Below are 54,752 nucleotides of genomic sequence, written 5' to 3'. Positions count from 1 at the left end.
TACGCGGTCCCGTATGTCGCCGGCGACCCGGAATTCGACCCGGGTGCGTTCTGGGTGGCCATCGACGCGGCCCTGGCGTGCGCGTGTGCGGAATACAGTTATCCGCGCCCACAGATCGTGATCGAGCCCGGCCGCGCGATTGCCGCGCGTGCGGGCATCACCCTGTATCGGGTGATCGCCGTCAAGCAACAGCCGGGCGGTCGCACCTTCGTGGCGGTGGACGGCGGCGTCAGCGACAACCCTCGGGCGGCCCGCTGCGGTTCGAAATACACAGTGTCCCTGGCCAATCGGCACGCACGATGCGTGAGCGCGCCCGTCACGGTCGTCGGGCGGCATTGCGATCCCGGCGACGAGATCGCCCGTGACATCGAGTTGCCGGCTGACATCCGCCCCGGGGACCTACTGGCGGTGGCCTGCACCGGTGCCTACCACCACTCCATGTCATCGAGCTCGAACCTGATCGGCCGCCCACCGCTGATCTCCGTTGCCGACGGACGATCCCGCGCATTGGTGCGCCGCGAAACCATCGCCGACCTGCTGGCCCGCGACTGCGGCTGGGCCGGCCAACGCGGCACCGCGGCGGTGGTGAGCGGCAGACTAGGTGGGGAATAACCGTGTCCGACATGGCTGTTGACAACACCGTGCTGAGCGTCGAAAAGCGTTGGGCAAGAGTGGTTCCGTGGTTGGGGTCGTTGCGCATCACGGCGCTATACGCTGTGGTGTTGGTCTCGTTCGAAGTCGCTCTGACACAGCTTGGTTCGCAGAAACGCGATGCCGTCGTGAGCCAGATGAGTACCAACTTGCACAACCTGTCCCACGGTCACTTCAGCACGCTGATTGGTAGCGCGTTCGTCAGCGACGGAGGTGACATCGTCGCCTGGCTACCGGGGCTGGTCTGCTTGCTTGCTCTCGGTGAATTAATCTGGCGCGGTAGGGGTTTGCTCATCGCTTTCGCGATCGGTCATATCGGCGCCACGTTGCTGGTCGCGGTATGGCTGACATTCGCGGTGTTGGCGGGATGGCTGCCCATTTCCATCGCGCACGCCACCGACGTGGGGGTCAGTTACGGCGCGGTGTCTGTTCTGGGCGCGCTGACGGCATCGATACCGTCGCGCTGGCGGACGGCCTGGATCGGATGGTGGCTTGGCACCGCAGTGACAGTGGCTTCGAGCGCGGACTTCACCGCGATTGGCCACGTGTTGGCGTTGCTACTGGGCATCGGTTTGTCCTACCGGCTGCGCGCGATAGTCAGCTGGACTCCCCTGCATGTGGGGTTGTTGATCGGCGGCGTCACGTTCGCGTATTTCGTGGTGTCCGGGCCATCGGCGATGGCATTGATCGGTGGACTGACCGGCATAGTGCTCGGGCTGTTCGCCAATCGGGAAGTCCGTTCGACCACCGTCAAGGGACGAATGCGACTGCAGCAACCGGAATTTCTTGATGCCCCCAGTCGTGCGTGAGTTCTCCTAGCTATTGCTCGTGGTTCGGTCGTAGCTAGGGAAAGCCGCAGAGTGCCATCCCGCTTAATCCCCGGACGCGCGCTTCCGAACAAGCAATGTCAGAATTCACTGCGGGGGCGCGAATAACGGGAAAGTTGACGGATGGCTGTTTACTCCGCGGGCCCCTTCGGCCGTCGGGCCATTCGCCGATCCCGATTACGGCTACGCGCCGACGCCGGAAGTGGATATTACGGCGGCCAGCAAACTCGGCTGCTCCGGATTTACCTCGGAGCCACCACATTCCTTTTCGTCTACGGTGTGACGTTCAGCGCGCTGCTTCTCCACCCCGCAGGGGCCAATCACATCGGTGGCATCGTCGCGATCAGCCTCGGCTTGGCGGCGCTGGCCTGGTTGGCCGCCCGGCCCCACAGCCCAGCGCCGGCTACGGCCGCGGCGATGGCGGCCACACCCATCGTGATGGCCTGCCATATCGCGATCAGCGCCGAGTTCGCCTGCCTGATCGCGCCGATGTTCCTGGCGATGTACCTGCGGGCGTTCTACCCGCCGCGCCAAGGCGTGATCTTGATCATCGTGCTCGCCACGGCGTGTGTTGTCGCCCTCGCGGTCGCGCCATTCCACAAGTTGTACATCGACTACCTCATCTTTGCGATCGCGATCGTCGGAGCCGCCGAGTCGTTCGGGTTGGTGATGCGTGCGCTGGTCGGTGCGGCTTGCACCGATCCACTCACCGGTCTACTCAACCGCGCCGGCTGGGAGATCGCGACCGCCAACCTGCTGACCCGGTCTCGCTCGACCCAGTTCACCATCACCGTGCTCGCCCTCGACATCGACCACTTCAAGCGGATCAACGACACCCGGGGGCATCCCGCCGGTGATCAGTATCTGATCAGCCGCGCAGATTCCTGGCGAAACATGGCTCCCGCCAACGCCATTCTGGCCAGGCTCGGTGGCGACGAGTTCGCCGTCTGCATCGCGGACCGCACGGACCACACACCGACCACGGCGCAACAGTTCGTCGCCGACGTGCGGCTGCACACGCCCGGCACCAGCGTCGGCATCGCGTCCCGCAGTGGCGAGGACGCCGAGATCTCGACGCTGTATGCGGCCGCCGACGCGGATCTCTATGCCGCCAAGCAATTTCGACCGGCCGGCACCCGAGACCCCGACCTGGGTCGCGCGGTTTAGGTTCGCCGGACGACGCCTCAGGGCGGCCGAAGTGGGCTCGAACAGCCGAAATGGTGACGGCGAAGTCGGACTGGCTGACATCGCGTCGAGGCGATCCATACGAGGGTGTCTACTCTTCGATGAACGGTGCGCGAACATCCAGCGCAAGAACAGTTTTCGGCCCCCACGGCGCCGACAATGCTCTTACGACGGCCCACGGGGGCCAGACAGAAAAGGGGCCAGTCATGACTCGTTTGACCAGCAAGATCGCCATCGCCGTAGTTCTCGCTTTCACCGCTGTCGCGGCGACTGGATGCGCGACGACGGCAACCGCGCCGGCCAACACGGCGGCATAAGCCGGGCTCTCGCGTACACGGCTCTCGCGCAGCGCCTTTCAGGCTGGTGCGCACTTCCGGGAAGCGCACTGCATCACTTCGGCCTGGTGGACACTCTCGGGGACTCTCCTTCGGAGGTTAACGGTCCCGCCTGACAACCTGGGAATAGCGACGGGTCATCGTTGACGTCGATGCCGAAACAGGGGTCCATCGTGTCCGCCCGTCGAGGTGGTCAAGAGCCCCGGCTAGCGCGGCAATCAAGTCACGGACCTGCGCGGCTGTCATGCCGTCCTTGCCTACTCCCACATGGATGAGCGGCGGCTCGATCGAGCCAGCTAGGTCGATGCTCCCGTCGGCGAACTGCACCGCTGACGTCCACACCTGGCTTTCAACGCCGCGTTCTGCGCTCAGGAGCATTCGGTAGGGCTGCGTAGCGCCCTCGTGCCAGGAATCAATGAAGGTGACACCCGTGGGCGCTAACACGTCGCCAATCGTGGCGTCCAGTGCGGTCTTGGCGGCGAACCAACGCGCCAACCCCAGCATGACCCCCGTCGGTCGTTCGCCCATCTCACTAGCTATCTCTTCGAGCCGACCGATCTGATCAGGGGTCAGCTCCTCAACGAAATCCCGCCAGCTTGTTTCGGTGTCGTTGAGCGCCACGGGGTGCCAGGCGGTCTGGTCGATTCGGTGCTCAGCAAAACTAATGGATGGGGCCATCGTGATCTCCCGTGCGCAGACGATCACCGTGCATATCGGGTGCGGAGCAGTGCTCCTTGACTTCTGCGGCGGACAGCGGAACTCATTCCCGGACCAGCTGAATCTCCCAGCCCCTTGAATCTACTCCCGATCTGATGAGCATCCAAGCGCTTGCCAATTTACGAGGCCAAGGGTTTGCGGGTGCCACGCGATTTCGGGCGCAAAACCGTCAGACCCTAAGCGCATTTGACGCGTAAATACTTCGGAAATCAACGTGATTCACGTATCGTGCAACACGAATTAAGTCGTCCCGCAACATGTTCACTGCTCGCAAAGAAATTGCGCCACGACGTTTTTCGGAAGTCGCCCCCAACGATCCTCGAATGCCCGCGGCACCCGGTTGGACCGCACCGTCAACGGTTAGGGCGCTTGTTCGTGCAGCAGGTGGACTAACAGCCGCAGTAACCGGCGGTGCTTGCCGGCGACCAACGCGGCGTGTGCGGGAACTATCCGCCAGCCCGTGACGTCAGCGGGGCAACCACAAATCGTGATGACCGTGGCTAGGAAACCACGTCGGTGAGAGGTTCGCCCTCCAAGAATCGACGGACGTTCGACGCGGCGGCCAGTGCGATGCGTATCAAGGTCTCGCGTGTAACACCGCCAACATGTGGGGAGAGCGCGACGTTCGGCGCGCGCAGGAGCCGTAACGCGGCCGTCGGCGGTTCGGGATCGAAGACATCGACGCCGGCCCCGGCGATCCGGCCGGCTTCGAGCGCGTCAGCGAGGGCGTCCTGATCGATGATCGCGCCCCTAGCCGTATTGATGATGAATGCAGTGGGCTTGACGAGCGCTAGGCGCCCGGCGTCGATCAGGTGCCGCGTCGCTTCGGTGAGCGGTGCAAGCACGATGATGTAGTCGCTGATGCGCAACAACTCGTCGAGCTCGACACGGCGGGCACGTAGCCGGTCAGCAACCTCTGTCAAGGTATCCAGCGGGTCGTTGTACACGATGTCCATGTCAAAGGCGGCCCCACGCCGCGCGACTTCCTGTCCGATGTGGCCGAGCCCGATGACTCCTAGGGTTTTGCCGTGCAGTTCAGTGATGGAGTGCTGCAGCCTGGGCAGCGCCCAGTCGGCCTCCGTCAGGGCGATATGTGCGGGAATCAGCTGTTTGGCAAGGGCCAGCATCAGCGCGAAGGTCTGCTCGGCGACATCCTGTACCTCGGCGTCGCTCGACCCGATGTTGCACACGATGATCCTGCGGCTGCGGGCGGCTGCGAGGTCCACGTAATCGAATCCGTGGCTGGCGCATTGAATGAGTTCCAAATCGGGAGCCACGGCGATGTGTTCAGCTGTAACGCGCCCGAGGCCGGTCAAGACGACGTGGGCCCGGCCTAGAGCCAGCAGGTCCTCGTCCGTGGTCTCTACGACGGTAACCACGAATCCGGTGCCGAACAGACTGGCGAGCTGCGCGCCCACGGCACGTCCCCCGGCCTCAGCCGGAATGACGGCGAGAACCTGCTTGCCTGGGGCCGAAGCGGTCATCGGCAAAGTCTATCGGCCAGTGATATGTGGACGAATTATCCAGTGTGACAACGGCGCCCCCGGCAGCCGTCCGGACGCGACGCGACGTTTATCGAGCCATTTTCTCTCTCAAAGTTCCCACCTTGAATGTCAAGGCAGTCATTAGTGTGCGCACCACGTCCAGTTGTGGTGCGTGCTCCCTGGCCTGCATTTACGGCGCCCGATGACGTTGCAGCCGGAGAACGAAGTGTCCACGAGATAGGGAGCAAGAATCATGTCGAACATCAAGACTAGGGTCATCGTCGCTTTGATCCTCACGCCGACCGCCGTCACTGTGTCCGGGTGCATTGCCGGTGTATTCGAGCACCGGACCGTCCATCTGATCCCGCAACACAATTAAGCGAGGGAGGTCGCAGACCACTTGCGGCACAACACCATTCACGATCGGTTACCATCCGAAAACCGTTGAGCCGCGACGCAACCCACCACCCCACTATTTCGAGGGGGTCCGGGAGGCGTTACGAACCTGCGGCGGTGACGGTGACTGTTTTCGTCGCTGCCATAAGGCTGCCGCCGCTCGTGGTCAGCTGCACGGAGATGGAGTACTGTCCTGCCGCTGCGATTGGGAACGGCGATATGGGACTACCGGTGCAGTCGGTGCTGTGTTGCTGTTGGTCGAAGCCATTTTGCCCGGTGACTTCGGCGATGACCTTGCAGTTGCTAGACGTGACCGGCTGGTTTCCGTCGTTGTAGGACCAGTTGAAGCTCAACTGGCCTGGGTTTGTGGCCGATCTGTCGGGGGCGAGTCGGAACAGGTCGGTGCCGGCTTCGCTCAGTCCTGCGCCGGCACGGGACTGCAGGTCGACTGTCCCGGTGCCCATCGGCGCGCCGCCGGGCTCCGTAGTTACAGATCCGGTCGACATCGGTGAGGCAGCGTTGCTCGTCGCAACAGCAGCAGTAGTTGTACCTGTGGTGGCGGTCGGCGACGCCTGCGCAGGCGGAGAACTCGTGCCACCGGTGCTACATGCGGAGACGGCCGCAGCGGTGAGAATCGCCGTGCTTATCGCGGCCAATGCAATCCGGCGGTCTCGTTGTCGGGACACCCGCGCCGTCCTTTCGAGTCGAGCGATCGTAGTCTTCTGACTCACACGCACACGACTGCGGGACAGGCACCCGCCCAGAAAACTATACGCAAGTACTGGCGCCCCGGACAGCTGTCCGCGAGACGCTTGTGTCCCATTCGGGACAGGTAATCCCAACCGGTCTGGATTTGAAAGTGAGTTCGGCTCCCTCCCTGAAACCCCTGCTCAGCGATTTTTCCGCTGCAGGAGAAAAAGGCGACTGGCCGCTATGACACCCCAGGGCTTAAGAAAATGGGGGTGGGGGTCGTCACTTGGACTCATTCTTACTGGTTAGGTCGGTCCGTATCGCGGCTCGGCTGCACCCGCTTGGGTTCGCCCGGCATCTTGGGATAGTTCGGCGGATACGGCATATCGCCGAGGCCGCGTTCCTCGTCGGCCGCGACCATCTCCAGCAGCGTCGCGATCGACTGCGCCACGTCGTCCATGGCGGCCCACGGATCGTCGCGGCGCGCCACCATATCGGGCACCGTGGCCATGGTGTAGTCGTCGGGCTCGGCCCCGGCCAGCTCATCCCACGTCAGTGGCATCGACACCGTCGCGATCGGGGTGCGCCGCACCGAATACGGCGACGCCATGGTGCGGTCGCGCGCGTTCTGGTTGAAATCGATGAAAATGCGTTGCCCCCGTTCCTCTTTCCACCACGACGTGGTCACGGCGTCCGGCGCGCGGCGCTCCACCTCGCGGGCCAGCGCGATGCCGGCCCGCCGCACCTGGATGAAGTCCCAGTCGGTCGCGATGCGCAGGAACACGTGGATGCCGCGGCCCCCGGAGGTCTTCGGGTAGCCGACCAGATCAAGTTCGTCGAGCAATGGGCGCAGCACGTCGACGGCGACCGTACGCGCCTCGTCGAAGCCGACGCCGGGCTGCGGGTCCAGATCGATGCGCAGCTCGTCGGGATGCTCGGTGTCGGGGCAGCGCACCTGCCACGGGTGCAGCGTGATCGTGCCCATCTGCGCCGCCCACACGATCGCCGCGGGGTGGGTGACTTTCAGCGCGTCGGCGGTGCGGCCCGACGGGAAGGTGACCCGGCAGGTCTCCAGATAGTCGGGGTGATGCTGGGGCACCCGCTTCTGGTAGATCTCCTCGCCGTCGATGCCGTCCGGGAAGCGTTGGAGATGGGTGGGCCGATCGCGCAGGGCGTCCAACATCGGGCCGCCCGCCACGGCCAGGTAGTACTCGACGAGCCGGCCTTTGGTTCCGTTCGACCCCAGCTCAGGGAAATACGCTTTGTCGCGATTGGTGACCCTGACGGCGACGCCGTCGACGTCGAGCTCTTCCGCTGCAGCAGCCATACCAAATTGCAGCACAATCAGGCTATGGAGCTACCCGTCATGCCGCCGATCTCGCCGATGTTGGCCAAGTCGGTCAAGATGATCCCCCCGGATGCGTCATACGAACCCAAATGGGACGGGTTCCGGTCGATCTGTTTCCGGGACGGTGATCAGGTCGAGCTGGGCAGCCGCAACGAGCGCCCGATGACCCGCTACTTCCCCGAGCTGGTTGCGGCGGTGCAGGCCGAGCTGCCGCAGCGCTGCGTGATCGACGGCGAGATCGTCATCGCCACCGACCACGGGCTGGACTTCGAGGCGCTGCAGCAGCGCATCCATCCGGCCGACTCTCGGGTGCGGATGCTCGCCGAGAAGACGCCGGCGTCGTTCATCGCATTCGACCTGCTGGCCCTGGGCGACGACGACTACACCCGGCGACCGTTCACCGAGCGCCGCGCCGCCCTCGTCGACGCCTTGTCCAATTCCGGGCCTAAGCCCGGCAGGTCCATCCATGTCACACCGGCGACCACCGATGCCGAGACCGCGCGGCTGTGGTTCGAGGAGTTCGAGGGAGCCGGGCTCGACGGCCTCATCGCCAAGCCGCTGACGATCACCTACCAGCCGGACAAGCGGGTCATGTTCAAGATCAAGCACGAGCGCACGGCCGACTGCGTCGTCGCCGGCTATCGGGTGCATAAGTCCGGCGGCGACGCCATCGGGTCGCTGCTGCTCGGGCTGTACCAGGACGACGGTCAGCTCGCCTCAGTCGGAGTGATCGGCGCGTTTCCCATGGCCGAGCGGCGCCGGCTCTTCACCGAGCTGCAGCCGTTGGTGACTGGCTTCGATGACCATCCGTGGAACTGGGCCGCCCATGAGTCCGGCGAGCGCACCCCGCGCAAGAACGAATTCTCCCGGTGGAACGCCGGCAAGGACCTCTCGTTCACCCCGCTGCGGCCCGAGCGCGTGGTCGAGGTCCGCTACGACCACATGGAGGGTCGACGATTCCGCCACACCGCCCAGTTCAACCGGTGGCGCCCCGACCGCGATCCCCGGTCGTGCACCTACGACCAACTCGAGCAGCCGCTGACTTTCAGCCTGGGCGACATCGTGCCGGGCCTCGGCTGAGATGGATCACCGCGTTTTGGCCGTCGATCTGCCTTGAGTGACTACGATTTTCGCAGGCACCACGACGAGGAGCTACCGGCATGACCGAACCCATCGCCCCCCTGGCCGGAAAAGTCGCCTATGTGACCGGAGCCGCCCGCGGACAAGGGCGTTCGCATTGCATCCGCCTGGCCCGGGCCGGCGCCGACATCGTCGCGATCGACGCGTGCGCACCGGTCGCCGAACACAACGGCTATCCCCCCGCCCTGCCCGAAGACCTCGCCGAGACCGTCAACCTGGTCGAAGGTGAGGGCCGCAAGATCCTCGCCGAGGAGGTCGACGTACGCGATTTGGCCGGCCAGCAGCGCGTGGCGTCGAATGCGATCGAACAGTTCGGCCGGCTGGACATCGTCGTGGCCAACGCCGGCGTGCTGAACTGGGGCCGGCTGTGGGAGATTTCGGCGCAGCAGTGGCAGGAAATCCTCGACACAAATTTGACCGGTGTGTGGAATACCGTCAAATCCGTTGTCCCGCATATGATCGCCGCCGGAAACGGTGGATCCATCATCAACATCAGCTCGGCGGCCGGGATCAAAGCGGTGCCGGGCTGCGGCCACTACTGCGCCAGCAAGTTCGGCGTCGTCGGCCTCACCAATTCGCTGGCGGTGGAACTCGGCGAATACGGCATCCGGGTCAACTCCGTGCACCCGTACGGCACCGACACCCCGATGGGCAACGACCTGTCGATGTACCAAACCTTCCAAGACCATCCGACCTACATCTACAGCTTCTCACCGGGCGCACTGCCGACCGAGTCGCTGGCCGCCCCCGACCTGGTCTCCGACATCGTGGTATGGCTGGCCAGCGATGCGTCGTCGCTGATCACCGCCGCCCAAATCCCGGCCGACAAGGGCTATTTGAAGATTTGACGTGCCCTCAGACCGTCACCGTCAGGGTGGACAACCCGCGCAACGTGACGTTCGCCTTGTACTGCGGCTCGCCGTCGAGGCGCGCCCGCGGGAAGCGCGCGGTCAGCGCCGACAAAGCAGCACCCGCTTCCAGCCGCGCCAGCGGTGCACCCAAGCAATAGTGCGCACCGCGACCAAATCCCAAGTGCCGCAATACTTGTCGATCTGGATCGAAGACGTCGGGCCGGTCGAACTCGGCCGCATCGCGATGGGCGGCGGCCAGCAGCAGGATTATCACGTCGCCGCCGGCGATCTCGACTCCACCCGCCGCCATGTCGTCGGCGGCGAATCGGGCGATCAGCTGCACTGGCGGGTCGTAACGCAGGGTCTCCTCGATAACGGCCGGGGCCCGGGCGGCATCCCCGCCCAACGCCGCCCACTGCGACGGCTGGCGCAGCATCGCCAGGATGGCGTTGCCGATCAGGTTGACGGTGGTCTCGTGGCCGGCGACCAGGAGCAGCACGCAGGTCGAGACGATCTCCTCCTCGGTCAGCTGATCGCCGGACTCCTCGACGGCGATCAGCGCCGACATCAGGTCGTCGCCCGGCCGCGAACGGCGTCGTTCGATCAGTCCGTGCAGGTAGGCCCGCAGGTCCGTGCCGGCCTGCATGCGCGCTTCCATACCCTCCGAGGGCGAACCGGTAAAGGCCACGAACGGGTCCAGGGCCTGGGCCAGCAGCGCTGACGCGTGGTTGAACTGCGGCTCATCTTCGATCGGCACACCGAGCAGTCGGCAGATGACCGCCACCGGCAGTGGATAGGCGAAATCTTCGACGACGTCAAACCGGCCCTTCCCGGCGATCTGGTCCAGCAATCCGTCGACCAGGGCGGTGATTTCCGGCGCTAATGCATTGACCACCCGCGGCGCGAACGCCTTGCTGACCAGCTTGCGTATCCGGGTGTGGTCGGGGGGATCCAGGAAGAGGAAGCCCGGCGGGACGGGTGGGGGTAGCACCACGCCGGCCTCGGTCAGCGCCTGGGTCTGCGATTCAACCTCCGCCCGGGCGAGCGCCGACTTCGACCGGTCGCTGGCCGACGCCGGGTGGCGCAACACGTCGTCACAGTCCCGGTAGCTGGAGAACACGGTGAGTCGGGCCTCGGGCAACCGCAGCGGTCCATGCTCGCGAAACTGTGCGGCCAGCCGGTACGGGTCGGCCCGGTTGGCGGGATCCAGCAACTGCAGCAGCAAACCTTGAGATTCGGCTTGCTCGGTGGCGGTGGTCATCCCGACATTCTGCCTGTGCCGATTGACCCGCCCGGGCTCACGACCCCTCGCCGAATTCCGCCAGGTCTGGCTCGGCCATCAACCGGTCGAGAAAAGGCCGCTGCCCCTTGAGTAGTTTGGTGCGTGCCTGGGCCACCGGAAACCAGCCGACGCGATCGACCTCGGGGAACTCCCGCATCCTGCCCGAGCCTTTCGGCCACTCCAGTTCGAAGGTGTTGCTGCGCGCCTCGCTGACGTCGAGGTCACCCGCCACGGCGAAGGCGGTGACCACCTTGCCGCTCGGCTGTTTCAGCGGGCCGAAGTCGATGCGGGGTCCGGGCGGCACCGGCAGGCCGAGCTCCTCACGGAATTCGCGCTGCGCTGCCGCCCACGGGTCGTCGCCGTCGAGGTATTCGCCTTTCGGGATCGACCACACGCCGACGTCCTTGCGGGCCCAAAACGGGCCGCCGGGGTGCGCGATGAGGACGTCGACGACGCCGTCGCGGATCCGGTACACCAGCACACCCGCGCTGAGCTTGGGCATCGATTGTCAGACCCCGACAGCGCGCTCTAAATCCTTGAGCGACGACTCCAAATGCGCGAGCAGCCGCTGCAGGTGCGGCACGCTGCGCCGGCACCCGACCAGACCGAAGTCGAGGGTGTCGGCATTGCTGACCAGGGTGATGTTCAGTGCCTGGCCGTCCAGAATCGCCGACAGCGGATAGCTGCCATCGAGCCGGGCGCCCCCGTAGTACATCTGCTCGCGGGGTCCCGGCACATTCGAGATGACCAGATTGAACGGCGGCGACGTCGACGACACCCAACCCGGCACCGTGGAAAGGGCCAGCGAACTCATGTTCACCGCCGAGAGCGCCATCGCCTGGAGTCGGGGCAGATGGGAGAAGACCGTCTTGTTCTTGTACATCGATTCGCTGACGGTCTCCAACCGTTTGGCGGGGTCCTCGGTGTCGGTGGCCAGGTTGCACAGGATGGCGCCGACCAGGTTGCCGCCGGCGTCGGCCTCGTCTTCCCGGCGCAGGCTCACCGGGACCATCGCGTGCAACGGTGTGTCAGGCAGCGCGTCCTGCTCGAGCAGGTAATAGCGCAACGCTCCTGAACACATTGCCAGGACAACGTCGTTGAGCGTCACGCCCGCGGCCGTCTTGACGCTTTTGATGCGGTCCAGCGACCAGGACTGCGCGGCGCAGCGGCGGGCTCCGCCGATCTTGACGTTCAGCATGGTGCGCGGGGCTCCGAAGGGCAGCGTCAACTGCTGTTCGAACAGCGCCGCGCGAACCAGCGACACCGTCGAAGGAGCAAGTGCCGCAACAGATCCGACGGTCCGCATCAATGAGCGCAACGGCGATGACGACGGGCCGGACATGCGGTCGGGCTTGCTCAGCGTCCACGGCGCGCGGATCTGGCGGTCGTCGGGGTCGTTCGACATCGCACGCTGCATCAGCTTGAGCGCCGAGACGCCGTCGATCAACGAGTGGTGCAACTTGGTGTAGACCGCGAAGCGGCCATCTTTGAGGCCCTCGATCACATGCGCCTCCCACAGCGGGCGGTGCCGATCGAGCAGGCCGCTGTGCAGCAGCGAGGTCAGCTCGAGCAGATCGCGGACCCGTCCCGGCGACGGTAAGGCCGATCGCCGGACGTGGTAATCAATGTCGACCTCTTTGTCATAAGCCCAGCCCAGGTTGCCGATTGCGCCGAGCAGCGTCGCCGGACGCTTGAGGAACGTGGGCTGGAAATCCTGCTGCGCCACCAGCTGGTCATAGAAATCTCGGACGAATCCAGGGCCGGCATCCGGCGGGGGTTCGTACAACTGCAGACCACCGACGTGCATGGGGTGCTCACGCGATTCGCCCAGCAGAAACATCGCGTCGGTGGGCATCATCAGTTCCATTGGTCAATTAGACCTATTTCGGCGCAATCCGGAAAGATTCGACGGAATTCCTAAGGATTCGGCGGTACCTTCGCGCACAGCGCATGCCCGCTGAAAAACAGCTGCTACACCGCAAGGCAGGGAACCCAGCATGGAGAAATTCACGCCGTCGATCGACTGGCACGACGAGCTGCTGGCGTCGTCGCTGTGGGTCCTCGAGACCTGGGCAATCGGCGCGGTGGGTTTGCTCATCTTTGGAGTCACGGTCGTCCGGTTCACCCGGTGGGGCGGTCAGTTCTGGCGCGTCACCGGTGATTACTTCACCGGCCGGGACAGCCTCCCGGTGTGGGGCATGTTCGGTGTACTGCTGCTGTCGGTGATGATGTCGGTGCGGATCAACGTGGTCCTGAGCTACTACAGCAACGACCTGTTCTCCGCGCTGCAGGCCGCGTTCCAGGGCGCCGGCGCCGGCAATAATGCGGTGCGCGACTCCGGGATTCATGGGTTCTGGACCGCCATCTGGACGTTCTGCATCATCGCAACCATTCATGTGGTCCGGCACATGGCGGACCTGTACCTGACCCAGCGGTTCGTCATCCGCTGGCGGATCTGGCTCACCGATCGGCTGACCGAAGACTGGCTCGATGGCCGTGCGTACTACCGGGTTCGGTTCGCCGACGAAAAGATCGACAACCCCGACCAGCGCATCCAGCAGGACATCGACATCTTCACCGCGGGAGTGGGCGGGTCGGTCAACCATCCGTCGATCGGGTCATCGAGCACGTTGTTGTTCGGCGCGGTCCACTCCGTCGTCTCGGTCGTCTCCTTCGGCGCGATTTTGTGGCAGCTGTCCGGCCCGCTGGACGTCATCGGCATCGCCATCCCCAAGGCCCTGTTCTGGGTGGTGCTTGTCCACGTCGTGGTTGCCACGGCGGTGGCATTCTGGATCGGCCATCCCCTGACTTGGCTCGCCTTCAACAACGAAATGCGCAATGCCGCATTCCGGTACGCGCTGGTGCGGCTGCGCGATGCGGCCGAAGCGGTCGGCTTTTACCGCGGCGAACGAGCCGAACGCGTCGAGCTGACGAACCGGTTCGGCGCAACCATTGCCAATTACCGCCGCTACGTGTGGCGAACCATCGGCTTCCTCGGCTGGAACGTGAGCGTGACTCAGGTGATCACCCCGATCCCGTTCATCGTGCAGGCGCCGCGACTGTTCGCCGGAGCCATCAAACTCGGTGGCGTGATGCAGTCGGCGAACGCCTTCGGCCACATCGAAAACGACCTATCGTTTTTTCGCAATGCGTACGACCGGTTCGCCAGCTACCGGGCGGCGATCATCCGGCTCAGCGGCTTGGTGGATGCCAACGCCGCGGCGCGCGAATTGCCAGAACTGTCAACAGCTCCCAGCGATGACGGCTCGCTCGAACTCGCCGGTGTCGAGGTCCGCACACCGACTGGCGCGCAATTGATCGAGCCGCTCGATCTGCGGCTGGTGCCCGGCGACGCCCTGATCGTCACGGGGAGGTCGGGCAGTGGAAAGACCGCGCTGCTTCGGACTCTGGCTCAGCTGTGGCCGTACGCCTCGGGCAGGATGTGCCGCCCGGACGGTGACAACCAGGTGATGTTCCTGTCGCAGTTGCCCTATGTCCCACTGGGTAACCTGCGCACGGTCGTGTCCTACCCGGCGGTCGAGGGTGCGGTCGACGACGACACGCTGCGGGACGCGCTGAGCAAGGCCGCGCTGCCCAACCTGATCACCCGGCTCGACGAAGTCCAGGACTGGGCGAAGGTGCTCTCGCCCGGCGAACAACAGCGCATCGCGTTCGCCCGCCTGATCGCACTGAAGCCCAAAGCGGCGTTTCTGGACGAAGCCACGTCCGCCGTCGACGAAGCGCTGGAGTTCTTGTTGTACAACCTTTTACGAACCGAGGTGCCGGACTGCATCGTGATCAGCGTCAGCCACCGCTCTACCACCGAGCAACACCATCACCGGGAGCTGGCCGTGCTCGGCGACGGGCCCTGGCACCTCAGGGACGTTCCCAAGCAAGTCGCCTCGCCGTGATGTGCCGGGTGGTCACTGCAGCGCGACCCATTGCGACGTTGCGACCAAGTCGCCCCGCTCCAACGCGGCGGTGCGATGGTCGTGCACCTTCGCGTACCCCTCGGACGTCACCATGTCGATGAACGCCTGGGGCGTCGGATACTGCACAAGGATAATGGCGTCCCACCAGGGCCGTTCGCCGTCGCCGACGACCATGGCCGGCGCCTCGCCCGCGTAGACGATGCTGGCTCCGGCGCGTTGCAGATACGGGATGACCCCGGCTCCGTACTGCATGTAGCGCTCCAGACCGCCTGGGGACCTGAACTTCAGCAGGTTCACCATCACCACCGGCGTGTCGGGCGGCCGCGCGGCCAACGCCGCGAGCTGCGTTCCGGTGGGCTCCAGGTTGCTCATGCGTCGACCATAGCCCTGGCCACAAGGGCTGCATAGCGTCATCAGAGGCGGGCTACAAGGGGTCTTTCGCAATCAGGTTGAGAACACATGCCTTTCGACCGAGCCCTCGACATGCTGATGGCTCCCGGGCGCACCGCGCTAGTTGACAGTCACTGCCATAAGGTCATACCGTGCCAACCAGTCGCCGGCGGGTAGAGGCCGATTTTGGGAGGTCATCGATGAGCAGCCAGTCCAAGCTTCGTGTGATCCAGTGGGCCACCGGCGGTGTCGGCAAGGCGGCGATCGAGTGCGTGCGCAATCATCCGCAGCTCGAGCTGGTCGGCTGCTGGGTGCACAGCGCGGACAAGAACGGCCTGGAAGTGGGTCGGATCACCGGCACCGGAGACCTCGGCGTCACCGCGACATCCAGCGTCGACGAGATCCTGGCGCTGGACGCCGACTGCGTCATGTACAGCCCACTGATCCCCAACGACGACGAGGTCATCGCGATCCTGCGGTCCGGCAAGAACGTCGTCACCCCGGTCGGCTGGGTGTACCCAGACCCGGACAACGCGCGACACCAGGCCGTCGCCGACGCCGCGCTCGAAAGCGGGGTGACCCTGCACGGATCGGGCATTCATCCCGGCGGCATCACGGAGCGCTTCCCGCTCATGATCTCCGGGCTGTCATCGGCCATCACACACGTGCGCTCCGAGGAGTTCTCCGACATCCGCACCTACAACGCCCCCGACGTGGTCCGCCACATCATGGGCTTCGGCGGCACTCCCGAGGAGGCCGTAAACGGACCGATGGCGTCGCTGCTCGAGGCGGGCTTCAAGCAGTCCGTGCGAATGATCGCCGACCACATGGGATTTCGCATCGAGCCGAACATCAGGACCATTCAGGAGATCGCGGTCGCGACGTCCACCATCGACTACGAACCCTTCCCGATCACGGCGGGACAGGTGGCCGCACGGCGGTTCCGCTGGCAGGCCATTGCCGACGGCGAGCCGGTGATCGAGGCGGCGGTCAACTGGCTGATGGGCGAGGAAAACCTCGATCCCGGTTGGAATTTCGGTGGTGTCGGCGAGCGGTTCGAAGTGGAGATCACCGGCGACCCACCTGTGAAGCTCACTTTCAAGGGGCTGCAGCCGGAGACGATCGCCGAAGGTCTGATCAAAAACCCGGGCGTCGTGGTGACAGCCAACCATTGCGTCAACGCGATTCCCGACGTGTGCGCGGCCGAACCCGGCATCAAGACCTACCTGGACCTGCCTCTGTTCGCCGGTCGTCCGGCCCCACGCATCGCGGCCGAGACATCGTGACGGTGCTCGACGACGTGTCGTTTTGTCATCTCGTCGTCGGGGTCACCGACATGGACCGCGCGCTGACGTTCTACCGGGATGTGCTCGGCATGGAGGTCATCTTCGAAACCCTCATCTCGGGTGAGCCTTTCGATGCGGTCTTGCACGCTAGCCGAAAGCAGGAGGGCCGCGTTGTCGGCGGACTGCTGGGCGGACTGATGGTCGAGCTGCTGTCGCTCGGCACCAAGCCCGACAACAGCAAGCCGGCCCGCCGCGGCATCACCGGGATACACAACGTGTCGCTGTCGGTGACCGACCTCGACGACACGCATCGACGCATCATCGCCGCCGGCTACACACCCGACCAAGATCCCTTCGAGATCGGCGGTGTCCGAATGTTTTTCGTCAAGGACCCCGACGGGACAGCGGTGGAGTTCATCGAACTGCCCGACGGCGCCCGCAGCACCTACGAGATGCACCGCGGCGTGCGGCTACAGATGGGACCCGCCCAGTGACGTACTTTCACCCCGACTCGATGCGGGGGCATGTCGCGATCGTCACCGGCGCCGCCCAGGGCGTGGGCAAGGGCGTTGCCGCCGCGCTGCTCGAACGCGGTGCGTCGGTGCTGCTGGCCGATATTCAAGACGAAGCGCTGGCTGCGACGACCGCCGAGTTGAAGGCCCTGGGGCCGGCCGAGATGGTGGTCGCTGATTTGCGCGATCCGGACAGCGCGCAGCGGATCGTGGCCGCCGCGGTCGAAGCCTTCGGCGCGGTGCACGGCCTGGTGAACAACGCCATCGCCACCAACGAGCCCAAGAAATTCGTCGACATCACCCTCGAGGACTTCGCACTAGGCCATGACGTCGGCCCCCGTGCGAGCTTCCTGCTCATGCAGGCCGTATATCCGCTGATGGTCGAGGCCGGCGGCGGGTCGATCGTGAACCTCGGTTCCGGGACGGGTACCGGCGGCGAACCGAAGTGGGGCGGCTACGCCACCGCGAAGGAAGGCATCCGCGGGCTGTCGAAGGTGGCCGCCCTGGAATGGGGCCGGGACAACATTCGCGTCAACGTCATCTGCCCGTTCGCCGAATCCGACGGCGTCAAGTTCTGGAAGTCGTTCGCGCCCAAGGAGTACGACAAGGCCGTGGGGCGTGTTCCGATGAAGCGGATCGGCGACGTCCGCACCGACGTCGGGGCACTGGTGGCGTTCCTGCTCAGCACCGACGCGACTTTCATCACCGGGCAGACCATTCACGTCGACGGCGGGATCGGTTGCTTCCGGTGATGGGCGAGGGCGAAACGCTCCGTGATCGACAGCGCGCACAGGTCCGCGCCGATATCCGGCGGGCCGCGTTCCGGTTGTTCGTCGAACGGGGGTACGACGCCGTCACCACCGAGGAGATCGCCACTGCCGCGGGCGTTTCGCCGCGTACTTTTTTCCGGCACGTGCCGACCAAAGAGGAACTGCTGCTGGCGCCCGTTCGCCACGGCGGTGCCGCGATCGTCAACCTGCTGGAAAAACAGCCCGCCACCGAATCACCCGACGTCGCATTGATCAACGCCATCATCACCCGCACCCGCTCATTCGACCGCGCCGATTGCGAAGAATGGCGCGAAGCCCTGCTGATCGCGCCTGGCCTGCTGGACAAGGCCACGATCCATACTCCCGTCGACAAGGAGCGGGCGACGAAGCTGGTCGCCGACCGCATGGGCGCTAACCCGAATACCGATATCCGTCCCGGCCTGCTGATCCAACTCGCCTTTGCCGCAGCGGATTTCGCCTTCCAGCAGTGGGTGCGGCAGTCGACCAACCGGCGGCCGCTGGACCGCTATGTCACCGAAGCCCTCGAAGCGATCAAGAGCCCGCACTGGCAAAGAAAATCGAGGCTGTAATCCAGAGTCGGTCGGGTTTACACTTTTGAAAATGAGCGCCTATCAGACCGTCGTGGTCGGCACCGATGGCTCGGAGTCGTCGCTGCGTGCGGTGGACCGGGCAGCTGAGATCGCTGCTGATCACGGCGCGAAATTGATCATTGCGACGGCTCATCTCCCCGTCCCCGTGGAAAAGGGCCGCTACGCGATCCCGCCGGGGAGCACCCACGGGGAGGACTACCGGTTGGTGGGCGAGGCCCCCTTCTACGCGATCCTGCGGGATGCCGCGATCCGGGCGCGCAAAGCCGGGGCCAAGGACGTGGAGGAGAAGTCGATCGAAGGTGCTCCCATCGCGGCGCTGGTGCACCTGGCCGACGAGGTCGAGGCCGGCCTGCTGGTCGTCGGCAACGTCGGACTCAGCAGCGTCGCCGGGCGCCTGCTGGGATCAGTCCCGTCCGAGGTCTCCCGTAAGGCCAAGACCGACGTGCTGATCGTCCACACCATCGACTGAACCTGGGCGCCAGTCCTTTACGGCGATGTCGAGACCGAGCCCGCCGTGTGGCCGGTCCCCTTTTCGACCACACGGCCCAGCAATTCGCGTAGGGTCGCCTGCTCGTCGGCGGTGAGGACGCCGAACACCTTCTCGTGGGCGGCCACGGCCTCGCTGACCACCGTGGCCGCGACATTGCGCCCCCGATCGGTGAGATAGGCCTGCAGTATCCGCTTGTGCTGGGGGTTCGGCTTTCGTTCGATGAGCCCGCGCTGTTCGAGCGCGGTCAGCGCCAGCTGAACCCCTTGCGGGCTGATCAACAGCCGTCTGGCGAGTTCGGCGCCGGACAGGCCGGGTTCGTTGGAGAGTTGGCGCAGCACACCGATTTGGGCGGTGCTGACACCGTGCTCACTGACCGCGTCGTTGACCGTGGTCAGCGAGAAGTAGAAGGCCTGCTTGAGCAGCCATAGGATGTTTTCGGTGAGTTCCATACCTGTCTCCCTGCCTTCTCAGGCGGCGGCCTTCTGGTGGATCTGCCCGTCCTTCATGACAAATGAAACCTCCAGGGCCCGTCATCACCGTCATCCCGTGCCGCGACCAGGACGACGCGGTGTCGATGCGGCGTGCTCCTCGCCCTCGTCAAACCAAACACCCACGGCCGCACCGGGAATGCGGTGCTCAGTCACTACGTGGGGGGTGCCGACAGGGATTGGATAACCTCGCCCAGCGACTCCGAGGACGTCGCAGTGTCGCCGAGGTACGGGTGGGCAAGTTCAATGACGAGGAACCCGTCGGTGGCCAGCAGCACGCCCACGGTCGCGACCAACGCGTAGTGAATGGTGGGTTTCTCGACGCTGAAAACCAAAGCGCCGCCGAGCACCAGCCCGCTGGTCAGGAAGAAGACTGTCCACATCGACCAAGGCATGCCGTCGAAAGTGCGGGCCCGGATCGTCCGTTCGATACGTGCCTGACTGATCTTGTGAAGGGAATCGAAAGAGGTAGCGAGGTAAGTCTTTTGGGTATCGGTGCGCGGTTGAACTTGGTCGTAGGCGGTGCGGAGACGCTGCAGCGCCTGGCCGGCCGCAGGGTAGGTATGGCCGTGTGCGACCAGCGGCCACTCTGTTATCGCCGCGCGTTCATAGTCCAGCAGCGCCTCGCGGATTCGGTCGCCGTCGGGTTTGTCGAAAATGGTGAGGTCGCTGGCCATCTGCACTGCGGTCGCGCCCTCGACCCGCATGTCGTCATCCGCAGAATTGTCCTGGCCCCACATCGCAGTCACGATGAAACCGGTGAAGAACGCGTACACGAATCCGACCAACATGAAGGCGAACTGTGTCACCTCGCTGCGTTCGTCCCCCCTGAGCCCGGGGAAGCGATGCCGGACAAATCTCAGGGCGAGCACTGCTCCGCCTGCGATGAGGACATTGAGTCCGAGTAATAGCAGCCACGACGGGACGTTGCTCACCAGCCAACCACTCACAAGCCACGCTCCTCCCGAGCACCGCAGCGGAGACCCCAGGCCTGATGTTGGCGCCGCCGGGCGACCCTGCTAGATGTGATCACGGCGTCGACGAACGTGGGGACCACGATCTTCGCCGGCACAATCCTTCTCTATCCGCCGGTGCGTAGGCAACTTCGAGCAAAACGTTCCGCTCGCGAGCTGATCCGGGGCGGAACCTGGCTGCGCGTTCACTCGCGGTAGCACACGCCCCCCACCGAAGAACCCACCGAAATCACATAGATCCTGCCAAAAGGAACGACATCGCCATCACCGGCCTTGATTCCCGGCTTGTCCACGGCGACCACGATGGCCTTGGAATTATCGGACCAGATCCATCTGGTACCGCCGTCAGTGGCCCATCCCCACGGCGGGCTTTCGTGATTGACGTCGTAGCACGGCGGCAAGCCATGCCACCACGTCGCCCCATGGGTGTCGTACCCCTGCCCGGCGCCGAAACGGTCCCGCATAAAGGCCACGATGTCGTCGTAAGGTGCGCCGTAACGCCACCACTCGTAGCCAGGATCACTGATGGCTGGACCATCGATGCAACCAAAATCGATGCATTGGACAGTTCCGACCGGCAAATCGACGTCAGCGAGCGTGGAGTGCGGACCGGGTGGCAACGAGTCGGCGTTCGCGGGTGATGCCGAGTCAATCGCGGTGACTGCGATGGCGGCTGCCGCGGCGAGCGCCAAACGGAGAAACATGGGCCGCGCCTCTCATCGACGTGCGTGACTCGGTGTCAGCGTATCCGTCAGGAACGGCAAAGCCCTCGATTCGATGTTCGGCGCGTTCACGATACAAGCGCTTGTGCCATCGGCTTTTCAGCTCGTAGCCGCGGGGACCATCAGCCATGACCACCCGCCCCGCCGCCGGCTGCACCAAACGGCCTGCCGCCCGCGGTTTCGAGGATGGGCGGAACGACCACGGGAGCGGGGCCGGGCGGGGTCGATTCGGGCCCGGGACGCTTTTCCGGTGGAATGCCGGAAGGATCCTCCGGTGGCACGGCGGGGCTGAGGCCCATCGAATCGGGGCCCTTGACGACCGGGGGCGTCGCAGTCGCACCGGCGTTGATGTAGTACTGCGCGCTCGCGCCGGTAAAGAACCCGGCAACCGGAGGGCTGTTGCCCAGTTCGCTGCCCGGCATGCCAAGGGCCTGCTCGTCGCCCATTGCGGTGGCGCGTACCCCGCGGGCGTCGACGGTCGCCGGCGGTGGGGTGACATAGACGCCGTACAAGTAGCCGTAGGCGCCGGGGATGAAGCCGGTGTTAGGGAGGAAGGGCGTCCCCGGGACCGGCGGCGGCGGGTCCCCCGGGGCGGCGCCGGCGGCGGGTGCCTGCGCTAGCGCCAACAGCGCGCCGATGGCCGCCGCCGGAATCAGCCCCAGTGTCGTACGAAACGTCATAATTTTCATCATGTGCTTGTCCTCCCGATGGGTGCGACGTCAAATCTTGATGGGATCGCCGAAAATGGCGTATTGCGTGTGCGCGGATTGGCTGGAGAACCTCAGATAGAGGTAGGACCGGATAGTGACGTCACCACCGCACGCGTCGGCCTTGATGTGCAGGTCGTCCATGTCGAGGGCGGCCTGCCCCTTGTCGTTGAGCGTCATGTTCGACAATGGCAAATCCACGATGACGCCCGGCTGGACCACAGTTTGGCCGAACCCGGCCCCGCCGCCGGCGTTACCCAGGTCCGTGGAGGTCGGGCTCCCGGGCGTAATGGCAACCGTTCCGTTCGGAACGCTGCCCCCGGTTCCACCGAACTGCAGGCCCGCCGAGACATCGTTCTGACACCCCAGCTGATACCCGATGATCAGCACGCTGTCGGTGATGGGGCTTGAGCCGCCGGTGGCCGACGCGACGCCACTTATCGTGATGAATGCCTCGTGGGAATTGGGCGCGGCAGCCAGATTGGGTGTCCGCGTCACCGATTCCCGCTCGAGGCGCATTTCGACGTTATAGCCCTCGCGGCTGACTTTGTTAATGGCTTTGGGGGGCATCGGGATTGCGACCAATTCGGCATGCGCCGGTGGCATTTCGCTCACCGCGCACAGGGTCGACGCCGCCATGATGACAGAGCAGATGCGGACCCAGGTTCCCCTCATAGCACGGGACTTTAAGTGGTTGACGGCCGGCAACACGGCGGCCACCACCAAGGTTAGCGAAATCGTTATGAACGCAATTTCGCGTTACTTCAACGGCCCCAACGACTGCCCGCATACAAGCGAAATTCAGGTGATCCGACGACGTCTCATTTGAGACAGACCGAGTTCCCTTTGAGCGCCGCACTATCCGGCTGCACGTCTAAATCCCGAGGGATGCCGACTCGACGCAAAGTGTTGCCCGCGGGTCAATTGGCATCATTACGGCCCACGTTGCGGGCGCCGCTCAGGCACGCAAACGCGCGGCAAATTGCACATTACGAAAGGTCGAAGGGGCGCCTACGAAAAACGCCGCAGAGATTGGCTTTTGGTCCTCGTCACTCGGACGAAACGGTGAACAAGTCGGATTCCCCTGGCTCGTGCTCGAGGACTTCGCGGTCGAACTTCCACATGTACAGGAAGTAGGCGAAACCTAAACCAAGCAGGCCCAGGACGACCAGCAGCGTCGCCAATGTCGTGAAAGACACCAGGACCGTGAAAATGCAGATGATCAACCACACCAGCGCCGCCACCGCGACGAGCCGATCCCACCGTCCCAGGTCGAAGCCGCCGCCAGCGCGGTCGAACTTCCGTCGCACCCCGAGATAGAGAACCGAGGTCAACATGTACTGCACGACGCTGATGATGGTGCTCGTCGCGATCAGTTGAAACAGCGCCGCACCCGGCAACGCGATTATCAGGACGATTCCGGTGGTCATCACCAGAAGCGTCGCCGGGATGGGGGTGTGGGTGCGCGGATTGACGCGCTGGAACACCCGGTGCCCTGGAAAGCGTCCGTCGCGCGCCATCGCGAAGTTGTAACGCGACGCGGAGGCGACGGCGACCAGCGCGGCCCCGAAGAACGCGATGGCGATGACCGCGAGGAACGGCCTTTCCAGCACGGGTCCGAACTGTTGGCGCATGACCTCGGCGACCGGGGATGCGCTCGCCGAGGCTGCCGGTATGTCTTTGACCGCAATCGTGAGCACGATGAGGAATAAGAATCCCAGCACCGAGGACGCCACAACCGATCCGATGATCGCGCGCGGCACGGTGCGTGTCGCGTCGGCGGCCTCCTCTGCCATGTTCGCGGCGGACTCGAAGCCGACGAGGGTGTTCAGGCCCATGATCGTGGCCCCCATCAGGCCGCCACCGATGAGGTAGTAGTTGGGATTGCCCTCGGCGACACCGTGGGAAAACAGGTTGGCAGTCTTACCGTCGCCGGACATCAGCACGGCCACCGTGAACGCGATCCCCAGCACGACGAGGATGCCGAATTCGACCACCACCGACAGCGAGTTGACCCAGCCGACGATGCGGGTCGCGGCGATGGCCAGTGCGGCCTGAATCACCAGGAGCACCACGGTGATCACGCGCCCGGTCGTCTCGTTGGGCTCCATGTCGAACAGCGGCATCAGACACTGCGTTGCCAACGCATTATCGATCGCAACGGGGGAGGTAACAGCATTCAGGAACGCCAGCCAACCGAAGCCCCAGCCGATCTTCGGGCTGGCCAGTCGTGATGCCCACGCGTACGGCCCGCCGCTGAGCGGTATCCGCGCTGAAAACTGCGCGTAGACCAGCGCTACCAACAGTTGTCCGACCCCGATGACGGGGAACAGCCAGATTCCCACCGGCCCGGAACTGCGCAGCATGTCGTCGTAGGTGGCGAAGACGCCCATCACCACCGACATCGCCGCGAATGCGACGGCGAAGATCTGGAACCCGTTCAGCGACCGCTTCAGCTCCGGTTCGTAGCCGCAATCTCGGCATATCTCGTCGGCGACCTCGTTGCCCGTCAGTGCTTGGCTCATCAGTTGCCTAGCCTTCCGTGGCCGGAGGAATGCTCTGCTCGTACCGAAACACGTTGCCGGGGTCGTACTTTGATTTGACGGCTCGTAGCCGGTCGAGGTTGGCGCCCCAGTAGGCCGTGGCCCAGTCAGCCATGCCGGCGTTCGGCACGTTCACGTAGGCGCCGTCTACGTAGGGTTGCAAGGACTCGCTGAAATCCGCAATCCAGGCGAGTGCTCGCGCTGTCAGCTGCTCATCGGCGGCGGGTCCACCGCGAACGCCCCAGCCGGCACCGGGTTCGGCGTAGAACAATGCGTCGCGATGGGCGAATGCCGAGCCGCCGGTGGGCTCGCTGCTCTTGACTGCGCCGCCGAAGGCGTTGGTGAAGTAATTGCAGTCGGGCGACGGGGCTTTCGCCATGAACTGACCGATCAGCTCGATCGCGGCGGTCGGGAAGGGTTGAATGATGAACTGCGACGTGAACTTCCAGTTCGCGGCCTCCTCCGAAATGGGTATCTGGAAACCGGCGTAGATGTCGGCCCAAGGTGCGGTGGTGGTCGTTACCTGGGGCTCTCCGACCGACAGGATCGGCCCCAGCAACTTCGTCGCCTCGGCTTCCGACCCTGCGCAGAGGGCCGCCAGCAATCGAATTTCACCGCAATGGATTTCGAGCTGGCTCGTCAGGCTGCTGTCGGTGTTCGGCGCCGAATGCTGCCAGGCGTCGAAGGCTTCACGGAGGTCGTCGAGCCCCGTCCACGTCGCCTTCACGTAGGTGACGTGGGGTAGCGGGTGAACCTTGTACGTCAATGAGGTGACGATGCCGAAGTTGCCGTTGCCGGCACCACGCAGTGCCCACATGAGGTCCGCGTGTGAGGTGTCATCGACGGTGATCGCCTTGACACCGTTCACCTCGTCGGTCACGACGATCTCGACCGCCATCAGGTTGTCGCTTGCCATACCCAGACTGCGGGTGAGCAGGCCGAAGCCGCCGCCGAGGGTCGCGCCGACCAGGCCGACGCTGCCTTCCGTTCCGGTCGGCGCCGCGAGTCCGTGAGCGCCGAGCGCGGTCACCGCCTCCAGTTGGTTGAGGCCTGCCCCAACCGTTGCCAGACCTGAGGCCGCGTCGATCTGAACCGACTTCAGCCCGCTGACATCGATGACGAGGCCGCCGTCGACAGACGACCAGCCCTCCAGGCAGTGCCCCCCGCTGCGCACCCGAACGGCGACATCGTTGTGTCGCGCCCACGTGAGGGCGTTGACGACATCTCTTGTGTCGCCGCAGAACACGATGGCCTGCGGGTGGTGCGAGTAAAGATGGTTGTACCCGAATCGCGCCGCCTCGTACCGGGGGTCGCCGGCACCGACAACATCCCCGGTGAGCTGGCTGGTAGGTCCTGTCATGTCTGTCACCTCGGCAGTATGTTCGTCGTTCAGTCCCCCGGCCTTGGTGTCGGTGGGCACAACTGTACGGCTCTAATCGTCGTTCTCATAGTGTCTCATATAAGACGTTTTTGTCTCATATAAGCTATGATCGTAGCATGGCACTAGATCGTGAACATGTGTTGCGCGCCGCAGCGGACTTCCTTGGTCGGCGGCCGAACGCCACCCAGGACGAGATCGCGGCGGCCGTCGGCGTCAGCCGTGCGACTCTGCATCGCTACTTCTCCGGCCGCGCTGCGCTCCTCGAGGCCCTTGACGAGTTCGCGACCGCCCACCTGCGTGAAGCGCTGAAAAGCGTTCGCGTGCAGGAGGGGTCGGCCTCAGATGCGCTGCGGCGTTTGGTGACGGCGTGCGAGCCGGTTTCTGGATACCTCAACTCGCTCTATACACAGAGTCAGGATTTCGAGACCAATCAGCCCAAGGAAACGTGGGCGGCGATCGACGCTGAGGTCAGGGAGCTGTTCCTGCGCGGTCAGCGGGACGGCGAATTCCGCCCCGATCTGAATGCGTTCTGGCTGACCGAAGCGTTCTTCAACCTGATGGCCGGTGCGGCGTGGGTGGTCCAGGTCGGCGGCGCCGGCCGTCGCGAATTTACCGATATGGTCACCGACCTGCTGCTCCGCGGGGTGAGTCGGTCATGACGCGCGCTTGGCTGTCGCTGGCGGTGCTCACCCTTGGGGTATTGCTGATCGGTGTCGACGGCACCGTACTGGCCCTGGCGCTCCCGTTCATCGGCCGCGATCTCGCGACGGCGGCAACGCAGGTGTTGTGGATCGGCGACATCTACTCATTGGTGTTGGCTGGTCTACTCGTCACCATGGGCAGCCTCGGCGACCGGATCGGCCATAAGAAATTGCTGCTTTGCGGTGCGACGGCTTTCGCCATTGCCTCGGTGGCAACGGCATACGCCCCGACCGCTGGGCTGCTGATCGGCGCGCGGGCGCTGCTGGGCGTGGCAGGGGCGACGCTGGCACCGTCGACCCTGGCGTTGATCCGTGTCTTGTTTGAGCGACCACGGGAACGCAGTGTGGCCGTGGGCATTTGGGCGTCTGCGTTTTCGGCGGGCGCCGTTTTGGGTCCCTTGGTCGGAGGTTTACTGCTGGAGCATTTCTGGTGGGGCTCAGTATTTTTGATCAACGTCCCGGTGAGCGTGGTGCTGGTGGTCGGCGGCATGGTGTTGTTGCCAGAGCAGCGCAACCCAATGCCTGGGCCATGGGACTTGCGCAGCGTTGCGCTGTCGCTCATCGGCATGCTCGGACTGGTTTACGCCCTCCAGGAAGGGGCCGCACACGGGATCCGTGCCGACATCGTGATCGTGGGGTTCGTCGGGCTCGCTGCGTTCGCCCTGTTCGTCCAGCGACAGCTCAGGCTGCCTGCCCCACTGATCGAATTGCGACTGTTCAGCAATCGCAGATTCTCCGGCGTGGTCGTCGCCAACCTGTTGGCGGTGCTCGGCCTGTCTGGCGTGGTGTACTTCCTCTCCCAGTTCTTTCAGCTTGTGATGGGATACAGCCCCCTGAAAGCCGGGCTGGCCGAGCTCCCAGCTGCGGCGAGTGCGACCTTATTTGGCCTGCTGGCCGGGGTTGCGATGTGCTATTCGTCGCAGCGCGCGATTCTTTCCATCGGACTGGCGCTGGTTGGATTCGCCATGGCGTCGTTCACAATGATCAGTCCGTCCACCTCCTACCCGCACCTCGCCATCGCCCTCTTCGTCCTCGGCATCGGCCTAGGCCTGGCCTTCACCGCGGCCAGCGACGCCGTCCTCACCAGCGTTCCGCCGGAGCGAGCAGGTGCCGCGGCTGCGGTGTCCGAGACCGGCTACGAGCTGGGCATGGCGCTCGGCATCGCGACACTGGGTTCCATCGTGACGGGCGTGTACCACGCGCTGGCAATTCCGCCCGGCGCCTCTGCCGCGGTCACCTCGCATACCGAGGACTCGCTGTCCAGCGCCATCGAGGCGGCGAAGCAGCTGCCTGCCGACCAGGCGCTGGCCGTGGTGACGGCCGCGAAGAACGCCTTCAGCAATGGCCTGGCCATCGCCGCGGGCGTTGGATCGGTGGTCCTGCTGGCGTCGGCAGCTGCGATATGGCTACTACTCAGGCCGGGAACGAGTGCGTAGTTGTCGGATCCCGACTAGTTCTTTTCGGTTCCGATATCGCCGGTGATATCGCGAGCGGAAGTTGCCCATTGGTCGCGGTGGCCGACGGTCAACTCCGCAGCACTTTGAGCACGTCCTCCGCGAGCGGCCCGGCCGAGGCGGGGTTCTGCCCGGTGTAGAGATTGCGGTCCACGACGGTGAAGGGCTTCCACATCTCGCCCCGGACGAAATCGACGCCCAACTTGACCAGTTCGTCCTCGGCCGTCCATGGCGCTTTCTCGCGCAGACCGACGCCGTCCTCTTCGTCGTTGGTGAATGCAGTGACCCGATAGCCGGCGAAGGGCGAGACGCCGTTGCGGCGGGTGGCGAGCATGGCGACCGGCGCGTGGCAGACGATCGCCAGCGGCTTGCCCGACGCCAGGGCCGCGGTGAGCAGCCGACCGGAGTCGGCATCCTGCCAGAGGTCCTCCATCGGACCGTGGCCGCCGGGGTAATACACGGCGTCGTAGTCGTCCAGCCGGGCGTTGGCGAGTTCGATTGGCCTGCGCAGTTCTTCGGCCGAGCGCAGCACCTCTTCGAGCTGCCCGGCGATTTCGGCACTTCCGGCCATCGAGGGGCGCAGGCTCATCACGTCTACATACGGCACGGTGCCACCCGGAGTTGCGACGACGATGTCATGACCGGCCCCGCTGATCGCGCTGTAAGGGGCCGCAAATTCCTCGGCCCAATACCCCGTCGGGTGCCTGCTGCCGTCCTTCAGCGTCCAGAAACTCGTTGCGGTGACGACGAATAGAACCTTGGCCATCAGACGCTCACTCCCCATTGCCTCGAGGGTGTTACGTAGACCAGTACCTTACGTCGCCACCGCAACGGCGGCAATGCATCGAAACAGCTTGTGTGATAAGCGCTAAAACCACACCTTGCGGCCGGCGACCGGACGCCCCACCGCTCCGAGGATCCACAGGATCACGCCGACAAGCACCAAGATGCCGCCAAGCGTTTCCAGAATCGCAATGCCAGTGACATAACCGATTACAGCGAGAATGATGCCCAAGATAATCACGTCGTGTCCCCTTCTATTGGGCTTCCGTCAAATTGATCAATGACGGACTACCCCGGCACGAACGCCCTCAATCAGGTGTCGTTATTTCCATTGATCAGCGCGGCACGCGCCAGCGTCTGCTCGGCCTGCTTCACGTGGGCGGCGTCGACCAGCACACCGTTGACTCCCACCGCGCCGCGCCCCTTGGCTTCCGCCTCCCGATAGGCGGCGACGTTGGCTTCGGCGCGGGCGATCTCGTCGGCGGTCGGTGCGTAGACGCCGTTGGCGATCGGAACCTGGTCGGGGTGGATCGCCCACTTGCCGGTGTAGCCCAGCAGCGAGGCGCGGCGGGCATCGCGTTCGTAGCCGGACACATCCCGGTAGTCGGGGTAGGGCGCGTCGATCGCATCGATGCCCGCGATCCGGGCCGCGACAATCACCTTGTTCCGCGCGTAAGCCCAGAATTCGCCGGGGTATTCACCGAGCGGGACGAAGTTGGTATCCACCCGTGCGCCCTGCGACAGCGAGAAATCGCCCACCCCGAAGATGAGTGCGTCCAGGCGGGGGCTGGCCACGGCGATCTCTTCCGCGTTGGCGAGGCCCTCCACCTCCTCGATGAGCACTTCGAGCCGAATCTGCCTGCCGAGTCCCAGTTTTGACTCCAGCTGGGTGAGCAGCACGTCGACCCACCAGACGTCACGGGCCCTGCGCGCCTTGGGGATGATGATCGTGTCGAGGTTCTCTCCGGCGTGGGTGACAACATCGATGACGTCGTCGTGGCACCACTGGGTGTCCAGGCCGTTGATGCGGATGGCGCGCGCGGTGCGTCCCCAGTCGATGTCGTTGAGGCCGCTGATCGCCTTCGCGCGCGACTCGACCTTGAACGCCGGGGGGACCGCGTCCTCGAGATCCAGAAACACCAGATCCGCTCCGCAGCCGGCGCCCTTCTCGAACATGTTGTCGTTGCTCGCGGGCACGGCGAGTTCGGAACGACGGAGAAGATCAGTCACCTCGATGAATATCCTTCTGTCACAACACGCCGCGGGCGCGTAGGTCGTTGATCTCGTCGAGAGTCATTCCGAGCACCTCGCCGTAGACCTCGTCGTTGTGCTCACCGAGTCGGGGTCCCAGATGATCGACCGCCCCGGAAGCCGACGAGAAGCGCGGGACCGGGGCCTGAACGGTCATCGGCCCGAGCTCTTGGTCGTCGACGGAGACGAATACCTCACGATGCACCAGCTGCTCGTCGGCGACCAGTTCACGGATGTCGTAGACCGGGGCCGCAGCGACTTCGTGCTTCTCGAAGACCTCCATCGCCTCCCAAAGTGTCTTGGTGGCAACCCAATCGGCGACGACGGCGTCGACTTCACCGGCCCGGGCCAGTCGCCGCTGCGGATCGGAGAAGTCGGGATCGGTCAGCAGGTCGTCGCGCCCGATCGCCCGAAACACCCGCAATGCCAACGCCGGTGAGCTTCCGGACATGGCCAGCCAGCGCCCGTCGAGGGTTTGATAGGTGTTGCGTGGAGCCGAGATATCCCATCGGTTTCCGGCACGCTCGGGCACCAGGCCCAGTTGGTCGTAGCCCAGCAGCGTCTGCTCGAGCAGACGAGCGAGCGGGTCGATGAGGTTGACGTCGATCAGCTGTCCCGGCCCACCATGCACGTCGCGGTGGTAGAGCGCCATCATCACCGCGTAGGTGGCGTTCAACGACGCGACGCCGTCGGCCAGCATGAATGGTGGCAGCGTGGGCGGGCCGCCGGCGGGGCCGGTGATGTGGGCGAACCCGCTCATCGCCTCGCCCAGGGTGCCGAAACCGGGGCGCTCACTCTTGGGACCGGTCAACCCGTATCCGGTGATGTGCAACATCACCAACCGGTCGTTGACCGCCCTCAGGCTTTCGTAGTCCAGGCCCCATTTGCGCAGGGTCTGCGGACGGAGGTTGAAGATGGCGACGTCGGCGTGCTCCACCAGCCGGCGCACCAGCGCCTGCCCCTCGGCGCAACGCAGATCCAGGGTGATGGATCGCTTGTTGCGCGACAGCGACTTCCACATCAAGCCCACACCGTCGCGCTGGTTGCCCCATCCACGGATCGGATCGCCGTTGCGCGGATCCTCGACCTTGATCACGTCGGCGCCGAACTCGCCCAGGTAGGTCGCGACCAAAGGTGCGGCCGCCAACGTGGCGAGGTCGAGCACGCGTACGCCCTCAAGCATGTGCACCGGCGGCCACCCGGGTATTCGAAGGTCGTTGCAGCCCAAGGTGTCCCCGCAACGTGTCGGACTCATATGCGGTACGGAACAACCCGCGTCTTTGAAGCTCCGGGACCACCATGCGCACCACGTCTTCGAATGCGCCGGGCAGATGCGTTGCGGCCAAGACGAACCCGTCGCAGGCTCCGCTTTCGAACCAGTCCGCCATCTGGTCGGCGACCTGGTCGCCGGTGCCGACGAAGCGGGGCCCCTGCAGCAGGGTGGCGCGGTGGCCGGCCAGATCACGCACGGTAACGGTGTCTCCACCGATATGGGTGCGCAGGTTCTGGACGAGCCCGCGGATGCCCGACACCGACGCGATGAGCTCGTCGGTCACCGGGTCGTCGAGATCGTGCTGTGCGAAGTCGTAATTCATCAACTCCGACAACAGTGTCAGCGATGCCATGGGGTCAACCAGATCATTGAGGAATAAGGCTTCGCGTTCCTTGGCGTGCGCCTCGGATTCGCCGACCACAGCGTAGGCCATCGGGCAGATCCGGACCGCGGCAGGATCGCGTCCGGCCTCGGCGATGCGTTCTTTCTGATCGGAGTAGTGGCTGCGCGCGACCTCGAGGTCCGGGTCGCCGGTGAAGATCAATTCGGCCCAGCGCGAGGCGAATTCGCGCCCACGGCCCGACGAGCCGGCCTGGATAATGACCGGCCGGCCCTGCGGGGTGCGGGGCACGGTCAGCGGTCCACGCGCGGTGAAGAAGTGGCCGACATGGCCCAGCTCGTGCACCTTGGCCGGGTCGGCGTACTGGCCGCCTATCCGGTCGTGCAGGATCGCGCCGTCCTCCCACGTGTCCCAGAGCCCGGCGACCACGTCCATGAATTCGTCGGCGCGGTCGTAACGCTCGTCGTGGCCCAGGTGGGCGTCGACGCCGAAGTTCTGGGCCTCGCTGTCATTGACCGAGGTAACCACGTTCCACGCCGCCCGCCCGCGGGAAAGGTGGTCCAGCGTGGCGAAGGTCCGCGCGACATGGAACGGCGCGTAATAGGTGGTCGAGTACGTCGCGCCCAGCCCGATACGCGACGTGGCCTGCGCCAACACCCCGAGCACAATCCCGAGGTCCAGCTTGACCGGCCGTGCACCGTGGTAGACCGCCTCGGCCACCGAGCCGCCGTACACACCCGGCATCGCCAGGCGGTCGTCGAAGAACATCAGGTCGAAGCAGCCCTCTTCGAGCTGCCGCCCGATCTTGGCGTAGTAGGACGCGTCGAGGTAGCCGTGTTCGGTTGCCGGATGGCGCCAAGACCCGGAATACACCGAGGTACTACCCGCCTGCATGAACGCAACCAGGGACATCTTGTCTGTGCGCCGATTAGTCACATTTCGGAATCTAACATCTGATATTTCAGATTTCAAATGCTAGATGTACGGTTTGATAGCATGCGTGGATGGCGTCAACCTCGGGGATCGACATATCGGGCACGGTGCGCGAGCGCGCCGCGCGGGAACTGCGGGACCGAATCCTCACCGGCGCCCTGCCCGCCGGCGCACGGGTCGACCTCGATGCCATCACCGAAGAGTTCGCGACGAGCCGGACCCCGGTGCGCGAGGCGCTGCTGGAACTCTCCTTTGAAGGCCTGGTCCGGGTCGCACCCCGCAGCGGCGTCACCGTCATCGGCATCAGCCCCACCGATGTGCTGGACAGCTTCACCATTCTCGGTGTGCTGACCGGGCAGGCCGCGGCGTGGGCGGCCGAGCGGATTGAACCGAATGAACTCGCGATGCTGCGCGAGCTAGCGGCAGACGTGGTCGCGCGATCCGGCGACGACAGCATCGGCGAGGCGAACTGGCAGTTCCACCAGAAGATTCACCGTGCCGCGCACTCCCCTCGCCTGATGACGCAAATCAAGCAGGCGGCGCGGGTGGTGCCAAGCAACTTCCTCACCTTGTTCCCGGATCACGAGAAGCATTCGCTCGACGAACACGAGCAGTTGCTCGACGCGCTCGGCGCCAAGGATGCCGAGCGGGCGCGGGTGATCGCCGAGCGACATGTGCTCGACGCCGGGCGTTCGCTGGCCGATTGGCTGGAGCAGCGCGCGTGACGGTGTGGTCTAGCCAATCAGCGAACGGGACTTATCGGCAGAGTCTTTCAAGCGAGCGCGGGTAGCACCACGTCGGTGAGTAACTGCACCGACTTCCACGCTTCGTCGACGGGCATGCCGCCGACCAGGGGATGCATCACCAGCGGCCCGTAGTTTTCGGCTTCTCGGACTTCGGCGATGAGCTGGTCGGGAGTCAGAAAGCGATATCGCCCCGACGCCCTGACTTCGTCCAGCGTGCGGACGCCGGGCAGGTGCATGAGCGACCGCTGATCGGTCGACCACTCGCCGTAAGTCACTGCCTCCCAAAGGATGTGCTCGCCGAGCTGGGCCCAGGCCCGGTCCGGATCCTCGTGCAGGTAGATCATTCCGCGGTTGACCGGTCCGGGCATCAGAATGAACGGCTTGATGCCGGCCCGCGAACACAATTCGCGGTAGTAGTCCGCGATATCGGGCAGATGGTCGGCGAGGCTGAGCGGCAACCCGAAGCGCGCCGCCCGCCGCGCGGTGGCGCGCGCACCGCCACCGACATACAGCGGCGGATGCGGCCGGGTCCAGCTGCCGGTACACACGCCCGCGTCCGAATCGGCGCCCGACCAGACCGACAGCATCCGCTCGACCAGGTTGTCCATGCGCGTACCGCGCTGGCTGAAATCCACACCGAGCGAGTCGTATTCGATGGTTCGGTAGCCCAGGCCCACCGTCGTGTGCAGCCGGCCGCGACTCATATTGTCGACCAGCGCAATGTCTTCGGCGAGCCGGACCGGATTCCACAACGGCCCGAGCGCGCAGTCCACGCTGGCGATCAGCGTCGACGTGCGCGCGAGGAACATTGCCGCGGCCATGATGGGGTTGCAGCTCCACCCGTGCCCGGTGGCGTGATGCTCGTCGACGCTGATCGATGTGATGCCATGCGACTCGCCCCACTGCGCCAGCTCCAAGGCGGCCGATAACAGCGCGCTCTGCGTCTTCGGCTTTCCTTGCGGGGAAGCGAAGTTGAAGCGCAGCACCGTCAGCAGCATGTCACGCTCCAGCGGGGCCGGGTGCGGCGATGGACTCGACGAATGCGGCGAAGTCGGGGAAAAGCGCGCGGTCGACGATCTCGACACGGGTGCCGACCGCGTCGACGTAGTAGGCAAACATCCCGAACTCCGACCCCGGTATTTCCCCGGTCATCTCGAAGCGGAAACCGTTGCTCTCCAACGCACGTGCGGTCTCGACGAGGTTGTCGGTGAAGTAGCCGACATGGTGGACGGAATTTCCCGGTGCAGCCGTCCACGGCGTTCCCGGAACCTCCTGAACAAGCTCGATGTACGGGCTCTGCACGGAGTAGACGATCGTCGAGGTCAGTTCGCGAACTCCTTCCGTGGTGCGGAAGGGCAGCGTGTAGCTGAGCGGGGCGATCCACCGATAGCCGGCCAGCGCGCTGAGGCGGGCCATCGCTGCGTCGAGGTCGGGAACGACGATCCCGGTGTGGTAGAAGTCGTCGGGTCGAAGTGCAAACCCCATGATCGGTATCCTTTCGTCACGAATTCTTCGCGATTTGCTTTGACAGCCAAGCCTTTTCCCAGAAGTTCGTAGTGTTTCCCAGCAAGATTTCGTGCGCCGCACGCAAGACTTCGCGGGCACCCGGATGCTCTGCCTGTGCCATGGCGACCGCCTCGGCGAGGTGAATAGCATGCAGTGGGCGGTCCGCGGCGAGGTGGGCGCGCGCCCGGTCCACGAGTGCGTCGGCGCCGGCCAGTTCGACCACGTCGGCGGTGACGGCGTCGAATCCGACCGGATAAAGCTCCGTCGTCGAGCGCTGGTGGAACCACCCCGAATAGTTTTCCCAGACGGCGCGGACATCCCAGGAGACTTTCCCATATCCTTGGCCCACTTCGTATTCCGCAGGCAAGGTGATCTCGCGCATCAGGGTTGCCACGTCTTTGCCGGCGTTCATCCCGGCGACGGTCTCGTCGTGGATGTATTGGATGGCGTCGCGCAGCCGGGTGAGCTCGGCGTTGATGAGGTCGGTGCCGTTGATCGGCGCGAAGTGGCCGGTGACGAGGAGTTCGGGCTTCAGGTCGCGCACCCGCTCAATCGATGCGATGGCGGCCAGGGCATCGCGGTAGCGGTCACCACGCATGGTCACGAGGTTGGGAATGTGCCCGAATATCGGGCCGAAAGTGTTTCCACACAGGCATATTCGCTCCTCGGGTAGCCACACGACCAGCGAGTCGGTGGTCTCCCCGCCCGGCACGGCGATCAGCTCCAGCTGTCGGCCGCCGATCTCGAGGGTAAGGGTTTCCTCGAAGTCCAGGTCGACGGTGGGCACGCTTTGTCCCGGCAACCGCGTAGTGCCGAGCCGGCGGTGAATGGCCTGGATGCCGGTGGTGAGGGTGTCCCTGAAAGCAAATGCGCTGCGGCTGGCCCGGAATGGGAGCAGCCGCTCGTTGTCATCTCGCCATGTTCTCCAGTTCGCTTGTGCTACAACGGTTGTATCCGGATCACGCACACTGTCCAGGCCGCCGACGTGGTCCACGTGGCCTTGGGTGAAGATGACGTAGCGCACCGGCGAGGTGTCGACGGCGTCGAAGTTGGCGCGATGCACCGGTCCCTCGAAGCCCATGCCGGTGTTGACAATCACCCGCCCGTCGCCGGTGGTCAGCAGGTAGGCGTTCGACAGCCCCGGCGAACACCACAGCCCCGGGGCGATCTGCTCGGCCCTTTCGGCGGCCGCCGGGCGCAGGCCATCCGCGCCGGGCCGGCTGCGGTAGACCGGTTCGAACTGTTGACTCATCGCTGACGTCTCTTCCATTCCGTGGCGGCCTATTCCGGGCGTACGTCGAACCTGTCGAAGTAGAAGTCGAATCGGGCGCGCAGTTCGTCGGCCGAGACGCCGAAGTGGCGTTGCAGGTCGTAGCGGATGCGGCCGTGTTTGCCGCGCGGATTGCCGTCCAGGTAGCGCTGAAACCGCGCCCGCACCTGCGGCGTCAGCTCAATTCCGCCACGCCGGTAAAACTCTTCCAGCACTGGCATTTCGTTGCCGTTGAGGTGATGGAAGCTGACATCGATGCTGCGTTCGGCCGGCACGATGTCGCGGTCGCGCACGCATGCGCTGAGCAGGCGGTGTACCCGATCGCTCCAGTAATCCAGCAGCCAGGCCGGGTCGATGCTCGTGCGGCGCAGCCGATCGGAGTAGGCCATCATGGTGATCGCCGACTGGACGACCGCGACGGGGTCGCGGTGTGTGAAGGCGACGGTCGCATCCGGGAAGGTTGCCATCAGCGGGCCGAGTTGCTCACAGTGCTGCGGGCTCTTGAGAATCCACGTCCGGGGCCCGCGCAGAAAGGTCAGCGCCTGCAGCACTTTTCTCATATACGCGTAGTGCCGCGTTTGGTCCAGCGCCAGGTAGTAGTCGCGCCAATCCGGTGCGCGCGCATGCCATTCCAAGACATAGGAGGCCAGGTCGAGGTCGAGGAGTTCGACTTCCTCCTCGATCGCCTCGGGGAAGCGGTCGTGCATGGCCGCCACCACGGGGGCGCTGGCCATCAGCGCGTCGTGCTCGGCCCTGGCTCGCGCGTAGCGCGGATCAACCCCGACGATGCCAGGGCCCTGACCGCGTGCGGGTATCGGATCCTGGCTCTCCCAGTACGGCAACGCGCGCCGGCGCGGATCGGCCGCAATGAGATTGACCAGATGCGTGGTGCCGGAGCGCGGCATCCCCACGACGATGAAGGGCTTTTCGATCGGGATTGACTCGATCTCGGGATAGCGCTTGAGCAGTTCGGTCAACGACAACCGGTTGCGCAGCAGGCGAACCACCCGTTGCCGCAACGTCGAACGGGTGAGCTCACGCAAGCCTTCGTCGGCCTCGATCGCGGCGAGGTGCGCGGCCAGCCGGTCGGCGAAGCCGTCGGAGTCGTCCACATCGTCACCCACACCTGCCTGCTCGACGGCTTCGCCGAACATCTGGTCGATGTCGAACTCGACGCGTTTGGCCTCGGTGAATTCCAGGACCTGACGCTGGATGTCGGTCAGTTGGGGCGACGTCAGATCGTCGAAGTCGATGTCAGCGATGTCGGGGACCACAGAGCCCATGCGACCGCCTCCTCGACGTGGTGGGAGCACATTCGACGTATCACAGTAGCGAAGCGCAGATCGCAGGCTCTATAAGTTGGCCAGGTCGTCGGGGACGTCGACCTGGTGCTCGAGTAGCGCCTCGATCGGCACGACTTCGAGGGTGCGTTCGTGGGTGGAGGCCACCACCACCGGGGCGGCGCAGCCGTCGTGATGGGCCCGGAGCCAATTCAGGGCCGTCACACACCAGCGGTCACCCGGCAGCAGGCCGGGGAACCGGTATTCGGGGACCGGAGTCAGCAGGTCATTGCCGATGGAGCGCTGATGCTCCAAGAATTCAGCCGTCATCACGGCGCAAATAGTGTGGCGGCCAAGGTCCTCGGGCCCGGTCGAGCAGCAACCGTCGCGGTAATAACCGGTGAGCGGGTCAGTGCCACAGGGCTCCAGCGGGCCGCCCAGCACATTGCGTTCTGCCACGCGTTCAGTTTGCTCCGTCGGGGCCGCAGTTTGAAGCTTCCGCGCCGCGCCATATTGGCCGGTATGGACGGCAGGCCACCGCTAGGGGTTAACTCGGCCCATGTCGACGCCGAATCCGCCGGAATACCCCTACGGTCCGCCGCCGGAGGGGTGGCAGCCGTACGGGTACGGAGCACAGCCAAGCCCACAAGGCCCGCCTCCGTCCGGTTACCCGGGTTACCCGCCGCCGCGCGGCTATTCGGCCCCTCAGCCCTATCCCGGTTATCAGCCGTATGTCGGCTACCCGGGGTACGACCCGCAAGCCCCATTTGGGCGCGATCCCGCCACCGGTGTGCCTCTCTCGGATAAGTCCGCGACCACGGCCGGCCTCTTGCAGCTGTTCCTCGGTATCTTCGGGATCGGCCGCTTCTATATCGACTCGACCCAGATCGCCGTTGCGCAGTTGTGTGTCGGGCTCTTCGGCATAGTCTTCGGCCTGTTCTGCTTTTTCGGCTTCCCAGTGCTGGCCGGCAGCATCATCTGGGCCATCGTGGACGGGGTCATGATGTTGACCGGCAGCGTGACCGACAAGGACGGTCGCAAGCTGCGCTAGTCATCCGGCTGCGCTCAAGAGCCTTGGGTCACAGGGAGATAACAATTTCCACTCTCAATCCACTGCGTGTCGGTAAGCCGAACTGGGCACACGAGGCCGGAAAATTACCGTCACATCGTGTTGAACCGTCGAACCACCCTGAAGCTACCGCTGCTGCTGGCAGCGGGTACGGCGCTGGCCAAAATGCCCCGCGCCGCAGCTGAAGCGGGCCGGTGGTCGACCGACCGCGCCAACACGTGGTACCGAGCGCAGGGGTGGCTGGTCGGCGCGAACTACGTCCCCTCAAACGCCATCAATCAGCTTGAGATGTTCCAGCAGGGAACTTTTGACCCTCAGCGCATCGACGGCGAGCTGGGTTTGGCCCGCTCGCACGGCTTCAACACCATGCGGGTCTTTCTGCACGACCAGCTGTGGGCCCAGGATCGCCAGGGATTCCAGAACCGCCTGGGACAATTCGTGGGCATCGCTTCACACCACGGCATCAAGCCGCTCTTCGTCCTGTTCGACTCCTGCTGGGACCCGTTCCCCAAGTTCGGTCCCCAGCGCGCGCCGATACGTGGGGTGCACAACTCCGGATGGGTGCAGAGCCCGGGTGCAGAACGTCTCGGCGATCCCCGGTACACCGCTGTCATGCAGGACTACGTCACCGGCGTGTTGAGTCAATTCCGTAATGACGACCGCGTTTTGGGATGGGATCTGTGGAACGAACCCGACAATCCCGCAAAGGAATACCGGAAGGTCGAACGCGCGGACAAGCTGCAGCACGTGGCGGAACTGCTGCCCCAGGTGTTCCGCTGGGCTCGCGCGGTCGACCCCACTCAACCGTTGACGAGCGGTGTCTGGCAAGGGGCCTGGGGAGACCCCGGCGGCCGCAGCCCGATCAGCGCTATTCAACTCGACAACGCTGACGTGGTCACCTTCCATAACTACGGCAAGCCGGCCGAATTCGAGTCCAAGATCAACGAACTGACGCCGATGGGGCGGCCGATCCTATGCACCGAATACATGGCCAGAACCCAGGGCAGCACCATCGAGACCATCTTGCCAATTGCCAAGCGGCACAACGTCGGTGCCATCAATTGGGGATTCGTCGCCGGAAAGACCCAAACGTATTTGCCTTGGGACTCATGGGATCACCCGTACACAACGCCGCCGAAGGTCTGGTTCCATGATCTCGTGCTGCCCGACGGGCGCCCCTATCGGGACACCGAACTTCAGGCGGTCCGCGGATTGTCCGGCGCGGTGGGCTGACGAAAGTTATGCGGCCCTGGGGCCACGAGCGTCAGCCGGAGTGTGGTGCGTCAATCGCGCGCGAAGCTGGGTCACCGGAGCCAACTGTGCGTCGTTTCGCTGCGCCCGCTGGCTCGCTGCGTGGTTAACCCACCAGATCCCAGCCATGGCCGCGATCGCGAACGCGAGAGCGAGCACGACGAGGGCGTCTCCGAACGCCATGAGCATGATGATGCCGGCGGCAATCCAGACAACCTCGCCGACGGGGCTACCACGGTGTTCGCTATTAGTGGTCTGCAACATGACGGCCTCGCTTTGGATCCAGGTCGCCGTTTGATGCGGCAACTAGATTTGAGAACGCCTCCGCGATAGGAAAGCTGCCCGATACGGGGACGCGGGTGACCCATTTCACTGCGGGCGCATCGAGCGACGGTTACACGTGAGGCAGCCAGCCAGAGCCGCGTGGCGACAGCACGAATCCGTGACCCTGGGGGTCTTTGCAGGCAGTGGTGTGGAAGGCCTCCGCCAAATCCGCGATCTGAGCGGGCCGACCCGATTGCAAACTTTGATTGATCGCCCAGGGATCGCCACCGGCTTGAGCGATCAGCAGCGGGAGGCTTATGTACTGCAACTGCACCGCGGCCCCCGCACCGGCGGGTCAGCTCCGTTCTGAGTACGCCCGCCCATGTCGGCGACATTAGCCCTCTTGGCCTGGGTTTTCGAGGGTTTGGCAGAAGCTCAGCTGATTGGGATTGCTGGCCGTGTTGTAACGAATCGACAACTGCCACCGAAGTGAAGGGCGTGCACACACTGTGCACTTCCCACGCCCATAGGAGCAATGCATGGCTGCACTGAAGACGTCCCGCCCTTCGACTACACAGACGGTTCGTCTCTCATCGGTGCTTCGTCCAGTAGCAGTTGCGGCGGGTGTCCTAGCCGCTGCGGCAACGTTGCCCGCTATCGCGCACGCCGATCCGTCCACCGACCCGATCAGCGCCGCGCTGGGCGGCGCAGGGTTGGGTGGTGCAGGGATGGGTGGTGCAGGCAACAACGGTGGCTCTCTCACCGACAAGATTGCCGGAATCGGCCAGTCGATCTGCCCATCACTTGTCAAGCCGGGTGCGACCCTCGCGTCCATCACATCGAAACTGTCTGGGAACTCCGGCCTCTCGCCGGGCATCGCCGGGATGGTCGCCACCATGGCCATCCAGATGGAGTGCCCGAGCATGATGACGTCACTGGCGCACGGGCAGATGCCGAATATGCCGTTCCCGATGCAAATGCCCGGCGGCCTCGGCGGTCCGTCGATTCCATTCCAGTCGACGGGCGCGAATCCTCTGGCGCAGCTGCACGGCTGAGTAAACTTTTGGCAGTGGCGGAAGGATTTGCGGGGACTCCAACCCGCTGACTGCGATGATTACGTAATCCCGAGTGCCGTAAGCACTTTTACTTGTCCGGCATGCTCACACCCACGAACCCAACGGCCCACTATTGCGGCCGCCACGACCTCACAGGTAATCGATAACGAGCGCCCAGGCTCCGGCTAACAGCGAGCGACAAAGATAATGTATGACAACGACCATCGATCACCAAAACCATGAAACCAACCCATCCGACGCTCGGCGTCGACAAATCCGTCTGATGCAAGTGATTTTTGCCGGGGCCGCGACGCTCGCGCTATTCAGCGCTATGCAGCCCGGTCACGCCGAAAGCGCTGTCGCATCGGGGTCGCCGGTAACTGCTCCGTTCGGCCCCCAGTTCCCCCGGACCGCACCAGACATGGTCGGTAACGGCCTCGCCACCGACGACAACACCAGCACCTCCAACGGCGGCGGCGACGACTACACCCCCGGCAACTACAGCGGCGGTTGGGGCAACAACGATTTTCCTACGGTCGACGCCCCGCCTCCCCCGCCGCAGCAGTAGTACTTCTTGATCGCCCGGGCCGATCGTCCCGTTTCGTCCACGGGACATTGAAGACAAGAGCACCTCGGTGTGCTTTCTGGCCGAGCCGAGGTGTAGCACAGATCCGACCGCTGGCCACCCGGATCAGGTTGGGGAGGCGCCGCACGGATCGTCGTAGCACGCACAGACCGTTTGCGGCCATGATCGAGTTGACAGGCTGGGGTTCACGTTCATCTAGTAGTCGGCCTACGAGAGCCGGTGCCGATGATCGGTTGACACCCGAACCCAGTAAAGACCAGGATGTACTAGTCAGTACACAATGTCGCTACGCGTTATTCGAACGGAGGTCGCCGTGGTCCCCACTTCCGGTCGGGCGGTGTTGATCACGGGCGCGAACACCGGCCTGGGAAAGGATCTGGCCCGGCGGTTGGCGGTGCAGGACAGCTTCGACAGGATTTACTTGGCATGCCGCGACGACGCGAAGGGGCTGGCGGCCAGGAATGATCTGCAGACGATTACCGGTAAGCACATCTTCGAGGTCATCGTGATGGACATGTCGGACCTGGGCTCGGTCCGCTCGGCGATCCCTGCGATCGACCAGCCGTTGGCCGCCCTGGTGATGAATGCGGGTGGAACCGGCGGCCCCAGGCCGATGGCCCTGACACGAGACGGTGTCACGCAGATCTTCGCCTCAAATGTTTTGGGTCACGTCGTGTTGCTAGAGGAGTTGGTTGCCGCCGGAAGGCTCGATGGTGTTGCCGTGCTCACCGGCAGCGAAGCCGCCCGTGGTGTTCCCAAGCTGCGTATCCCGCGGCCCAGGTTTGCGACGCATTCCGTCGAGGAGTTCGTATCGGTGATTGACGGCTCGTTCTTCGGCGACCGAAAGGCCAGCGCGATGCTGGCCTACGCCCAGGTCAAGTATCTCGGCGCACTGTGGATCGCGGCGCTGGCCCGCAAGCACCCCGAGCGTCGTTTTATCACGATGAGCCCCGGCAATACCTCAGGCACCGAGGCCATGCGTGACCTGCCGACGCCGATGCGGATCTTTTTTCAGCACGTGTTGATGCCATACTTGGCGCCAGCGTTGGGGATTGGGCACAGCCTTGAAGACGGCTCGGCTCGCCTGGCGGATGCGGTGACCGATCCGTCTCTGCGCAGCGGGGTGTTCTACGCCAGTGCCGAGAAGGCTCTCACCGGGCCAGTGCTCGACCAATCCGAAATCCTTGCCGACTTCGCCGATCCGGCGATCCAAGACCACGCCGATGAAGCGATCCACCGGTTCGTCATGTCCTCGATCCGCTAGCGTGCGCACCAGCCGCCGCGCTCAAGGAGAGTGGGGAAATTTATGGGCCGCAAGTCCTTTGCGATTGGCACACCGCAATGACCGATGCAGACCTACACTTCTACTTTGATCCGGTCTGTCCGTTCGCGTGGATAACCAGCAAGTGGGTGCGCATGGTGGCCGCGCAACGCGATTACCGCGTCGACTGGCGGTTTATTTCGCTGCGAATCCTCAATGCCGGCATCGACTACGACACACACTTCCCCGCGCACTATGAAGACGGGCACACCGCCGGGCTGAAACTCCTGCGGGTTGCCGCCCGGATCCGCGCTGAGTACGGCCGCGCGGTTATCGGGCCGCTCTACGAGTCCATCGGCCGGAGAATCTTCGACACCGGGCCCGGCGATCACCCAATCGTCGCCGCAACTCCCGGCTCGAGCGCATTCCTCGAGCCAATCCTTCAGGACATGAGCTTGCCCACTGACCTATCAGACGCCTTGGAGGACAACGCGTTTGATACCGAACTGCGTGCGGAGACCGATGAGGCTCTGGCACTGACGGGACGGGACGTCGGCACTCCCATCCTGCACTTCCGCCCACCTGGGGGCGTCGCGTTCTTCGGGCCGGTCATCAGTCGGCTGCCTGGCGAGGAGGAGGCGGGCTTGCTGTGGGACCACGTCGTGGGGCTAGCCAGCTTCCCCGGATTCGCCGAACTCAAGCGCAGCCTGCGCGAAAGGCCCCAACTGGCCAGCTTTGACGTGCCGGCCGAATCGGTAGGCGTGCAGGAGGACTGGCACGGGGGCAGTCGGCGTACCAAAAAATAGCTACTGTGGCGCGAGCCCGAGACGAGTCAGCGCCGGAGCTCAATCCACCCGTTGAGCGCGGCGCGTTCACCGAGCACTGTCAACGAGTCGGGGTCACGGTGGGTCATCCACAGCAAAATATCTGAGCGTGTCCCATCGATCTTGATGGCGGCCCCGCCGTATCCGGCGACCACATCGGCGGGATTGTCCAGATCAATCCAACGATCGGTGTCATCGTCGCGCATGTGTAAGTGCAGTGTGCCACTAGGACGCTGCCCGGTGGCGCGGGTCAGCAGGCCGGGCAGGAACTCGGTGACAAACTCCTCGATTCCGGCCGCGGCGACGGCGCCGTTCAGTGGCGCCGGTCCACTCGTAGCGTCGGTCGCGACGGCATGCTCGGCGTCCCAGCGGTGGATGGCAAGTTCGACCGCCAACCGTCGTCGCCACCACGCCACGCGGTGATCGCCTAGGGAGGAGAACGTCCAGACCGAGGCGTCGGGATCGGCATCAGCGAGAACCCGCAGGCAGCGATCCAGGTTGTCGGCGTACCAGTCGTACAGATCTGCGAGGGCAGCCGGAGCCGTGCCGAAGCTTACGGGCTGACCGGCGGTGACTACCGCGGTCATCCACTCCAGTATCGTGCCGGTGTGCCGGACCAGCTCCGCCGTGTCCCACCCGGGGCAATGCGCTACCGGACGGAACCAATCCGACGTGGCGGCGACAAGCAGGCGGCGGCCGTCGAGAGCTGCCGGCTCCAAGAGGCCACTACCGTCCATCGCAACTCCTGACACCACACCATCCAGCCGACGAATACCAACAGAACTGTACCTTGAAGTACAGAATGGGGCCGTGGCAGCCGGACTTGCGCTGGCCGTGGGTAGATCTCACCTGGTAGGCGGCCTGCGCTGAGGCACGTGCTCCCGGATGACCTTCTCGCTCTAGGGGACCCGCAAGATGGTGGTAGCCGAGCGCTGGACCGCAGCCGTTCTGATTTCGGCCACCTCTGCGTACGCCGGGTTTGTCACTAGGTCGAACACCGCTTCTTTGGACGGATAGTTCCCCAGGAAAACTAGATCAGGTACGAAATCGTCGTCATAGGCCAGGTCAGGTAGGAACCGGGGAGAAACGTAGCGGCCTGCGACAGCGTCGACCAAAGGCGCTGCCGCGGCGAGGTATTCGTCGTACCGCTGCCGTCCGCCCTCGTGGAACCACAGCATATTCAGTACGACCACGCCGCTGTCCAGCAACGCTTCACCGCTGTCAGCCGGCTCAATGGCACAACGAGTGAGCACCGCCCGGTGGACTGCGTCGGCGCGTAGATGCGCGATACGCCGATAGCGTTCACTGCGCCACATCTCGTCGAACGCCGTTGCGGACGGGTACCGGACGAATCCCACCAAGTCGGGATCAAAATCACCCTCAAGTGACTCCTCCACTTGCAGAAACGGGGTCGATAGTTCGGCACCGACCTCGGCCAAGATGGGAAGGACAGCCTCGCCGTATTGTCCGTAAAGTTCCATTCCGCCAGGCTTAAACCACAGCGCATTCAGCATCGCGACAGGGCCGCCCGACCGGTAGCTCGGAGCAGGCATTTCGCTCATCTGTCTGCCTCTCCCTCGACGTCGGCTCCCCCGAAGCGCTGGATGATCGCTTCCGCAATGGCGTCGGGTGCGTCCTCCTGAATGAAGTGGTTCGCCCGCGGGAGGCGGATCAATACGTTGTCGGGGAAGGCGTCTTGGAGTTGGCTGAGTACCGCGGCGAGCCCGAATGCAGGATCTTTCATGCCCCAGACAAACAAGGCGGGTTTGGAACCCAGTCGGCTGGGTACGTCGCGGGCCAGCCGTTCGAGCAGTGGGCGGGCTGCGCGGATCTGCTTGGGGAACTCGGCGATGCCGCGGCGTGAGGTCGGTGATGGTTGGACATCGCGATAGTGCCGCATGACGGCGTCGTTTGGTTTCTGGGAAACGGCGAAGGGAAGGAATTCGACAAAGAGGTTGCGGTGCAACACAAGATACTGCAGGGGCCAGGAGCCCATCACGATGCTGAAGAGCTTCAGTCGCCACCCATCTGAGGGCCAAAACCAGGTGTTGCTCAGCACCACGCCTCGGACGCTTGCGTGACGCTCGGTGGCGATGGCCATGCTGATCGGGCCGCCCCAGTCCTGCCCCATTGTGATGAACCCGTCGAGGCCGAGATGGTCCAGAAGTTCCCCGACTGCGGCGGCGTGTTCCTCGACGGTGTAGCCGAAATCACTGGGGTGTTCCGAGAGCCCAAAGCCCAGATAATCAACTGCGATGCAACGGAATTCGCCGCGCAGTCTGGTGATGATATTGCGGTACAGGAAGCTCCACGTCGGGTTTCCATGAAAGAATATGATCGGGGTCCCGTGGCCCTCGTCGATGTAGTGCATTCGCCCGCGGCGGCCGTGAAACCATCGCGATTCGAACGGATACAGACTTCGGTCCACCGTGAACTCGTGCATCGGCATAGGCTGGCCTTTCTGTATGAATTGGTCTCTGTCAGAGGGATTTTCGCACTCGAGGCGCCAGGGCCTCGGCCGTTGCGAAGGCGAGGGCCGACAGGATATCCAGAAGTCCAGCCAACCAGGAGAAGGCGGACACGTGATGGTCTGGGGGCGCATCGATAAAGCTGTCGTTCGACGGGCCAAACCAGGCGGGGAGCACCGTCATCGTCGCCGGCTTCATCCTCCAGCACGTGATGCTTCAGGGTGACGCGGTCTACGGGCAGGCTCACTCGAGCCTCGTTGTCGTAGTAGCGTTCTGATCGCGTAGCACACCGTGCCGGCATCGTAGAAAGCGGCGGTGAGTAGTAGCCAACGGGACAAGTAGGGGGTCTGGGTTAGCCCGGTGGCGGCCCGATACGTGGGTGCGCCCTGCTCGATGATCCCGGGCAAAAATATCAACAACAACAGCGCCGCCGCCAGGGTCGGCATCCGAAGGTAATTCGTCATCGGGATGCGCCTCGACGGATTTTCGGCGGCGGAATCGCGGTAGCCCACCGGTGAGCGGCGCGGGGCGAAAATTAGCCGATCGGCCAGCGAGTAGAGCGGAAACAGGATGAGGTCGTGGCCGATCACGGCCACGACGAACCAGACGGCGATGGATTGCCACCACACCGTTGGGTTAAACAGGTTGCGCACCCCTAACACCGAGATGGTGTAGGCGCCTAACGCCAATGCGGCCAGCACCACGACGAAATGAAACAGGCGATCTCCGTACAAACGGGAGGCCAGTTGCCCGAGTGCTCGCATCAGGTCCCCCGGAACTCGATTGCGGACACCCATTTGGTGCAGTGCACACCCGGAAGGGCAGGAACGATAATCCGAGCCGGATAGCCATGATCCAACGAGAGGTCGGCACCGTTGACCTGAAACGCCAACAGCGAGTCTGGGTTCAGGATCTGGTTGTTTTGCAAGATCGCGCGGTTGAAGGCGCCGAAGCGTTCCAGCGAGGACACCACAGCCGAAGCCGGGTGGGGGGTCCCGGCCGCGACGGCAAGATCGGCAAGCCGGATACCGGACCAGGTCTGAGTAGTCGACCACCCTTCGACGCAGGCGATGGGCAGTTCCACGGTGTGGTGTGGCATCGCGTCGAGCGCGGCGCGGTCCAATGTCACCTGTTCGGGGCCGCCCAACAAGTGCAGGCGCCACTGTTCTCCGGCGAAGGCCGCGTCGATGCCCGCCGCAAAAGCGGTGCGGTTGATCTGAAAATCGTTGGGCCCCTTACCGTAGCTGCGACCACGGGGCAGCAACAACGCCGCACTGCGAGTGAACCCGCCCAGGGTTTGTCCAGCGGTGAGCACCCCGACCAGCAAACTGCCACCGCCCACCACAGCCAGCACGCCGCGCCGGCTCAGGGTCGGGGGATCGGGGTCGGGTGCCACCAGCCCGCCCGGGTCGAGCGGTTCGGGCACCGTTTCGGCCACCGATGTGCCAAACACCGAGAGCAGCGACCGCGACCGCAGGCTGCGCACCATTGTCGGCAGCTTCAGGCAGACATGGGACACAAATCCGGCGATAAATACCCACGCCCCAAAGTAGTGCGCCGTGTAGAAGCTGAATCCGAAGATGTAGTCATATTGGATATTGAGGACTCCGGTGACGATCTCGAACAGGATCCCGCCGACCACCATGAGCAGCGTCACCCGCTCGAGTACCTGGGCCAGCGAACGCGACGGCGGCCAGGCGAATAGCCGGGGAATTACCGACCACAGTTTGGCCAGCACCACGGGGATCATTACCAGGCCCAGACCCACGTGCAGGCCCTGGTTCAGGCGGTACAGCCACGACGGGCTGCTCGGCCAGTCGAAGTTGGGTAGCTTGAGCCACCCCACCTCAAAGGGGATGGCCTGCCCGTACTTCGGTCCATAGGCCATGTACGACAACAGCCCAGTCACGATGACGATCGGCAACACCACCAGCAGCGTCGCCCCGAACACCGAAGTCAGCCACGGCCCGCGCAGCGGGCTGCGCCACCGTATGCGCGACAGACCCGGCGGCGGATGATCGTTCAGGCCACGCCACAACGCCGCCGGAAATCCATAGCGGGCCGCCGGCACAGCGAGGGAAGATTCGGCTTCCGTGACCGCCCCATGGCTAGTACCACCAGGCACCGGTGCATCGGCCTCGGCAACCGGATCCACGGTCGCGTTATCGGGCCCTGGCTGCACCGGGCGCGACGGTGGACAAGGTTCGTCTGCCGGCGGTATGGAGGAAGTCATCTCGTATTCAGCCGCGCAGGCTCGATTTGGGAGTGGCCTCGACGAACCGGGCTACAGCGGCGGCGAGTTCAACACCCTTATCTTCTTGGAGGAAGTGTCCAGCGTTTGCGATGGTCACTGGCGGATGCCCTGCGGCACCGGGGATTTGCGCGCGGAACACCGCATCGGCGCCGCGGGTGATGGGGTCTGAGTCGGAGAAGGCGCACAGAAACGGGCGATTGAACTGGCGCAACGATTCCCAGGCGGCCCGGTTTGCCGGGGAGGCGGGATCTTCGGGCGTGATCGGAACAAGCAAGGGGAATTGTCGGGCACCTGCCTTGAAGGATTCATCGGGAAACGGGGCGTCGTAAGCGGCAATGACCTCGGCACTCAGGTCGGACACGCAGGCGCCGTTGACGATCCGGCCGACATTGAGCACAGGTGCCTCCTGGCTATACCGTTGCCAAGCCAGGAACGCCTTTCCCGGATGGATGTCACCAGTCGGCAGAAATGTATTCGCAGCCACAACCCGGGCGAAGCGGTCGGGGTGTTCACCGACCAGACGCAGGCCAATTAGTCCGCCCCAGTCCTGGCACACCAGGGTGATCGCATCGAGGCCGATCGCCTCAAGGGCCGCCCACGTCCAGTCCACATGCGCCTGGTAGGTGTAGTCGTCGCGACTGGCGGGCTTGTCGCTGCGCCCGAAACCAACCAGATCGACGGCAACTGCCCGTAACCCTGCATCGGCGAGCACCGGGATCATCCGCCGATAAAGGTACGACCACGACGGTTCGCCGTGAAGCAACAAGATAACCTCACCGTCGGGTGGGCCCTCGTCGAGGTAATGGACACGCAGCGTGCTTCCTTCGGTGGCGGCTACCTCCACGTAGCGCGGTTGGAATCCGTAGTCGGGCAACGCTTTGAATCGCTCATCGGGGGTCCGCAGGATCTGCATGGTCGGCTCCTTTTCGCGATCGTCCTCGGCTGTTGAGCGTGATGGGCTGGGCTAACCACAGCCTCAAATCCGAGGCAGCTGCCTTTTAGCAGCCGTCATGTCTAGTCACCGGTTTCACGCCCATGAGGTCGGCGCTGCTTGTTAAAACGTCAACATTCGCTGCCACGCGCTGATGTGGCCGAAGCGGCCCGCGAACAGCTGACGCGGTTGGGCGCCACGACGGCGGCCTAATCCCGTTATCTCGCATAGCTGCCGGGGACTGCGCCGTTGGTAGGGCTTCCAACATCCCGTGCACCACACCCAGACTGTACCGCACGGTATAACGTCATCAGGAAGCTCTTCCTCGACTGGGTAGCTTTAACATCTTGCCGACAGAATCTTCACCGGGCGGGATGTTCCTTGACCGGTTTGCGTGCCCGCCGGTTTCGCGTGGTGGGTTTGCGTTCCCATTGATGCAGCTGCACCACGGCGCTGGCGAGCGTGTCCTGCAAGGGAGCGACATCGCCGCGGACCCGGGCGAGCAGCATACCGCCCTGCAACGCCGCGATCACCGCGGTCGCAAGACGGGTAGGGTCGGCCTCAGCGACCAGGCCACCGCGGTCCTGGATCCTCTGCAGCCCCCTCGCCAACGCGGCTTCCCACCGGCGAAATGCCGCATCCAGTAGCGGCGCAAAGGTTTTGTCGTTCTTCAGTTCTGAGGCCATCGTGCCCAAAGGACAGGCAAATGGGCCTCCCGGCGCGCTGTGGACAGCCAGAACGCCTTTGACCCACCCATCGATCCCCTCCCACGAGTCGATGTGTTCCAACGTGGGCTGCTGGGCGAGAACCAACTCCAATTGCCTCTCGATCACCGCCGCGACCAGGTCGGCTTTGCTGTCGAAGTAGTGGTACAGCTGAGACTTACCTGCGCCGGCGGCGGCCAACACGTCATCGAGAGTGGTCAGCCCTACACCGCGCTGATACATCAGCATGGCCGCGGCGTCGATGATCGCGGCACGGCTGCGCCTCCCCCGTTCGGTTACCGGCAGGGGGCGCGCGGCCGAGGGGCGCGCCGACACAGACACAATCGCCACTCTATAAGAGTGACGAATCAGCGCCGAGCAGCGGCGCCGCCACCACTGACCAGGGCAGTCACCAACGGGCTTCTCATGAATTCTTGTGCGCTAACAATTTTTCCCGCCCGGTGTGGCCGCGTGCAGCACGGCGATCACACGGTGACCGAAATCGACGACACTGGTGACCAGTAATCCAGCGGTGATGGCGAGGTCGCCGAGGGCGGCCGCGTTGACCCGTGACCAGGGAAACCATTGCCCGACATGATGTTCGGTTTCCCAGCGCAGTATTTCGTGACACGCGGTCGTCGTCGCCGGGTCGACCTCGGCGACGACGATTCCGCCGGGCGCGAGCAGCCCGGCCGCGCGCCTGAGTATGCGGACGGGATCGCCGCCGATGCCGATGTTGCCGTCGGTGAGCAGAACCTGTTCCCAACACCCTTCGGCGGGCAGCGGCGCGAACAGGTCAGCGTGAATCGCGGTTCCACCGCGATCACGTGTCAGATCGACGGCGGCGCGTGAGGCGTCCACCCCCAGTGCGGCCCAGCCGCGCTCTCGCAGCGACGCGGTGAATCGTCCGGGGCCGCACCCGAGGTCGAGGGTTGGCCGCCCCGAGCAGTGTCGCAGAACGTGCCCATCGGCGAGCCGATCGCGGTGGCTGGCGTGCGGGCCTCCGATCCAGCGGGCCATGGGCAGCTCCCGCACGTGCCCGCGATGATCGCGAGCCCAGCACACGGCGCCCGCTGCGCCTGCCCGATAGATGAGATCCACCGGCCCCGTAGCCGACCTGATGTCCTCGGGAGTCATCTGGTCCTCGTCTCACCTAGCAGCGCCGATAGCGGTCCACGGCGGGTCGGTTGCGGCGGATCGGTGCACCTCGGACGAACGTCGCCCGTCCCCGCGGCCGTTTCGAGCTGCCGGCGCCGGCGTATGCGTTCGTGCGCTGCGGCTGTGCAGGGTGTGCCATTGGATATGGGTTACCTCGGCGCGATTCGATTGTCGGGTGTGGGAGTGCGAAGCGTTTTTCTGCGCGGGCACAGAACTCCTCCTGGCTAAAGCATCCTGATTCGGTCGCTAGTCGCCGCCGCGTCGCCACCATCACGGCTGACCCGTCGGTCGCACAGAAACCTTGTTCTGTACCGGAAAGTACACGATGACGGATTCCTGTTGGTTCAGTCGGGAGCCCTGATGAAAGCTTGGCATCACCGCACCCCGCACACCAGTGTTATAGAGCACGCGCTCTGATATGGTGGCAGGGTGCCTCGTCCCCGAATTCATGATCTCGACGTCGTCATGGATGCTGCCGAGCTACTGGCAGTCAAGTCAGGTCCGAATGCGGTAACCATTCGAGCGATTTCGGCGGCCACCGGGGTGTCCAATGGGGCGATTTACCACGGGTTCGGTTCCCGAGCCGGCCTGTTAGGCCGTGTGTGGTTGCGTGCCGCCGAGCGATTCCTGCTGGTGCAGCGCGAGGCGGTCGAGCGGGCGCTATCTGGTTCCCCGTCGCGCGAGGCGGCGGCGGAAGCGGTGGTTGTCGCAGCTGACGCTCCGGCGATCTACCTTGAGCAGTACCCGACGGGCGGCCGTTTCCTTCTCACCGTCCGCCGTGACGAATTGATCGGATCCAGTGAAATCCCGCCGGACGTCGCCACTCAGCTACGCAAGCTCGACAGGCTCCTGGGGGATCTATTCGCCCAGCTGGCGCGAAGGTTGTGGGACCGCGACGACCGTGACGCAATCGGGGTTATACGGGACTGCATCGTTGAGCTGCCCAGTGCTCTCCTCCTGCGCAGACACCGGACAACCGATCTCCTGGCCCGGCAACGACTTTCAGCAGCAGTGCGCGCTGTCCTACAAGTCGGCCCGCCACCCGCCCAGCAGCAGCCAAGCCAGAAACGAAGGAGCTCATCATGACACCAACACTCAACTATCGCGGAACCATCGCCGTCCTCGAGTTAGGCACGGACGAGAACCGCTTCTCCCCGGAATGGCTGGAAACCATTGACACCCATCTCGACGCTGCCGAGACCGAAGCACAGGCGTTGGTGACGACCGGCGTAGGGAAGTTCTATTCCTACGGGCTGGATCTGGACTGGCTCGGCGCCAACACCGACCGTGGCGAATGGTATGTCGGCACCGTCCAGAAACTCTTCGCCCGCATCCTTGCCTTCCCGCTACCCACCCTCGCCGCGGTCAACGGACACGCCTTCGGCGCCGGCGCAATGCTGGCCATCGCCCACGACTACCGCATCATGCGATCCGACCGCGGGTACTTCTGCTTCCCCGAAGTAGACATCCCCATTCCGTTCACCCCCGGAATGGCCGCACTCATACAGGCCAAGCTCCCGCCGCAAACCGCGGTGACCGCCATGACCACCGGTCACCGCTACGGCGGCCCTGAGGCCGCCGCCGCCGCCGTGGTCGACGACACCGCTACCGAAGGGGAAATCATCGACGCCGCGGTCAACCGCATAACCCCCATCGCCGGCAAGGACCCAGGCACCGTCGGGGCCATCAAGAGCACCATGTATCGGAACGCAGTGACTGCCCTACTTGCGACCGGCAATTAAACCAACCGCCGCCGCAGTATTCGCTTCCCCGAGGAAAACGATCACCAACCCGGCTGTCGGATCGTCGCTGACGAACCCGGCTCAAGAGATTCCTCCACCGGGATCGTCACCGCAGGTAAACGGAATCGGGAGATGGAACGGAAAACGAGTGGTAATCGTCTAATACTGGGGGGGCCGCCGACAAAATTGAGGTTTCTGTCATCGATTCGGCCGGGCCGAATCCGTGTAAATAGAGTGTAGTGGCCGGGTATTTTATTTAGTCAGCCCAAGCAACGGCCCTACTTTAGCTAGCCATGCCGCCTCCTCGCCTGGTTCTGGCAAGACATGGCCGCCTTCCATTGCGTTGCTGGCCTTAACATCTGCAATAGATACCGTGAGATCTTTCGGCGAGATATTGGACACGCGAATGACCAGCGCTGAAATGGCTTCCATCATGGCTGTCTTAACCGCCTGTTCCCGGCCGGCCCGGATATTGCCTGCGATTACCATCGGCGCGCCAATAATCCCCGCGTTGAAGCCGAGACCGGTACGATATTCCTGAAACACAACGTTGACGAACTGCCGAAGACCGCCGGCCAGATCAAGATGGATATCGGTTACTCCTGCAGCGATCTCGGCGCGCTGTGTATCACTGAGCAAACCCTCTTGGTTTACGATTTGATAGAGGGGCATTGCCGGACTCCTTTAGTATTTAGTATTTGGTATCGACCCGCCATGCGTTCCCGGCGGAACTAGCGCGCCGCCGAGCCCGCGCCCGAGCCGGACCGATTCCTGCCGGACTGTCGCTGCTGCATCATTTACTCCTTCAACACCTTCGGCCCAGAGGCGCGTGTAGCCGAGCAGCTATACCGATCGATCTACCCTGGGGACAATAGTAGACTGATCGGTCTAGCGCAATGGTCCGGATCTGCCAATCAGCGACGAAAGGCGGCGATGTCTACCCGACATCGCTTGATCGACAACACGATTGCGCTCATCCGCCGAGGTGTGGGCAGCGCGAGCGTCTCGGAGATCTTGGAACTGAGCGGTGTGGCCCGCCGCACGCTGTGCCTGAACTTTCCTGACGGCAAACCCGCACTCGTCGCCGTATGCCGATGAGGCTGCGCAGCAGACCTTAAATAGCCAGTGAACTGGGCTAATAGGCCGGCCAAGATGGCGGTGGCGGAGGGATTTGAACCCTCGGACGGTTTTAGCCGTCACACGCTTTCGAGGCGTGCTCCTTAGGCCGCTCGGACACGCCACCGCCGAGCAGCTTACAGAACGAACCGTCGCTCACCCCAATCGCTGGCGGGCGAAGAAGGCCTCCAGCGGCGCGGCACACTCCCGCGCCAGCACACCACCGCGCACCTCCGGACGGTGATTGAGCCGACGATCACGGACCACGTCCCATAGCGAACCGACGGCCCCGGTCTTGGGTTCCCAGGCGCCGAACACCAGCCGCGCAACCCGCGCCAACACCAGGGCCCCGGCGCACATCGTGCAGGGTTCGACTGTGACGGCCAGCGTGGCCCCCTGCAGCCGCCACCCGTCGCCCAGCACGCGGGCGGCGGCCCGCATCGCCAAGATCTCGGCGTGCGCGGTCGGATCACCAAGGGCCTCACGGGCATTGGCCGCCCTGGCGAGTTCGATCCCGTCCGGACCGACGACGACCGCGCCTATCGGCACGTCGCGCGGGCCCGCGGTGGCAGCGACCGCCAAGGCATTACGAATCAGATCTTCGTCGGTGGTCACCGACCCAGTCTGACGGCGGCGACCCGCTGCGCCCGGCGTCGCCGCGCCTGCGGTCACCGACCGAGGTTGTCGATCACCGCCGACAACTGCTCGGCGAAGCCCATTTCCCGGGCGATGCGGCCAAGCTGCTCGTCGGCGTAGAGGTCCGTCTCGTCGAGGATGACGCCCAGTACCGCTTCCGGTAACCCGATGTCGGACAGCAACC

60 protein-coding genes, 1 tRNA gene and 1 pseudogene (2 of these 62 only partly in view) are annotated in these 54,752 nt (G+C 64.4%); 23 read left to right on the top strand and 39 right to left on the bottom strand.

The genetic code is table 11. The annotated features are described in order from the left end of the window. The 3 genes from lysA to MNAB215_RS10280 form a co-directional block, all read left to right on the top strand. On the top strand, positions 1-612 hold the 3' end of the coding sequence (lysA, locus tag MNAB215_RS10290; RefSeq protein ID WP_077078778.1) for a diaminopimelate decarboxylase. Its footprint begins 783 nt before the window's first position; only the last 612 of its 1,395 coding nucleotides appear in the window; its start codon lies beyond the left edge, outside the window; the stop codon is at positions 610-612. Between the two features lie 11 nt (positions 613-623). Beyond that, entirely contained in the window at positions 624-1,460 is an 837-nt protein-coding gene (locus MNAB215_RS10285; protein WP_131829100.1) for a rhomboid-like protein, read from the top strand. Positions 1,461-1,601: 141 nt separating this feature from the next. Next, positions 1,602-2,645: a GGDEF domain-containing protein gene (locus MNAB215_RS10280; protein WP_077078776.1), complete on the top strand. Its 1,044-nt coding sequence runs from the start codon at positions 1,602-1,604 to the stop codon at positions 2,643-2,645. A 452-nt stretch (positions 2,646-3,097) separates the two neighbouring features. Here the strand turns inward: MNAB215_RS10280 and MNAB215_RS10275 are convergent, their stop codons facing one another. The 4 genes from MNAB215_RS10275 to ligD all read right to left on the bottom strand — a co-directional run bounded on the left by MNAB215_RS10275 (position 3,098) and on the right by ligD (position 7,612). Next, positions 3,098-3,703 carry a hypothetical protein gene (locus tag MNAB215_RS10275; RefSeq protein ID WP_131829099.1) on the bottom strand — a complete coding sequence of 202 codons (606 nt, stop codon included), beginning with the start codon at positions 3,701-3,703 and terminating at the stop codon, positions 3,098-3,100. 512 nt (positions 3,704-4,215) lie between these two features. Then, on the bottom strand, positions 4,216-5,199 hold the full coding sequence (locus MNAB215_RS10270; protein ID WP_077078774.1) for a 2-hydroxyacid dehydrogenase: 984 nt from the start codon (positions 5,197-5,199) through the stop codon (positions 4,216-4,218). Between the two features lie 497 nt (positions 5,200-5,696). After that, the gene (locus tag MNAB215_RS10265) at positions 5,697-6,059 is read right to left on the bottom strand and encodes a hypothetical protein (RefSeq protein WP_077078773.1); all 363 of its coding nucleotides are present in this window, start codon (positions 6,057-6,059) and stop codon (positions 5,697-5,699) included. A 524-nt stretch (positions 6,060-6,583) separates the two neighbouring features. Further along, on the bottom strand, positions 6,584-7,612 hold the full coding sequence (gene ligD / locus MNAB215_RS10260) for a non-homologous end-joining DNA ligase (protein ID WP_077078772.1): 1,029 nt from the start codon (positions 7,610-7,612) through the stop codon (positions 6,584-6,586). A gap of 24 nt (positions 7,613-7,636) precedes the next feature. Here ligD and MNAB215_RS10255 point away from each other — a divergent pair, with 24 nt between their 5' ends. Both MNAB215_RS10255 and MNAB215_RS10250 read left to right on the top strand, forming a co-directional pair. Beyond that, positions 7,637-8,713 (top strand): ATP-dependent DNA ligase, encoded by a 1,077-nt coding sequence (locus MNAB215_RS10255; RefSeq protein WP_077078771.1) that lies wholly within the window; start codon positions 7,637-7,639, stop codon positions 8,711-8,713. An 80-nt stretch (positions 8,714-8,793) separates the two neighbouring features. Next, complete coding sequence (locus tag MNAB215_RS10250; protein WP_077078770.1) at positions 8,794-9,621, top strand: mycofactocin-coupled SDR family oxidoreductase; 828 nt, start codon at positions 8,794-8,796, stop codon at positions 9,619-9,621. A 7-nt stretch (positions 9,622-9,628) separates the two neighbouring features. On the opposite strand, the gene MNAB215_RS10245 is transcribed toward MNAB215_RS10250, so the two are convergent. The 3 genes from MNAB215_RS10245 to MNAB215_RS10235 are packed head-to-tail and all read right to left on the bottom strand — an operon-like array spanning position 9,629 to position 12,773. Continuing rightward, the gene (locus tag MNAB215_RS10245) at positions 9,629-10,885 is read right to left on the bottom strand and encodes a cytochrome P450 (RefSeq protein WP_077078769.1); all 1,257 of its coding nucleotides are present in this window, start codon (positions 10,883-10,885) and stop codon (positions 9,629-9,631) included. Positions 10,886-10,922: 37 nt separating this feature from the next. Then, the gene (locus tag MNAB215_RS10240) at positions 10,923-11,408 is read right to left on the bottom strand and encodes an NUDIX hydrolase (RefSeq protein WP_077078768.1); all 486 of its coding nucleotides are present in this window, start codon (positions 11,406-11,408) and stop codon (positions 10,923-10,925) included. Positions 11,409-11,414: 6 nt separating this feature from the next. Next, entirely contained in the window at positions 11,415-12,773 is a 1,359-nt protein-coding gene (locus MNAB215_RS10235) for a WS/DGAT/MGAT family O-acyltransferase (protein WP_077078767.1), read from the bottom strand. Positions 12,774-12,903: 130 nt separating this feature from the next. Between MNAB215_RS10235 and MNAB215_RS10230 the strand changes: the two genes are divergently transcribed. After that, positions 12,904-14,817, top strand: a complete 1,914-nt coding sequence (locus MNAB215_RS10230) for an ABC transporter ATP-binding protein/permease (protein ID WP_077078766.1) — start codon at positions 12,904-12,906, stop codon at positions 14,815-14,817. 12 nt (positions 14,818-14,829) lie between these two features. Here the strand turns inward: MNAB215_RS10230 and MNAB215_RS10225 are convergent, their stop codons facing one another. Beyond that, entirely contained in the window at positions 14,830-15,210 is a 381-nt protein-coding gene (locus MNAB215_RS10225; protein ID WP_077078765.1) for a DUF1330 domain-containing protein, read from the bottom strand. 218 nt (positions 15,211-15,428) lie between these two features. Between MNAB215_RS10225 and MNAB215_RS10220 the strand changes: the two genes are divergently transcribed. Genes MNAB215_RS10220 through MNAB215_RS10200 form a run of 5 tightly spaced genes read left to right on the top strand, consistent with a single transcriptional unit; the run spans position 15,429 to position 18,876 of the window. Further along, the gene (locus tag MNAB215_RS10220) at positions 15,429-16,514 is read left to right on the top strand and encodes an NAD(P)H-dependent amine dehydrogenase family protein (protein WP_077078764.1); all 1,086 of its coding nucleotides are present in this window, start codon (positions 15,429-15,431) and stop codon (positions 16,512-16,514) included. Next, positions 16,511-17,008 carry a VOC family protein gene (locus MNAB215_RS10215; protein WP_077078763.1) on the top strand — a complete coding sequence of 166 codons (498 nt, stop codon included), beginning with the start codon at positions 16,511-16,513 and terminating at the stop codon, positions 17,006-17,008. The genes MNAB215_RS10220 and MNAB215_RS10215 overlap by 4 nt, the downstream gene beginning before the upstream one ends. Further along, positions 17,005-17,778: an SDR family NAD(P)-dependent oxidoreductase gene (locus MNAB215_RS10210; RefSeq protein ID WP_077078762.1), complete on the top strand. Its 774-nt coding sequence runs from the start codon at positions 17,005-17,007 to the stop codon at positions 17,776-17,778. Before MNAB215_RS10215 ends, MNAB215_RS10210 begins: the two co-directional genes overlap by 4 nt. After that, entirely contained in the window at positions 17,778-18,386 is a 609-nt protein-coding gene (locus MNAB215_RS10205; protein WP_077078761.1) for a TetR/AcrR family transcriptional regulator, read from the top strand. The genes MNAB215_RS10210 and MNAB215_RS10205 overlap by 1 nt, the downstream gene beginning before the upstream one ends. A 31-nt stretch (positions 18,387-18,417) precedes the next feature. Continuing rightward, the gene (locus tag MNAB215_RS10200) at positions 18,418-18,876 is read left to right on the top strand and encodes a universal stress protein (protein WP_077078760.1); all 459 of its coding nucleotides are present in this window, start codon (positions 18,418-18,420) and stop codon (positions 18,874-18,876) included. 17 nt (positions 18,877-18,893) lie between these two features. Here MNAB215_RS10200 and MNAB215_RS10195 read toward each other — a convergent pair whose 3' ends face one another. The 7 genes from MNAB215_RS10195 to MNAB215_RS10165 all read right to left on the bottom strand — a co-directional run bounded on the left by MNAB215_RS10195 (position 18,894) and on the right by MNAB215_RS10165 (position 25,691). After that, positions 18,894-19,346 (bottom strand): MarR family winged helix-turn-helix transcriptional regulator, encoded by a 453-nt coding sequence (locus MNAB215_RS10195; RefSeq protein WP_077078759.1) that lies wholly within the window; start codon positions 19,344-19,346, stop codon positions 18,894-18,896. Between the two features lie 194 nt (positions 19,347-19,540). Then, positions 19,541-20,335, bottom strand: a complete 795-nt coding sequence (locus tag MNAB215_RS10190; RefSeq protein WP_174604582.1) for a bestrophin-like domain — start codon at positions 20,333-20,335, stop codon at positions 19,541-19,543. A gap of 209 nt (positions 20,336-20,544) precedes the next feature. Further along, positions 20,545-21,063, bottom strand: a complete 519-nt coding sequence (locus MNAB215_RS10185) for a hypothetical protein (RefSeq protein WP_077078757.1) — start codon at positions 21,061-21,063, stop codon at positions 20,545-20,547. A 140-nt stretch (positions 21,064-21,203) separates the two neighbouring features. After that, positions 21,204-21,761 (bottom strand): hypothetical protein, encoded by a 558-nt coding sequence (locus MNAB215_RS10180; RefSeq protein WP_077081906.1) that lies wholly within the window; start codon positions 21,759-21,761, stop codon positions 21,204-21,206. Between the two features lie 39 nt (positions 21,762-21,800). Further along, positions 21,801-22,463, bottom strand: coding sequence for an MspA family porin (locus MNAB215_RS10175; protein ID WP_083746085.1), 663 nt, complete (start codon positions 22,461-22,463; stop codon positions 21,801-21,803). A 374-nt stretch (positions 22,464-22,837) separates the two neighbouring features. Continuing rightward, complete coding sequence (locus MNAB215_RS10170; RefSeq protein WP_077078754.1) at positions 22,838-24,313, bottom strand: APC family permease; 1,476 nt, start codon at positions 24,311-24,313, stop codon at positions 22,838-22,840. A 7-nt stretch (positions 24,314-24,320) separates the two neighbouring features. Continuing rightward, positions 24,321-25,691: an FAD-binding oxidoreductase gene (locus MNAB215_RS10165; protein ID WP_077081905.1), complete on the bottom strand. Its 1,371-nt coding sequence runs from the start codon at positions 25,689-25,691 to the stop codon at positions 24,321-24,323. A 137-nt stretch (positions 25,692-25,828) separates the two neighbouring features. Between MNAB215_RS10165 and MNAB215_RS10160 the strand changes: the two genes are divergently transcribed. After that, on the top strand, positions 25,829-26,371 hold the full coding sequence (locus MNAB215_RS10160) for a TetR/AcrR family transcriptional regulator (RefSeq protein WP_077078753.1): 543 nt from the start codon (positions 25,829-25,831) through the stop codon (positions 26,369-26,371). Beyond that, a complete protein-coding gene (locus MNAB215_RS10155; RefSeq protein WP_077078752.1) occupies positions 26,368-27,849 on the top strand; it encodes an MFS transporter in 1,482 nt (493 codons plus the stop codon). Before MNAB215_RS10160 ends, MNAB215_RS10155 begins: the two co-directional genes overlap by 4 nt. An 88-nt stretch (positions 27,850-27,937) precedes the next feature. Here the strand turns inward: MNAB215_RS10155 and MNAB215_RS10150 are convergent, their stop codons facing one another. The 5 genes from MNAB215_RS10150 to MNAB215_RS10130 all read right to left on the bottom strand — a co-directional run bounded on the left by MNAB215_RS10150 (position 27,938) and on the right by MNAB215_RS10130 (position 32,426). Beyond that, positions 27,938-28,633, bottom strand: a complete 696-nt coding sequence (locus MNAB215_RS10150) for a type 1 glutamine amidotransferase domain-containing protein (RefSeq protein ID WP_083746084.1) — start codon at positions 28,631-28,633, stop codon at positions 27,938-27,940. Between the two features lie 102 nt (positions 28,634-28,735). Next, entirely contained in the window at positions 28,736-28,891 is a 156-nt protein-coding gene (locus tag MNAB215_RS10145; RefSeq protein WP_108637605.1) for a hypothetical protein, read from the bottom strand. A 71-nt stretch (positions 28,892-28,962) separates the two neighbouring features. Further along, entirely contained in the window at positions 28,963-29,880 is a 918-nt protein-coding gene (locus MNAB215_RS10140; protein ID WP_077078751.1) for an HpcH/HpaI aldolase/citrate lyase family protein, read from the bottom strand. 19 nt (positions 29,881-29,899) lie between these two features. Continuing rightward, positions 29,900-31,084 carry a CaiB/BaiF CoA transferase family protein gene (locus MNAB215_RS10135; protein WP_077078750.1) on the bottom strand — a complete coding sequence of 395 codons (1,185 nt, stop codon included), beginning with the start codon at positions 31,082-31,084 and terminating at the stop codon, positions 29,900-29,902. Next, positions 31,077-32,426 (bottom strand): LLM class flavin-dependent oxidoreductase, encoded by a 1,350-nt coding sequence (locus tag MNAB215_RS10130; RefSeq protein WP_077078749.1) that lies wholly within the window; start codon positions 32,424-32,426, stop codon positions 31,077-31,079. The genes MNAB215_RS10135 and MNAB215_RS10130 overlap by 8 nt, the downstream gene beginning before the upstream one ends. A 92-nt stretch (positions 32,427-32,518) precedes the next feature. Between MNAB215_RS10130 and MNAB215_RS10125 the strand changes: the two genes are divergently transcribed. Continuing rightward, positions 32,519-33,172 carry a GntR family transcriptional regulator gene (locus MNAB215_RS10125; RefSeq protein WP_077078748.1) on the top strand — a complete coding sequence of 218 codons (654 nt, stop codon included), beginning with the start codon at positions 32,519-32,521 and terminating at the stop codon, positions 33,170-33,172. A gap of 47 nt (positions 33,173-33,219) precedes the next feature. On the opposite strand, the gene MNAB215_RS10120 is transcribed toward MNAB215_RS10125, so the two are convergent. The 5 genes from MNAB215_RS10120 to MNAB215_RS10100 form a co-directional block, all read right to left on the bottom strand. After that, positions 33,220-34,191 carry an LLM class flavin-dependent oxidoreductase gene (locus tag MNAB215_RS10120; RefSeq protein ID WP_077078747.1) on the bottom strand — a complete coding sequence of 324 codons (972 nt, stop codon included), beginning with the start codon at positions 34,189-34,191 and terminating at the stop codon, positions 33,220-33,222. Position 34,192: 1 nt separating this feature from the next. After that, positions 34,193-34,678: a VOC family protein gene (locus tag MNAB215_RS10115; protein ID WP_077078746.1), complete on the bottom strand. Its 486-nt coding sequence runs from the start codon at positions 34,676-34,678 to the stop codon at positions 34,193-34,195. 16 nt (positions 34,679-34,694) lie between these two features. Further along, complete coding sequence (locus tag MNAB215_RS10110) at positions 34,695-35,951, bottom strand: MBL fold metallo-hydrolase (RefSeq protein WP_077081903.1); 1,257 nt, start codon at positions 35,949-35,951, stop codon at positions 34,695-34,697. Between the two features lie 29 nt (positions 35,952-35,980). After that, positions 35,981-37,252 carry a sulfotransferase family protein gene (locus tag MNAB215_RS10105; protein WP_077078745.1) on the bottom strand — a complete coding sequence of 424 codons (1,272 nt, stop codon included), beginning with the start codon at positions 37,250-37,252 and terminating at the stop codon, positions 35,981-35,983. Between the two features lie 69 nt (positions 37,253-37,321). Then, a complete protein-coding gene (locus MNAB215_RS10100) occupies positions 37,322-37,708 on the bottom strand; it encodes a DUF2237 family protein (protein ID WP_077078744.1) in 387 nt (128 codons plus the stop codon). A 100-nt stretch (positions 37,709-37,808) separates the two neighbouring features. Between MNAB215_RS10100 and MNAB215_RS10095 the strand changes: the two genes are divergently transcribed. After that, positions 37,809-38,300, top strand: a complete 492-nt coding sequence (locus tag MNAB215_RS10095; RefSeq protein WP_077078743.1) for a TM2 domain-containing protein — start codon at positions 37,809-37,811, stop codon at positions 38,298-38,300. 120 nt (positions 38,301-38,420) lie between these two features. Beyond that, a complete protein-coding gene (locus MNAB215_RS10090) occupies positions 38,421-39,551 on the top strand; it encodes a cellulase family glycosylhydrolase (RefSeq protein ID WP_077081902.1) in 1,131 nt (376 codons plus the stop codon). 6 nt (positions 39,552-39,557) lie between these two features. On the opposite strand, the gene MNAB215_RS10085 is transcribed toward MNAB215_RS10090, so the two are convergent. Together MNAB215_RS10085 and MNAB215_RS30750 are read right to left on the bottom strand one after the other, a co-directional pair. Then, a complete protein-coding gene (locus tag MNAB215_RS10085; protein WP_077078742.1) occupies positions 39,558-39,833 on the bottom strand; it encodes a hypothetical protein in 276 nt (91 codons plus the stop codon). Positions 39,834-40,041: 208 nt separating this feature from the next. Further along, a pseudogene (locus MNAB215_RS30750) lies at positions 40,042-40,167 on the bottom strand (putative alpha/beta hydrolase); the annotation flags it as partial. A 205-nt stretch (positions 40,168-40,372) separates the two neighbouring features. On the opposite strand from MNAB215_RS30750, the gene MNAB215_RS10075 reads away from it, so the two are divergent. The 4 genes from MNAB215_RS10075 to MNAB215_RS10060 all read left to right on the top strand — a co-directional run bounded on the left by MNAB215_RS10075 (position 40,373) and on the right by MNAB215_RS10060 (position 43,541). Further along, the gene (locus MNAB215_RS10075; protein ID WP_083746082.1) at positions 40,373-40,888 is read left to right on the top strand and encodes a DUF732 domain-containing protein; all 516 of its coding nucleotides are present in this window, start codon (positions 40,373-40,375) and stop codon (positions 40,886-40,888) included. A gap of 283 nt (positions 40,889-41,171) precedes the next feature. Beyond that, a complete protein-coding gene (locus MNAB215_RS10070; protein WP_077078739.1) occupies positions 41,172-41,456 on the top strand; it encodes a hypothetical protein in 285 nt (94 codons plus the stop codon). Positions 41,457-41,787: 331 nt separating this feature from the next. Next, the gene (locus MNAB215_RS10065) at positions 41,788-42,738 is read left to right on the top strand and encodes an SDR family NAD(P)-dependent oxidoreductase (protein ID WP_165691559.1); all 951 of its coding nucleotides are present in this window, start codon (positions 41,788-41,790) and stop codon (positions 42,736-42,738) included. 77 nt (positions 42,739-42,815) lie between these two features. Further along, positions 42,816-43,541 carry a mycothiol-dependent nitroreductase Rv2466c family protein gene (locus MNAB215_RS10060; protein ID WP_077078737.1) on the top strand — a complete coding sequence of 242 codons (726 nt, stop codon included), beginning with the start codon at positions 42,816-42,818 and terminating at the stop codon, positions 43,539-43,541. Between the two features lie 26 nt (positions 43,542-43,567). Here MNAB215_RS10060 and MNAB215_RS10055 read toward each other — a convergent pair whose 3' ends face one another. The 8 genes from MNAB215_RS10055 to MNAB215_RS10015 all read right to left on the bottom strand — a co-directional run bounded on the left by MNAB215_RS10055 (position 43,568) and on the right by MNAB215_RS10015 (position 51,053). After that, positions 43,568-44,296: a maleylpyruvate isomerase family mycothiol-dependent enzyme gene (locus MNAB215_RS10055; RefSeq protein WP_077078736.1), complete on the bottom strand. Its 729-nt coding sequence runs from the start codon at positions 44,294-44,296 to the stop codon at positions 43,568-43,570. Positions 44,297-44,458: 162 nt separating this feature from the next. After that, entirely contained in the window at positions 44,459-45,073 is a 615-nt protein-coding gene (locus tag MNAB215_RS10050; protein ID WP_165691558.1) for a DUF1330 domain-containing protein, read from the bottom strand. A gap of 44 nt (positions 45,074-45,117) precedes the next feature. Continuing rightward, entirely contained in the window at positions 45,118-46,002 is an 885-nt protein-coding gene (locus tag MNAB215_RS10045) for an alpha/beta fold hydrolase (protein WP_425436434.1), read from the bottom strand. A gap of 219 nt (positions 46,003-46,221) precedes the next feature. Further along, complete coding sequence (locus MNAB215_RS10035; RefSeq protein WP_077078732.1) at positions 46,222-46,791, bottom strand: hypothetical protein; 570 nt, start codon at positions 46,789-46,791, stop codon at positions 46,222-46,224. Next, positions 46,791-48,065 (bottom strand): molybdopterin-dependent oxidoreductase, encoded by a 1,275-nt coding sequence (locus MNAB215_RS10030; RefSeq protein ID WP_077081901.1) that lies wholly within the window; start codon positions 48,063-48,065, stop codon positions 46,791-46,793. Before MNAB215_RS10030 ends, MNAB215_RS10035 begins: the two co-directional genes overlap by 1 nt. A gap of 202 nt (positions 48,066-48,267) precedes the next feature. Further along, positions 48,268-49,194: a haloalkane dehalogenase gene (locus tag MNAB215_RS10025; RefSeq protein ID WP_077078731.1), complete on the bottom strand. Its 927-nt coding sequence runs from the start codon at positions 49,192-49,194 to the stop codon at positions 48,268-48,270. A gap of 380 nt (positions 49,195-49,574) precedes the next feature. Continuing rightward, positions 49,575-50,261, bottom strand: coding sequence for a TetR/AcrR family transcriptional regulator (locus MNAB215_RS10020; RefSeq protein WP_083746300.1), 687 nt, complete (start codon positions 50,259-50,261; stop codon positions 49,575-49,577). 96 nt (positions 50,262-50,357) lie between these two features. Further along, complete coding sequence (locus MNAB215_RS10015; protein WP_108637603.1) at positions 50,358-51,053, bottom strand: class I SAM-dependent DNA methyltransferase; 696 nt, start codon at positions 51,051-51,053, stop codon at positions 50,358-50,360. 450 nt (positions 51,054-51,503) lie between these two features. Here MNAB215_RS10015 and MNAB215_RS10010 point away from each other — a divergent pair, with 450 nt between their 5' ends. Then, a complete protein-coding gene (locus tag MNAB215_RS10010; protein WP_077078730.1) occupies positions 51,504-52,160 on the top strand; it encodes a TetR/AcrR family transcriptional regulator in 657 nt (218 codons plus the stop codon). Next, a complete protein-coding gene (locus MNAB215_RS10005; protein WP_077078729.1) occupies positions 52,157-52,816 on the top strand; it encodes an enoyl-CoA hydratase-related protein in 660 nt (219 codons plus the stop codon). The genes MNAB215_RS10010 and MNAB215_RS10005 overlap by 4 nt, the downstream gene beginning before the upstream one ends. 252 nt (positions 52,817-53,068) lie before the next feature. On the opposite strand, the gene MNAB215_RS10000 is transcribed toward MNAB215_RS10005, so the two are convergent. Beyond that, positions 53,069-53,488, bottom strand: a complete 420-nt coding sequence (locus MNAB215_RS10000) for a tautomerase family protein (RefSeq protein ID WP_077078728.1) — start codon at positions 53,486-53,488, stop codon at positions 53,069-53,071. Between the two features lie 261 nt (positions 53,489-53,749). Here MNAB215_RS10000 and MNAB215_RS29415 point away from each other — a divergent pair, with 261 nt between their 5' ends. Beyond that, on the top strand, positions 53,750-53,914 hold the full coding sequence (locus MNAB215_RS29415) for a TetR family transcriptional regulator (RefSeq protein ID WP_131829098.1): 165 nt from the start codon (positions 53,750-53,752) through the stop codon (positions 53,912-53,914). A gap of 55 nt (positions 53,915-53,969) precedes the next feature. Here MNAB215_RS29415 and MNAB215_RS09995 read toward each other — a convergent pair. The 3 genes from MNAB215_RS09995 to MNAB215_RS09985 form a co-directional block, all read right to left on the bottom strand. Then, positions 53,970-54,059 (bottom strand) — tRNA-Ser (locus MNAB215_RS09995). A gap of 29 nt (positions 54,060-54,088) precedes the next feature. Next, positions 54,089-54,547: a nucleoside deaminase gene (locus tag MNAB215_RS09990; protein WP_077081898.1), complete on the bottom strand. Its 459-nt coding sequence runs from the start codon at positions 54,545-54,547 to the stop codon at positions 54,089-54,091. Between the two features lie 53 nt (positions 54,548-54,600). Continuing rightward, a protein-coding gene (locus tag MNAB215_RS09985) for a tRNA adenosine deaminase-associated protein (protein ID WP_077078727.1) crosses the window boundary here: on the bottom strand, positions 54,601-54,752 show its 3' portion. The gene runs 370 nt beyond the window's last position; only the last 152 of its 522 coding nucleotides appear in the window; its start codon lies beyond the right edge, outside the window; its stop codon occupies positions 54,601-54,603.

The sequence above is a fragment of the Mycobacterium numidiamassiliense genome (assembly GCF_900157365.1).
Lineage (GTDB): Bacteria > Actinomycetota > Actinomycetes > Mycobacteriales > Mycobacteriaceae > Mycobacterium > Mycobacterium numidiamassiliense.
This window is presented reverse-complemented; position numbering and strand designations above follow the sequence as displayed.

What these genes read in the sequence shown, in the direction of transcription:
- MNAB215_RS10180 (WP_077081906.1), bottom strand. Translation starts at nt 21,761, where the DNA reads ATGACGTTTCGTACGACACTGGGGCTGATTCCGGCGGCGGCCATCGGC.
- MNAB215_RS10185 (WP_077078757.1), bottom strand. Translation starts at nt 21,063, where the DNA reads ATGTTTCTCCGTTTGGCGCTCGCCGCGGCAGCCGCCATCGCAGTCACC.
- MNAB215_RS10225 (WP_077078765.1), bottom strand. Translation starts at nt 15,210, where the DNA reads ATGAGCAACCTGGAGCCCACCGGAACGCAGCTCGCGGCGTTGGCCGCG.
- MNAB215_RS10170 (WP_077078754.1), bottom strand. Translation starts at nt 24,313, where the DNA reads ATGAGCCAAGCACTGACGGGCAACGAGGTCGCCGACGAGATATGCCGA.
- MNAB215_RS10245 (WP_077078769.1), bottom strand. Translation starts at nt 10,885, where the DNA reads ATGACCACCGCCACCGAGCAAGCCGAATCTCAAGGTTTGCTGCTGCAG.
- MNAB215_RS10150 (WP_083746084.1), bottom strand. Translation starts at nt 28,633, where the DNA reads ATGGCCAAGGTTCTATTCGTCGTCACCGCAACGAGTTTCTGGACGCTG.
- MNAB215_RS10165 (WP_077081905.1), bottom strand. Translation starts at nt 25,691, where the DNA reads ATGACAGGACCTACCAGCCAGCTCACCGGGGATGTTGTCGGTGCCGGC.
- MNAB215_RS10280 (WP_077078776.1), top strand. Translation starts at nt 1,602, where the DNA reads ATGGCTGTTTACTCCGCGGGCCCCTTCGGCCGTCGGGCCATTCGCCGA.
- MNAB215_RS10230 (WP_077078766.1), top strand. Translation starts at nt 12,904, where the DNA reads ATGGAGAAATTCACGCCGTCGATCGACTGGCACGACGAGCTGCTGGCG.
- MNAB215_RS10160 (WP_077078753.1), top strand. Translation starts at nt 25,829, where the DNA reads ATGGCACTAGATCGTGAACATGTGTTGCGCGCCGCAGCGGACTTCCTT.
- MNAB215_RS10175 (WP_083746085.1), bottom strand. Translation starts at nt 22,463, where the DNA reads ATGAGGGGAACCTGGGTCCGCATCTGCTCTGTCATCATGGCGGCGTCG.
- MNAB215_RS10270 (WP_077078774.1), bottom strand. Translation starts at nt 5,199, where the DNA reads ATGACCGCTTCGGCCCCAGGCAAGCAGGTTCTCGCCGTCATTCCGGCT.
- MNAB215_RS10135 (WP_077078750.1), bottom strand. Translation starts at nt 31,084, where the DNA reads ATGCTTGAGGGCGTACGCGTGCTCGACCTCGCCACGTTGGCGGCCGCA.
- ligD (WP_077078772.1), bottom strand. Translation starts at nt 7,612, where the DNA reads ATGGCTGCTGCAGCGGAAGAGCTCGACGTCGACGGCGTCGCCGTCAGG.
- MNAB215_RS10220 (WP_077078764.1), top strand. Translation starts at nt 15,429, where the DNA reads ATGAGCAGCCAGTCCAAGCTTCGTGTGATCCAGTGGGCCACCGGCGGT.
- MNAB215_RS10015 (WP_108637603.1), bottom strand. Translation starts at nt 51,053, where the DNA reads ATGACTCCCGAGGACATCAGGTCGGCTACGGGGCCGGTGGATCTCATC.
- MNAB215_RS10055 (WP_077078736.1), bottom strand. Translation starts at nt 44,296, where the DNA reads ATGGACGGTAGTGGCCTCTTGGAGCCGGCAGCTCTCGACGGCCGCCGC.
- MNAB215_RS10200 (WP_077078760.1), top strand. Translation starts at nt 18,418, where the DNA reads ATGAGCGCCTATCAGACCGTCGTGGTCGGCACCGATGGCTCGGAGTCG.
- MNAB215_RS10250 (WP_077078770.1), top strand. Translation starts at nt 8,794, where the DNA reads ATGACCGAACCCATCGCCCCCCTGGCCGGAAAAGTCGCCTATGTGACC.
- MNAB215_RS10035 (WP_077078732.1), bottom strand. Translation starts at nt 46,791, where the DNA reads ATGCGAGCACTCGGGCAACTGGCCTCCCGTTTGTACGGAGATCGCCTG.
- MNAB215_RS10085 (WP_077078742.1), bottom strand. Translation starts at nt 39,833, where the DNA reads ATGTTGCAGACCACTAATAGCGAACACCGTGGTAGCCCCGTCGGCGAG.
- MNAB215_RS10105 (WP_077078745.1), bottom strand. Translation starts at nt 37,252, where the DNA reads ATGGGCTCTGTGGTCCCCGACATCGCTGACATCGACTTCGACGATCTG.
- MNAB215_RS10240 (WP_077078768.1), bottom strand. Translation starts at nt 11,408, where the DNA reads ATGCCCAAGCTCAGCGCGGGTGTGCTGGTGTACCGGATCCGCGACGGC.
- MNAB215_RS10255 (WP_077078771.1), top strand. Translation starts at nt 7,637, where the DNA reads ATGGAGCTACCCGTCATGCCGCCGATCTCGCCGATGTTGGCCAAGTCG.
- MNAB215_RS10025 (WP_077078731.1), bottom strand. Translation starts at nt 49,194, where the DNA reads ATGCAGATCCTGCGGACCCCCGATGAGCGATTCAAAGCGTTGCCCGAC.
- MNAB215_RS10125 (WP_077078748.1), top strand. Translation starts at nt 32,519, where the DNA reads ATGGCGTCAACCTCGGGGATCGACATATCGGGCACGGTGCGCGAGCGC.
- MNAB215_RS10060 (WP_077078737.1), top strand. Translation starts at nt 42,816, where the DNA reads ATGACCGATGCAGACCTACACTTCTACTTTGATCCGGTCTGTCCGTTC.
- MNAB215_RS10115 (WP_077078746.1), bottom strand. Translation starts at nt 34,678, where the DNA reads ATGGGGTTTGCACTTCGACCCGACGACTTCTACCACACCGGGATCGTC.
- MNAB215_RS10285 (WP_131829100.1), top strand. Translation starts at nt 624, where the DNA reads ATGGCTGTTGACAACACCGTGCTGAGCGTCGAAAAGCGTTGGGCAAGA.
- MNAB215_RS10155 (WP_077078752.1), top strand. Translation starts at nt 26,368, where the DNA reads ATGACGCGCGCTTGGCTGTCGCTGGCGGTGCTCACCCTTGGGGTATTG.
- MNAB215_RS10235 (WP_077078767.1), bottom strand. Translation starts at nt 12,773, where the DNA reads ATGGAACTGATGATGCCCACCGACGCGATGTTTCTGCTGGGCGAATCG.
- MNAB215_RS10095 (WP_077078743.1), top strand. Translation starts at nt 37,809, where the DNA reads ATGTCGACGCCGAATCCGCCGGAATACCCCTACGGTCCGCCGCCGGAG.
- MNAB215_RS10120 (WP_077078747.1), bottom strand. Translation starts at nt 34,191, where the DNA reads ATGCTGCTGACGGTGCTGCGCTTCAACTTCGCTTCCCCGCAAGGAAAG.
- MNAB215_RS10000 (WP_077078728.1), bottom strand. Translation starts at nt 53,488, where the DNA reads ATGCCCCTCTATCAAATCGTAAACCAAGAGGGTTTGCTCAGTGATACA.
- MNAB215_RS10130 (WP_077078749.1), bottom strand. Translation starts at nt 32,426, where the DNA reads ATGTCCCTGGTTGCGTTCATGCAGGCGGGTAGTACCTCGGTGTATTCC.
- MNAB215_RS10205 (WP_077078761.1), top strand. Translation starts at nt 17,778, where the DNA reads ATGGGCGAGGGCGAAACGCTCCGTGATCGACAGCGCGCACAGGTCCGC.
- MNAB215_RS10110 (WP_077081903.1), bottom strand. Translation starts at nt 35,951, where the DNA reads ATGAGTCAACAGTTCGAACCGGTCTACCGCAGCCGGCCCGGCGCGGAT.
- MNAB215_RS10265 (WP_077078773.1), bottom strand. Translation starts at nt 6,059, where the DNA reads ATGGGCACCGGGACAGTCGACCTGCAGTCCCGTGCCGGCGCAGGACTG.
- MNAB215_RS10050 (WP_165691558.1), bottom strand. Translation starts at nt 45,073, where the DNA reads ATGCTGAATGCGCTGTGGTTTAAGCCTGGCGGAATGGAACTTTACGGA.
- MNAB215_RS10075 (WP_083746082.1), top strand. Translation starts at nt 40,373, where the DNA reads ATGGCTGCACTGAAGACGTCCCGCCCTTCGACTACACAGACGGTTCGT.
- MNAB215_RS10195 (WP_077078759.1), bottom strand. Translation starts at nt 19,346, where the DNA reads ATGGAACTCACCGAAAACATCCTATGGCTGCTCAAGCAGGCCTTCTAC.
- MNAB215_RS10045 (WP_425436434.1), bottom strand. Translation starts at nt 46,002, where the DNA reads ATGCACGAGTTCACGGTGGACCGAAGTCTGTATCCGTTCGAATCGCGA.
- MNAB215_RS10070 (WP_077078739.1), top strand. Translation starts at nt 41,172, where the DNA reads ATGCAAGTGATTTTTGCCGGGGCCGCGACGCTCGCGCTATTCAGCGCT.
- MNAB215_RS29415 (WP_131829098.1), top strand. Translation starts at nt 53,750, where the DNA reads ATGTCTACCCGACATCGCTTGATCGACAACACGATTGCGCTCATCCGC.
- MNAB215_RS10005 (WP_077078729.1), top strand. Translation starts at nt 52,157, where the DNA reads ATGACACCAACACTCAACTATCGCGGAACCATCGCCGTCCTCGAGTTA.